This is a genomic window from Streptomyces sp. NRRL B-24085, from assembly GCF_001282115.1.
Taxonomy (GTDB): Bacteria; Actinomycetota; Actinomycetes; order Streptomycetales; family Streptomycetaceae; genus Streptomyces.
Genome location: NZ_LJBR01000161.1, coordinates 1 through 57671, shown reverse-complemented (window position 1 = coordinate 57671; position 57671 = coordinate 1). Strand labels below are relative to the sequence as shown.

The window sequence follows — 57671 nt, the reverse complement described above, 5'->3', positions numbered from 1 at the left end:
GGGTCAGAAATATCTGACCTCGACTCCTGCGCCCGGAACGGAGGGCGTGGGCAGCGTCCTTGGCGATCGTGGAACGCACTTGCCCATGGTGTGGTGAACCAGTCGCGTACCGCGGCCGCGGCCGGCCCTCGCGCTACTGCGGTCCCGTGCACCGCCGCCATCCCTGGGAACTGCGCAGTGCCCAGGACCGCGCAGAGCGTCCCGTGAGCGACGGCGGCCAGGGGCGCGAACCAGTGCGCGAGATCGTGGAACGCACCCAGACGGTGGTGCGCACCGTCGTGCTGCGGGATCAGGACAAGGTCCCGCTGGCGCGGCCGGTGCGATCGCGCAGTGCTTGGCGAGCAGGTCTTGGACGGCGAAGGCGGTCGCGTCGTCGGCGGCCACGACCTCGACGACGGCCAGCCCCGGCTGTTCGACGTGCGCGTCATAGATCGGTCTCATGCCGGGCATGACGTGCCGGAGCCCGTGAAGGTTCTGGCAAGCGGGCGGGCTTCACCCTCCGGGGGGTCAGTCCGTCTCGCCAGGCGGCGAAAACCGGTGCGATCAAGGCCCGGCGGGCGTCGGACACGTCACGGCGGTACGAACGACGAGCACTCACGCCTCATCCAACGACCGCCAACGAAGCCAGTCACAAAACCATCCCAGAACACTAACTACCTAGATCAGATGCTCTCTTAGAACCCAAGCGCCGCCCCTGGTCCACTTTTCAGCCGTCGCCGACACACGGCGGGAGCGCGGCCACGAGCTGGGCGAAGGAGGGACCATCCCCGCGGGTGCGGGGAGCACGCGGGCTCGAACACATTCCCGGCCTGGTGGGTGGGACCATCCCCGCGGGCGCGGGGAGCACTGAACGAAGTGCCCTCGACGTACCCGACGGTTGGGACCATCCCCGCGGGTGCGGGGAGAACATCCACGGGAGGTCGGCGTCCAGCGTCATCAGGGGACCATCCCCGCGGGTGCGGGGAGCACGGAGTCTTCCCGCACACGGCGTACTTCGAGTGGGGACCATCCCCGCGGGTGCGGGGAGCACTGTGTGTCAGGGGAGGCTGAGCGGTCGTGGGGGACCATCCCCGCGGGTGCGGGGAGCACTGTGTGTCAGGGGAGGCTGAGCGGTCGTGGGGGACCATCCCCGCGGGTGCGGGGAGCACTGGTCGAGCTCCGAGTTCCAGCGGGCGGTCGCGGGACCATCCCCGCGGGTGCGGGGAGCACACCGTCACCGTCACCGGTACCGCGGCGGACCCGGGACCATCCCCGCGGGTGCGGGGAGCACAACCCCGAGTACGCCTGCCAGGTCTGCGGCGAGGGACCATCTCCGCGGGTGCGGGGAGCACGTGCGCGGCGGCCGTGACGGCGTCCTCGCGCTGGGACCATCCCCGCGGGTGCAGGGAGCATACGGTGTCGCCGCTGATCGCGTCGGGGGCCGGGGGACCATCCCCGCGGGTGCGGGGAGCACACGCCCCCGGAGCTCACCGAAAGACATCAGGTGGGACCATCCCCGCGGGTGCGGGAAGCACTTGCAGGCCCTGACCCCTCTCTCTGGCCGACGGGGACCATCTCCGCGGGTGCGGGGAGCACCCGTTCACCGAAGAGGAGACGGCGCAGGCGGAGGGACCATCCCCGCAGGTGCGGGGAACACGGATGGATCATCGAGGCGGACGGCGATGCGGAGGGACCATCCCGCGGGTGCGGGGAGCACGACGTCGAGACGATCCAGCTCTCCGCGGGCGCGGGACCATCCCCGCGGGTGCGGGGAGCACCACGAGAACGCCCGCCCCGCCGGCGGCGGCCAGGGACCATCCCCGCGGGTGCGGGGAGCACGTTCACGATGCCGTGGAGGCCGCTCTCGGGGAGGGACCATCCCCGCGGGTGCGGGGAGCACCGGTGGACGTTCTCCCGGCCCTCGATCGTCGAGGGACCATTCCCGCGGGTGCGGGGAGCACTTCCTCGACACGATCAACGAGTACGGCACCCAGGGACCATCCCTGCGGGTGCGGGGAGCACGGCATCGTCAAGGGGCTCCAGTCGCAGCAGAAGGGACCATCCCCGCGGGCGCGGGGAGCACACCGCGACTAGGGTTCTCATCTCCCGCAGGGTGGGACCATCCCCGCGGGTGCGGGGAGCACAAGGCCGACCAAGAGGTCTAGTACCTGGCTCTGGGACCATCCCCGCGGGTGCGGGGAGCACTGCGGGCCCCGAAAACCCGTGTGTACCTACTCGGGACCATCCCCGCGGGTGCGGGGAGCACCTGAAGGAGGAAGCGAAGAAGCTCAAGCCCGAGGGACCATCCCCGCGGGTGCGGGGAGCATTCCCGGAGGTGAAAACCTCCGGGGCGGTCTACGGGACCATCCCCGCTGGTGCGGGGAGCACTGATGTGTCCGCCCGCGTACGTACAGCGGCCCGGGACCATCCCCGGGGATGCGGGGAGCACCCATGCTGAATCTGCCGCTCGACACCCAGCACGGGACCATCCCCGCGGGTGCGGGGAGCACGACGAGGCCGTACTGATCATCGACGGCGTGTAGGGACCTCCCCGCGGGTGCGGGGAGCACATCGGCGACAGCGTCGCCGCCGCGTGGCAGGAGGGACCATCCCCGCGGGTGCGGGGAGCACAGCGATGAGATCAGTGCCGACGGCCTCATCACGGGACCATCCCCGCGGGTGCGGGGAGCACATCCGCTCACCTTCGGTGGTGGTCTTCAGGTAGGGACCATCCCCGCGGGGTGCGGGGAGCACAAGACGCGGGACGTCGTCCAGGCCACCGGCCAGGGACCATCCCCGCGGGTGCGGGGAGCACTGCTGTGACGGTCGGGGGGCCGCTTCCTTGCTCGGACCATCCCAGCGGGTGCGGGGAGCACATATTAGGCATCGTCATCGGCGGGGGTGCCGCGGGACCATCCCCGCGGGCGCGGAGAGCACAACTCGTCAGCGGCCAGTCTGCCGCTCTTCTTGGGACCATCCGCGCGGGTGCGGGGAGCACCCGACCACCCGACCGGGCTCCGGCTCGCCCGGGGGACCATCCCCGCGGGTGCGGGACGCACCGTACGGCTACCTCCGGAACATCATCCTGGACGGGACCATCCCCGCGGGTGCGGGGAGCACGGGGCAGGCCGGCGCCCTGTCGGGCAGGGCGCGGGACCATCAGCCGCGGGTGCGGGGAGCACTAGAGGCCTTGGGTGTCGACGCGTACGGCCTGGGGACCATCCCCGCGGTGCGGGGAGCACTGCATCGGACTGCTCCGATGGGACGCCGGCGAGGGACCATCCCCGCGGGTGCGGGGAGCACGCGATCTGGCTCACCGGCACGGCCTTGCCCGCGGGACCATCCCTGCGGGTGCGGGGAGCACCGTCCGAACGGGACGCCCTCGAGAGCACGCTGGGGGCCATCCCCGCGGGTGCGGGGAGCACGACTGGTTCGTCTGGATCGGCAGCCGTGCTGCGATCCGCGGTGGTCGGCAGTAGCAGGGCCTTGATGTCGTCAACGCAGCGGTCCAGTAGGGATGTCTGGTTGATCCGATCCCGCAGGGCACGGCGGGTACGGGCGCCAACGTCCTCGTCGTCGTCGGCAGAGACGTCGAAGGCGAGGGGGATGCCAATCTCAGTTTTGTACAGATCGGCGATGTCGAGGACAAAGGACAGTGTGTGCCCGGAGTGGACGAAGCCCAGCGCCGGGGTGCAGGCGAGGGAGGCTACGACGGCGTGGGCGATGCCGTACATGCACTGTGCGGAGCAGTGATGGCCTGGTTGACGGCGTCCCCGCTGGTGAAGTCGCCCGGGGGTGTAACGGTGGCCGCGCCAGGGGACACCGGTGCGGGCGGAGTGCTCGCGGTAGCAGTCCTTCACCCGGCGGCCCTCGCGGCCGAGTAGCTCCTGCCGGGTGAGGCCGGCGGGGTCCTCGTCGGGGAAGCGCAGCGCGTACATGGCCCGTGCGACGGCAAGTCGGGTGCGGGGATTGGCCCACTTGGCGGCCTGGGCCTCGGCGAGAGCAGCGGAGCGGGTCAGGGCGCGGCCGCCGGCGTGGTAGCGCACTCCATGCTCGCCGACCCAGGCGACGGCCGCTCCTGTCTCGCCGAGGACGCTCATCGCCTGGTGGGTGATACGAGTGCCAGGACCGAGGAGGAGAGTTCCGATGGTCGCGGACGGGATATGGGTCGTGCGTCCGCGTCCTGGGCGGTGATGGCGTTGGCGTCGCGGTGGATGAGGCACCGTTCAAGGTAGATGAAGGACAGGCGCTCACCAGTGCGAGTCAGGTGCCTGGGGTAAGCGCGGGGCGTTGGCCGACGGTGGTCACGACTCACTCGGCCCTGGCGGGGAGAGGGACCAGGGTCATCAGCCCGCAACCGTACGCCTTGGCCTTGCCGATCCCTTGGGTGAGCGTGGTGCGCAGCCGGTCGGGATCGGTGACGGTGAGTCGGCCGTCGTAGGTGACGGTGACTAGGGTGACCTGATGGGACTTGGAGGCGTTGCCCGATTGCCTCTTGGGGAAGGACAGGTTGCGCTGGTCGCGGACCATCAGTTGGTACCGGTCGCCGTGGTGCGGCCGGTTGTGGTGGGTGGTACCTGCGGGCAGGAGGCGTTTGTCCGCGGGCTTCTCGCAGATGAGGAAGCCCCCGCGTTCCTGGCGTCGCTCGTCCAGCAGCCAGTCCATCTGGTGGATTGTGGTCAGGTGTGCGGTCCGCTTGGTCGGCTCACCCGGCTTCCTGCGGATCTGGTGGACGGGGTTGGCAGTGAGACGGAACGCCCACACGCTCCCCTCGGTCAGCCGGTTGAGGAACGGGGCGTAGGGGCGGCTCTGCCAGCCAGGGGCTTCCGGAGTGGCTGCTGCGGGCCAGCCAGCCTGTTCGACGAGGTGGGTCATGTCGGGCTGGTCGGGGCTGACGACGTACACCAGGACCTCGGCGGCCGCGTTGCGGTCCAGCCTCCACAGCACCCGCGGCCCGTCAGTTGTGCTGTTAGCGGAGGGCAGGAGGTGGGGAAACGACGACATCACCGCCGCGTGGAGCGACTGCGGGGAGGAAAGAAGGCGACGGGCCCCGGGGCGTGCGGTGTTGAACCGGAAGCGGGACAAGTACATCAGTTGCTCTCCTCCAGGGCGGCGAGAGGGTCGTGCTCGGGCACACGCGCCGTTGCAGCTGTGACGGCCTGGGCGTCTGGGTGGGGTACTTCTACCGTCTCAGTGGCGACGGGGCGCAGGGCGTGTCGGCGGTGGTCGGCTGCGAAGCTGAGGGGCTGGTCGCGCAGGAGATCTGCGCCGTCCTCGTCGGGGCCGGCCTCGCGCAGCACGGTCAGGTGGATGGTGGGCTGTCGGCTGTGTCCTTTGCGGTACCAGGGTGCTGCCTGCCACGGCTCGTCTCGCAACGCCTGGGCGAGGTTGGCCCCGTGGTGGACTCCGAGCCGCACCGGGCGGGCCGGTGGACAGGAGCGCCGGCCGAGGAAGGGCGGGTGGACCGGAGCCCGCAGCGCGGCGTCAAGTTCGTCGATGAATTCGTCCGCGCCCTCGACGGCCGCCACGAACACGGCGTCGGCCAGGTAGTAACGCTCGGACACGGGCATGGACGCCTTCGTGATCTGGTGCCGCGCGATCTGGTAGTCCCGTACGCGGGCGCCGGGCTGGTCGATGCGCACCCCGAAGCGGAGCGCGGCCAGGCGGGCCAGTTGGGTGTCGTCGCTGCGGTCCATGCCACGGGCGGCGGCGAGCAAGCCGATGACTCCGCTCTTGGTCGGAGCTGACTCGGTGGTACGGCGGGCGAACCGGGCTGAGGCCCCCCCACGCCTGCAGGGGGCCGTCGAGCCGCAGGGTGAGCACGCTCATGCTGGCTTCTCCATGCGCTCGGCGACGGCGCTGCCGACAGCGTCGACGAGCGCGGTCAGACTGGGCATCTCCTCGCCGGCACCGGCCAGCTTTTCGGTGGCGGAGCCGATACGCAGTACCCAGGTGCGGGTGGACTCCTCGCCGCCGTAGGCGCGTTCGATCTCGGGGATGTAGGCGGCGAGTCGGGCGGAGGCCTCACGCAGGTGCCCGCTTCCGGACTCGGCGGTTACGGGTTCCTCGAAGGCAGCCACGAAGCTGATCGGCCGGGTGGTGCGCAGCGTGATGACGATGGCGTCGGGCAGCGTGTGGTGCCCAAACGTGTTGATCTTCCCGGTCGGCAGGGAGGCGATGAAGGCGTGCACGAACGCCTCGACGGCGCGCCGCACGGGGGTGGCGGCCGACTGATCCTCGCGCAGGCCCTCGCCGAGGTTGGCGGCGAGCTGGTGGATGCTGACGGAGGCGTAGCGGTAGAGGGTGGCGGAGTTGAAGTCGACGGTGCCGATCATGCCCGCGCCGCTCTCGGCCTCGGTGTTCTCGTCGTCGACGGCGGTGAAGTAGTCGGACTCGTTCTCCACGCGGTGCATGCTGATGGCGTGAGCGACCTGGCAGGCCGCGTCGACGTTGAAGTCGGTGGAGTCGGCGACCATGCGGCCGAAGAGGGCGATGTCGACGGAGTGGCCGGTGTCGGCGATCTGCTTGGCGCGCGCCTTGTTGTCCTTGTCCTTCAGGTAGGCCGTTATGTCGGAGGCTCCGTCGATGGCGAGAGCGGCCAGGCCGTCGAGCTGCCGGGCGCTGAGGAACATCAGGTACTTCGACCTGGGTGTCTCCTCTGCCTGTTCCTCCTCTGCCGCTGCTTTCGCCTTCGCACCGCGCGTCTTGCGCTCGGGGACGGCCAGCTTCATTCCGGTGGCCGCCTCGATGACGGCGGCGGCCAGGCGCAGGGCGTCGGCCTCGGCGATCGAGGTGTCGAGGCCGGTGATGCGGGCGGCGAGGAGCTCGGCGACCTTCTTCGTCCGCACGCCCAGTCGAAAGGCATGGGCGCGTCCTGCGGGATCACCCAGGGGTCGGGATAGCGAGCGTGACAACCTGTGCAGCGCGCCACGAATGGACCGAGGTCCGGGTTCGTGAGAACGCTGTAGTGGCTGGAGGTCTGAGCCGGGAGCGAGTGCCCGTTTGCGGTGTTCTCCAAGCCGGGCCACCGCGGCGAGCACTGGCATGGGCGCTCCACCGCGAATGGGTCGCTGTCGGGCGTCCTGGTCGTGGCCTTGAAGAGCTTGGCGAAGCTCTCGCGTATCGACACGGCAGCGGCCTTCCCGTCACGGCGCCCGCCTCTCGGGCCCCCAGACAGTAGCGGAGGTCGGCGTAGCCACGGGGTGCTGAGCGCTTGCACCAGGACTTTGTAGGGTTTTGTCGCTACTTGGCCGTCGAGGGCGAGGCAGTAGCCGTCGCCGATCTGGAGGGCGCCCGGGTTCAGGCGGTCGGGGTCGATGGACTCTAGCGGCCCGAAGGCCTTGATCTCGAGCGCCTTTGCCGTGGGCAGCGGCAGGTCCCGCAGATGAGTATCCGAGAGCGGCACCAGCTGGTCCTTGGCGCACTCGTAGCCTTTGCCGATCACCGATTGGGCGACCGCGGTTTTCCGAGTCGTGTTACGAGCGCTACGAGGGTGCACGGCAGCACGAACCAGTCGCGGTTCATGCTGCCGTGGCACTTACCCGGGAGACTGGAGTCCGCGTTGGTGCCTGATGGCGACTGCCCTGGCCATGCCTTGGCCGAGTGGATGGGTAAGAGGAGAGCCTTGCCCTTTGAGTACCTTGACCTTGGCAGGCGTGGCGGTTGCCACGCCTGCCGCGAAGGGGAGGGCTAGAACTTCTGCCAGCATGGCGTTGACTCCGGCCTCCGGGAAGGGGGTGATCGCGTGGAACGCCTCGTCCCCGTAACGCTCCAGCCAGTCCTTGTCGACGACTACGGTCAGCCACTCTCTGGAGGACTGGATATGGACCTTCTGTGCGCCCAGGGTCAGAGCTTCGGTGGCGATCATGCCCGCTAGCTCGATGGCGTCGTAGTGACCTGAGCGAAAGAACTGGTTCTCGTTCCTCTGTAGATGAGCCATCGTGTCCAGAGGGGCGATGTCGTCAGGGTGATATTTCAATGCTGCCCTCCTGCCTGAGTCGGTGTAGAGGCCGAAGGCCGATGGGGGAATGATCAGGCCGCGACTGTTCGGGAACAGATAATTTGCTGCGTTGTGGGTTGGTGCTGCCAAGGTTCGGCAGCAGTGGTTCGGGGGTTACGCAAGCGTGCTGCGAAACGAGCAGCTGGGCTGGCTGCTGGAACAGTAGACGTTCGTCCGGACGACATCAGGTCAGTGTGTTGTAGAAGGCGAGTTGCTGGCCGCTCCGGCTGCATGCTCCTGCTGCCTCGGTGTCCTCGCTCCAGGCCGCGAGGGCGCGGGCAAATCCCCGCCTGGCACCTCAACTGTGCCGCCAGCACCTTCCTGCAAGCGTCAGGATCGGCAGGCGCTGATGCTTTCGACCAGGTCCGGGTTCGTAAATTCGCTGCTCCGGGCGGTCGAGAATTGAGTCGTGTCTGCGTTGGTTTGGGGTGCGGAGCAGCGTTCGCCACCTCTCCCGCCGCAGCAGCCCCAGGGCGCAGAGCGGCACCAGCGTCGCGTACCAGTTGTCGTCAAGCTGCAGACCCCTGCTGGCGCATTCGAACCTTCGTTCTGTATGGGGCTACCATGAATGATGCATGTGTGCGAATTGATGAAAGGGAGGGTCCGGTGGCCTATGAACTTGAGAAGCGCCTGGTCATAGGCATCGCCTCCAGCGCGCTGTTCGACCTGGCGGAGGCGGACGTCGTCTTCCGTGAGCAGGGGGAGGAGGCCTACCGCGCTTACCAGGAGCAGCATCTGGACGACGTGCTGGGCACAGGAGTCGCCTTCCCATTCATCCGCCGACTGCTGTCCCTGAACGATCTATCACCCGAGGACCCCCTGGTCGAGGTCATCGTCCTGTCCCGCAACGATCCCGACACCGGCCTGCGGGTCATGCGGTCCATCAAGTCTCACGGACTGCCGATCACCCGGGCCATCTTCATGCAGGGGCGCTCGCCCTACCACTTCATGCCCGCTCTGAACATGTCCCTGTTCCTGTCCGCGAACGAGATCGACGTCCGCGAGGCCGTTGCTCTCGGACTACCGGCCGGCCGCGTCCTGGGACCCGCAGCGGCTGACGAGGGCGAGGACCACGATCTGCGGGTCGCCTTCGACTTCGACGGAGTTCTCGCCGACGACGCCTCAGAGCAGGTCTACCAGGTCGACGGCATTGAGGGCTTCCGCTCCCATGAAACGATGAATGCGGCCACTCCGCACGATCCAGGGCCACTGCGGGACTTCCTGGCCAATGTCAACCGGCTCCAGCAACGCGAAGAAGAACAGCGCGCGAAAGACCCCACCTACAAGATCCGCGTCCACGTCTCTCTCGTCACCGCCCGCAACGCACCCGCCCACGAACGCGCGGTGCGCAGCCTGAAAGACTGGGGCGTGACCGTCAACGACGCTTTCTTCCTCGGCGGTATCGACAAGAGCACGATTATGCAGGTTCTCAAGCCCCACATCTTCTTCGATGACCAGGTCAGCCACCTGGCCGGCACCGCCCGCAGCACTCCCAGTGTGCACGTGCCCTTCGGCGAGATGAACCAGCGCGACAGCCCGCCTCCCGCCGACGCGCATGGGTAAGCTCTGAAGGAGGAGCCGCGGCCCACAGTCGTCAGTCGCGCCCGCACTGGGGTCTCGCACGGTGGGGCAGACAAGGGTGGAAGCACGTCTCGCCGCCATTGGTGCGGAGAGGTGCTGTTGTGGGTTATGCGAGTTCGACTGCTCGAAGACCTCGGCATCGCCCAAAGTGGCGCACGAGTGCTCCGCAACCCGCGCTTCCAGTTCGCTCTGGAGCAGCTCAGTATCGGAATTCAGGAATCTGGCGACGTCGATTCCTGAGTGGGGCTGTGCCAGTCGGCCTGGCCCTTCGCCCGGTTCGACGCGGCTACGCCGCCAGCAACGCCGGCCGTGAACGGGACGACGACCAGGCCGTGGCGCTGACCAAGCCCGTTAACAGCAACTGCCGTCATGTCAGCCCATCGGCGGTACGAGACGCACGTCACACCAGACCCGATGTCACGGTTTCCACGCCCGCCAGCACTCCCTTGATGTAACGCGCCCACCCGGGGTTGATCTCTTCGAGGGCCTCCATACGGCTCTCTGACAGCTCCCCGACGCTGGAGACACCCGTTTCCCCGTTCGCGTGGCGCACGGCGTTCTCACGGCTCCTGCGGGCTGCGGCGCGCATGTTTTTGGCTCATACGCCGATCGGGAACCGGTCTCCGCCCCACACGGCGGTCGTGGGCGGCGGGCAGTGCCCGCGCACGGCTGCGTAGTCGCTGGCCACAGCGAGGCCGGCCTCCCACGCGGACGCATGCACCGACCACACCATCCCGAGCCGTTCCAGCTCGCTCTGGCTTTCACGCTCTACAACTGCGGGAGCACCTCACCGGCGATGAGTTCCAGGTGGTCGAGGTCATTGAAGTCGATCAGCCGCAGATGGATACGGGTCGTGCCGATCGCGGCGAACTCACCAAGCCGTTCGACGAGTTGGGCCGGGGATCCGACCACCGCATCCTCCGGCGGCAACGCGCTTTTGGCGTGGAGCGGGGCGGCCCTCCGTCGCACTTCCGCGTCCGTACGACCGATGGCCGCCACGACACCGGCCGACAGCACCAGTGGTGGCCGGCCGGCGTCGGCCCGCCCGGTCCGATCGCACGCCTCGGCAACCCGTCGGTACGCGCGGGCGGTCTCGGCCACCGACTTGAAAGGCATGTTGAACTCATCGGCGTACCGGGCCGCCAACTCCGGGGTGCGCTTGGCGCCGCGGCCCCCCACGATGATGGGCGGCCCCGGCACCTGCACGGGCCTCGGGAGGGCGGGCGCGTCGACGAGCTGGTAGTGGTCGCCGCGATAGCTGAAGCTCTCGCCGACCGGTGTCCGCCACAGGCCGGTGATCACCGCCAGTTGCTCCTCCAGCCGATCGAAGCGCTCCGGCGCGGGCGGGAACGGGATGCCGTACGAGGTGTGTTCCCGTTCGTACCATCCCGCACCGAGGCCCAGTTCGACCCGCCCTGCGCTCATGCGGTCCACCTGCGCCACCATCACGGCAAGCGGCCCCGGCAGCCGGAAGGTCGCCGAGGTGACCAGGGTGCCCAGCCGGATCCTGGAGGTCTCCCGGGCGAGCGCGCCGAGCGTGAGCCAGGCGTCGGTGGGGCCGGGCAGGCCGGGATCTGCACCCATCGTCTGATAGTGATCCACCCTGAAGAAGCCTTCGAATCCGCCGGCCTCGACGAGTTGTGCGAAGCGCCGCTGATCCTCGTAGTCGGCGCCGCGGTGCGGCTCGGTGAAGACGCAGATCCGCAGGCTCATCGCTGCTCCGTTTCGTCCGTCCCGGACAGGTCCCGTTCCATCAGCAGTTCATGCAGATCGGCGCTGCACCGGGCCACTTCGCTCAGGTGCGCGGTTCGGCCCAGCGTCCTCGGCCGAGGTATGGCGATGTCGACGATCTTGCGGATCCGGCCTGGGCGCGGGGTGAGCACCACCACCCGGTCGGCGAGCAGCACGGCCTCGTCTATCGAGTGGGTGACGAAGACGACGGTGGAGGAGTTCTCGAGGTGGATGCGTTGCAGCTCCACGGCGAGGTCCGCGCGGGTCAGTGCGTCGAGTGCGGAGAACGGCTCGTCCATGAGCAGCACCCGTGGCTCGCCCATGAGCGACCGGCACAGCGCCACACGCTGCTGCATACCGCCGGACAGTTCGTGCGGCCGGTGTTTCTCAAAGCCGTTCAGTCCGGCCGTCTCCAGCAGCCGGTATGCCCGCTCGCGGTGCTTCGCCTTTTTCCAGCCGAAGATCTCCACGGGCAGCAGGACATTGTCGAGCACGGACCGCCAGGGCAGCAGGGCCGGCCGCTGGAACAGCATGGCGACATCGCGCCGGGCTCCCGTGACCCGCTCGCCGCCGATGGTGATCTCGCCCTCGGTGACCGGCAGGAGACCGGCGATCAGCCGGAGCAGCGTGGACTTGCCGCACCCGGACCGGCCCACCACCGCCACGAACTGGCTCTCGGCGATGTGAAGGCCGATGTCCTGGAGCGCTGCGGTCGAGCCGGACCGGCTGGTGAAGCTCCGGGACACACCGGTGAGTCTGATCATCCGGCGGTCTCCCCATCCACGGGCAATCGTCGTGCCGGCCGGGTCATGTCGCCCGCTCAGGCTACCCGCAGCAGGCCGATCGGCGGTACCTGTCGTCCGGTCGATGCAGGCCCCGATGACATACACCTGGCCCACAACTACCCATCCCCCGTACGCTGTTGCCTGCACCACGTGTCATGCCTTCGGCAGCTCTGTGCCGCCGTTCCGTCTCGTCCGTCTCGACGCCCCTCCGCCGGCGCGTTCGGCGGCCGGAAAGGACAACACTGTGCGCATGCTCCGGTTCGCCCGTACGGTCACCGCGGCAGCCCTGACCACCACGCTGGCGCTGATGGCGGGCTGCGGCGACTCGGATTCCGACGCGGACACCGGTGACAAGGGCAAGGCGCTGAAGAAGGTGACCTACCTGACCTCCTTCGGCAGCTTCGGCCGGGACGCATACGCCTGGGTCGCGAAGGACAAGGGGTTCTTCGAAGAGGCCGGCTTCGACGTGAGGATCAGGCCGGGGCAGGGCACCGGCGGTGTGATCCCGGCCGTCGTCAGCGGCCAGGCGCAGTTCGGCCCGATCGACCTGACGGGAGGTCTGCTGCACATGGGCAACGGCCAGTCGAAGGGCTTCGTCGCGGTGGCCGCCATCCAGCAGCACACCATGGCCGCGATCGCCACCACCGAGGACAACAGCATCGCCACACCGAAGGACCTCGAAGGCAAACGACTCGCCGACACGCCCGGCTCCGTCGTACGCAACCTCTTCCCGACGTACGCCCGGCTGGCCGGCGTGGACGCCGACAAGGTGACCTGGGTCAATGGCGAGGCGCAGACCCTGATGGGTACCCTCGCCGGCGGCTCGGTGGACGGTATCGGCCAGTTCGTGGTGGGCAAGCCGACCATCGAGGCGGTGACGAAGAAGAAGGCCGTGCTGCTGCCGTACAGCGACGTGCTTCCCGACCTGTACGGGAACGTGCTGATCACGTCCAAGAAGATCGCCGAGCAGGATCCGCAGATGGTGCGGCGGTTCACCGCCGCGCTGCTCAGGGGCCTGGAGTACAGCCTCGCCCACTCGAAGGAAGCCTCCGAGATCCTGAGGCGGAACGTGGACACCACGAAACCGGCCGCTGCGGCAGCCGAGTTGGAGTTGATGGCCGCGTACGTCACCCCGAAAGACGGTTCCGGCAGGACGATCGGAGCGCTGGACTCCGGGCGGGTGGCGAGGGGCATCAAGATCCTGGAGGACGCGGGCGCGCTGCCCAAGGGGATGACCCCTGAGCAGATCATCGACTTCGGCTTGGTGCCGAAGGCCTGAGCCCGTGCCAGGAGTCGGTCCCCGTCGCGGGACGGGCGTCGGCGTCGGGCTGCTGCCGGTGGCCGGGCTGCTGGTCGCGCTCGGCGTGTGGTGGCTTCTCACGTCGGCGCTGGAGGTGATCCACTCGGCGGTACTGCCTCCGCCGGGTGCTGTCCTCTCGGCGTTCACCGCGACCCCGGCCCGGTTCCTGGAACACACCGGCGACACCATGGTGGAGACGGTGGTCGGGTTCGTTCTGTCCGGCGCCTGCGGAGTTCTGATCGGACTGTCGCTGGCCGCCTCGCGCGTACTGGAACGCATGTTCACGCCGCTGCTGGTAGCCGTCAACGCGGTTCCGAAGATCGCGCTCGGCCCCCTGTTGGTGGGGGCGCTCGGATGGGGGCAGAAACCCGTCCTGACCATGGTCTTCCTGCTCTGCTTTTTCCCGATCGTGCTGTCCACCGCGACCGGCCTGACCTCGACCCCGGCGGACCTGGCCGAGTTGGCGCGCTCGCTGGATGCCTCTCGCTGGCAGGCATTCCGGAAGGTACGGTTTCCCGCCGCGCTGCCACAGATCTTCGTCGGGCTGAAGGTGGCCATGCCGCTCGCCGCGATCGGTGCGGTCATCGGCGAGTTCCAGGCCGGTGAGGCTGGACTGGGCTATCTGATCGTTCAAGCCGGCGGAGTGGGCGACACCGCCACCGCCTGGGCCGCGATCATCCTGATCGGGTTGATGAGCATCCTTCTCTACTTTGCCTTGGTGTTGTTGGAACGGTTCGCACTGCCCTGGGTCAGGGACACCACCTGGCACGAATGACGTACGGGACTCTGACGCGGTCCAGGGCGTGGAACTTGGCTGCTGCGGGAGAGACCAAGGACTTGGGCTGCGAAGCGGTCGAGGGTGGCGGGCGCCGCCTCAAGGAAGGGAGCCTTTGTGCCGTCCGGTCGGAGCTCTTCCGCGGAGTTCGCCAGCCCTCGGACATCGAGACCCTCGACGAGAGCTGGCTTCTGACGGACTGCGGGTACTGGCATGGCGTTCGGGACCATCCCCGCGGGTGCGGGGAGCACCCCGTGACCACCACCCCGCTCACCGAGCAGCAGGGACCATCCCCGCGGGGGTGCGGGGAGCACCCGACCGAGAACGGGGGACCGCCCCCCGAATGGGGACCATCCCCGCGGGTGCGGGGAGCACCCGATGCCGGTCACGGTCATGGACGTTGGGACGGGACCATCCCCGCGGGTGCGGGGAGCATATCCGTGCACCTGGCAGCTCGGCGGTGTGACACAGGCGGGGGAACTTGAGCTTGCCGCCGGGGCGTCCCCTCGGGGAGTGGTCTTCGAGGACCCGTCGGCCTGGACGGTGCCGCCTGACGTCGTGGACCCGCCCGTCGCCGTATTCTCGATGGGAGCACCGAGGAACATTCGGTGCTGCGTGGAACGCTGCGGACCAACCACGAGGTCGTCCTGGTGGGGGCCAGGGTCACGCACCTGCTGCCGGGGCATTCGCGTATCAGCGGACGCCTTGGTCTACACGGCCTGGAGGTGCCGGAAGGTGACCTGCCGTTCGACGCGGTGGAGTTCCAGGTCACAGGTCTGAGCAGGCTCTCCGGCGTCTCCCCCCTGACCAGAGTTCAGGTCCCGGCCGTGGGCCGCTCCAGCGAAGCCGCATATGTCCTGACGCTGAGCGGCGAGGTCGATCAGACATGGTCGATGCCCTGTGACGACACGATCACACTGGGGTACGACCAGGAGGCCGGGCCGCTCTTCGGCGGCCACCGATTCGGCGTCTCCTTTAACCCAGTCCTGCGCGTCGAAGGCGCTGCCCGGACCGCGGAGGACTGGCTGGACACCTACGTCCGGCCAGCGGCTCAACTGTCTACCTTCGCGTTGGCCGGGAAACAGTCCATCTGGGTGGAGTTGACCAACGTCGACGACCCGCACCGCACAGTCCAGGTCTTCGCATCGGACATCGCCCAGGAGCCCTACGAAGCAGACGCGCAACATGGGGGCCGCCTGGAACCCCTGCTGCGGCTGGGGCCCGGAGGGGCCTCGCTGGCGGATCTCCTGAGCGGATGGCGCCGCATGTCGGCGCAGTACGACATCTTCTTCGACTACCTCACCTCCTCACTGAGCGCGTCAATGACCGTCAGGGCACGGTTCGTCGCCCTCCTGCCGGCTCTGGAGAGCTACCACACGGTCAAGTACGGCACCTGCCCCGTGACCAGGGATGTTTTCAGGGCCGCGCGCAAGGAACTGCTGGATCGCATCAAGGCGTTGAAGGGCGTCGAACCGCAGGATCTGAAGCGATTGCGGGACGACCTCCCCATGGACAGCAGCTACGCCCTCCACGAGCGCCTACGCCAGCTGGCCGATGACTTGCCACCCGAGCTGAAGGCTCGGATCGATGCACGGGTCGACCCGATCCCGGATTCGCTGGGCGGAATTCACCCCGATCCGAAGGACGTGTGGGCGATCGAGGGGAAGGCCCACAACAACCTGGCGCACGGCAGTGCGCGGCCGACCGCCGAGCAGCTGCAGTCGCTGACATTCCTGGCCCACACCCTGGCGATTGGGCTGGCGCTGGCGGAACTCGGCGCACCGGACACCACCTTGGCCACGATGATCGACCAGGGGGAGTGGCGGATCCTGTAGCCGCCCCAACGTGGCCAGCATTTACCCGGCGCCGTTTGGCGACGGTCCTTGGTACACCGCTCGCGCTCGCGCGCATCGGATTGGTCGGGAGCACCGGGGCAAGCGTCTGGTCCCTCTAGACCTGAGGTCCCGCCGCGCTACTCGGTCAGCCAGACCCCGAGCCACGGCCGTCAGAACCTGAGTACCAGCAGCAATGTCAGACCCACCTGTCATCCTTCCCTCCAACTCTGCGTGGAGGGAGGTGAAGGAGATGTCGAAGAAGGAGAAGGCGGCCGTGGCCATGGTGGTTGCCCTGGTTGGGAGTGCGTACCTCGGCAACGTCGCCAAGCAGCAAGGCGCAGCGCTCGGGCTGTCCGCGGTGGCCGTCAGTGTGATCGGTTACGCCGTGGCCTACGCCATGGCGTAGTGCGGTACCGGGGCCCCGCCCTCCCCGATGCCGACAGGGAGGCCGGGGCCCCGTCGCGCCCGCCAGTATGGCGACACCGAACGACAATGCCCGCCTTCACCTTCGGGCGGGTACACGCCCGACCCACAGGCGCCCGTTGAGCCATCCGCACGGGCAAACACCACGATCAGGCGGAGCAGCACCGTTATCGGCCGGACAGCCATGAGGCATGAGTCATCTCGTCCGAAGCACGAAGGCTGAATGTCGCGTCCGCCTCCCGGCCGGCCTCGTCCCCCTCCTCACCGAGCGCGAGGTCGAGACGTATTACGGCGTCTCGACCTGGCAGATCGACCAATGGCGGAAGGCCGGTATGCCCGACGAGCCGTTCGCCGGCCAGGGCCGCCGCTACGACCTCGCGAAGTGCAGGCCTGGCACGAGGCGAAAGCGACGGAGGGCCGGTCGGGTTTGGTCGCCGCACGACCGACGCAGAGCGCCTCGCGATCCTCGGCTCCGAGATCGTCGCTTCCATCCGCGCCCGGGTGAAGGAAACCCCGAAGCCGAGCGACGAACTCGTCGAGCAGCTCCGCCGAATCATGACCCGGCCCAGCGGTGAGATCCCCAGGGGCGACCGATGACGGTAAGCCCCGCCGGTGAATGCTCGTGTCCTCTGCCGTTCTCCATGGCGCAAGCTGAAGCAACCCTCGGCCGAACGGGCATGGAGAAGATCAGAAAGATCGTTGACGAAGCACCCCCGCTCAGCCCAGAGCAGGCTGCGGCCCTCAGGGGCATCTTCGCCGACGGTCGTCGGGCGGCCGCCAAACGCGATCTACGTCTCGGCCCCACGTGCTCCAAGCTGAGGCCGTCCGATCAAGAGGCGGACTGACCCCACCTCCGCAGGCCCTGGTCGTGCCAAGCGCGTGCCATCCGTCGGGTAAAATAGCAGCTCACAGCCAGCACACCGCATCCCCTATGCGGTTACGGGGTAGCGAGTGACCTGTCCAAAATCGCCTGCGTTGCCCTGATCCGCAGTCGTAGCATGCCCGCCATGACCAACGAAGCTGCCCCTCGCGAGCGGGATCCCTTTCTTGAGGCCGTCGGCCGGGTGACCGTTGCCGGCGCCCACCTCGACCGTCACCTGCACAGCCTGCTCGGGAGCCTGGCCTTCGAACCGACGCTGCTCGTGCTCGCCAACGCTGAGGGCACCGCCCGACTGATCGAGCTCTGCGAGCTGGCGCTGAAGTGCTACAACCACGACGATCCCGCGGCCCTGGCCGACGTGAAGGACTGCCTGACCCGGGCGAAGGCGCTGAAGGACAAGCGCAACACGGTAGTCCACTCGCTGTTCATGCAGGCCGAGGACGGTAACGGTCTTGAAGCGATGAGGCCGGTCCGTAAGACGCTCGGCCACTCCGTTACGCCGATCACCATCGGGAAGATGGAGAGCCTGGCGAAGGAGATCGAGGAGTTGCAGAGCGACCTGTTCCGTGCGGGCTGGAACATCAGGGCCCCGCTGACCGGGATGGCGCGCATGCACCGTCCGGGAGAGCCTGCGGAGGCTGCTGCGGAGTAAGAGACGGTGCCTCGCGAACTCCCTGCCGGATCCTGGGGTCATCCTTCCGGTGTCACAAGACGGACACACCGACCCCGCCCGCACTCGGCGCCGAGCATGATGCCGCCTTCGGCTCGCACAACTCTGGGGGAACCATGCGCCGCACCACCACCCTGCTCACGGCCGCCTGCCTGCTCGCCGTGGCAGCCGCCGGATGCTCGAAGTCCGACGGTGACAAAGCCAGCGACTGCGCTGCCGCACTCACCGCGCGGACCGGAGGCGATTCCGCCGACAAGCCGACTGTCAGCGAAGCGAAGAAGCGGGTCGCCGCGCTCGACAAGACACTCGCGGACATGGTCCGTTCCGGGTACGAGAGCGTCGCCAACGATGCATTCGACGCGCTCGACAAGAAGAGCAAGGCGGGCGGGAAGGGCCGGCCTGGGGCATGCAAGCCGCTGGCGGAGGACGACTACACCGCATTGTTGGCGGCCAAGGCCATCGATGGTCTGGGGTGGACCAGCAAGGACGGCCAGTTCGACAAGCTGAAGATGGTGGAGAGTCTGGGCGGCTAGTGGTTGTTGTGTTGTCAAGGCGGTTGCCCCGCTTCCGCAGGCGGTGCCACGGCTCGCGGCTGACGCGTTGACTCAGGGGGAGAGGATTGCTGCTGTCGTCGTCCGTGTCGGGCTCATTGAGGCTCGCTCCTTTCCCAGAGGGGTCCGAGACGGAGATGGTCCGCGTCTGGCTCGACTCGCTGGACGATGAGGAGGTTGTCGGCGTACACGCATCCGCGCGGCCCGTTTCCCCTCCCGCGAGTCGCTGGAGGACTTCGACTGCGACCACCAGCGGTCCGTGAAACGCGAGGTCATCGCCCATCTGGGAACGCTGGACTTCGTCGCCGGAAAAGAGAATGTGATCTTTCTGGGGCCGCCCGGCACCGGCAAGACCCACCTCGCCACCGGGCTCGGCATCCGGGCCTGCCAGACCGGTCACCGGGTCGCCTTCGGCATCGCCGCTCAGTGGGTCACCCGCCTCGCCGAAGCCCATCAAGCAGGGCGTGTGAGCGACGAGTTGACCCGGCTGGGACGGATCCCGCTGATCGTGGTCGACAAAGTGGGTTACATCCCCTTCGAGCCCGAGGCCGCGAACCTGTTCTCGCAGTTCATCTCGGGCCGCTACGAACGCGCCTCGGTGATCGTGATCAGCAACAAGCCCTTCGGGCGCTGGGGCGAGGTCTTCGGCGACGACACCGTCGCCGCCGCGATGATCTCGCTCAAGGGCGACAGCTATCGTATGCGCGGCCGCGACCTCGGACGGGTTCCCGACGCCAACACCGGGGAATGACCAACATCAACTGACGCAGCAGGGGGTCATTTTTCACCCGCCGGAATCGGCTCACATTTCAAGCGTCGCCGACAGACCATCCCCGCGGGTGCGGGGAGCACGGGTGCGGGATGTCCGTGCGCGTCCACTCGAAGAGACCATCTCCGCGGGTGCGGGGAGCACCCACGCTCCACGTCACACGGATCGGCGACGTGGGAACCATCCCCGAGGGTGCAGGGAGCACACACACCAGCTCGGCAAGTCGAGCGGCGGCACGGGACCATCCCCGCGGGTGCGGGGAGCACAACGGCACGCTCACCTTCCGCGACGCCACACTGGGACCATCCCCGCGTGTGGGGAGCACCACCTCGACCACCTCGTCGGGGTGGACGACCCGGGACCATCCGCGCGGGTGCGGGGAGCACTCACCGGTCTCGTGCTGACTCAACGTCTGAGGGGGACCATCCCCGCGGGTGCGGGGAGCACGGCGAGCTGCTGCTGTGCGACGACAACGGCCCGGGACCATCCCCGCGGGTGCGGGGAGCACTCGACCCCACGAACGAGGAGTGGGGCGAGTTCGGGACCATCCCCGCGGGCGCGGGGAGCACCGGGAGTTCGGCGCTTCCGCCGGCGGCGGGGAGGGACCATCCCCGCGGGTGCGGGGAGCACGCACGCGAGATCGGCGCCCAACTCGACGCCGGGGGACCATCCCCGCGGGTGCGGGGGGCACCCCAGAGCCCGTTCCGCGTCCTCCACCTGTCGGGGACCATTCCCGCGGGTGCGGGGAGCACGCCGGATAAGGACCCAACATGTCCGTCGCGCTGGGACCATCCCCGCGGGTGCGGGGAGCACTTGGCGTCCACACTGCGCCGCCGGATCCTGTAGGGACCATCCCCGCGGGTGCGGGGAGCACCAAGGGATACCGGCGATCGCAACCCGCATGGGAGGACCATCCCCGCGGGTGCGGGGAGCACACCGTCCGGGCCGGGACGATCCTTCGCGAGCTGGGACCATCCCCGCGGGTGCGGGGAGCACGCGACGCCTGCTGTGCCGCCGGAGTTCGTGCTGGGACCATCCCCGCGGGTGCGGGGAGCACACCGCCCTTCTAGGGGGACCAGTGAGCATCCAGGGACCATCCCCGCGGGTGCGGGGAGCACCTGGAGGAGGAGAAGGCCGCCGCTTCCGGCACGGGACTATCCCCGCGGGTGCGGGGAGCACTGCGGATTGCCGGGATCCTTCAGCCAGGCGGTGGGACCATCCCCGCGGGTGCGGGGAGCACCTGGAGGAGGAGAAGGCCGCCGCTTCCGGCACGGGACTATCCCCGCGGGTGCGGGGAGCACTGCGGATTGCCGGGATCCTTCAGCCAGGCGGTGGAACCATCCCCGCGGGTGCGGGGAGCACGGCTTGGGCGTGATGCTCCCGATGTAGTGCGGGGGACCATCCCCGCAGGTGCGGGGAACACGGGGAATTCGCGATGTTCGTGAAGTGGGGCGGGGGACCATCCGCGCGGGTGCGGGGAGCACGTGGCCGAGGCGGCGTCGGACGGCCCGGACTTGGGACCACCCCCGCGGCCGCGGGGAGCACATGGGCACCGGCACCTCCGCCCGGGCAGGCAGGGGACCATCCCCGCGGGTGCGGGGAGCACGCCACGCCGTCACGGTCACAGCCGGGACATGCGGGAGCATCTCCGCGGGTGCGGGGAGCACACACCTGGGCATCGACCTCGGCACTCTCCAGGGGGACCATCTCCGCGGGTGCGGGGAGCACGAGACCTGCGGCGGTGATGAGGTCGCCGGCAGGGGACCATCCCCGCGGGTGCGGGGAGCCCGCGCCGAGGACGGCGGCGATGGGTGCGGTGCCGGGACCATCCCCGCAGGTGCGGGGAGCACCGCGGCCAGGTCGTCCCGCCCATGACGCCGTCGGGACCATCCCCGCGGGTGCGGGGAGCACTTGACCGAGCGGGTCACCGTGAAGGTCTGCGGGGGACCATCCCCGCGGGTGCGGGGAGCACTAGTTCAGCGTGATGTACAGCGCGGGGTTCGGGGGACCATCCCCGCGGGTGCGGGGAGCACGAGCTTGTCTGGTTCAGCCGCCAGGGCGGACGGGGACCATCCCCGCGGGTGCGGGGAGCACTTGACCGAGCGGGTCACCGTGAAGGTCTGCGGGGGACCATCCCCGCGGGTGCGGGGAGCACACGGACGCCGCGCAGCCGACCGACCTCGGCGGGGGACCATCCCCGCGGGTGCGGGGAGCACAGGCGCCTGGAGAGCTCCAGCAGGCTGCCGGTGGGACCATCCCCGCGGGTGCGGGGAGCACAAGGGCCCCGATTCCGAGTCACGGAAAGCCCAGGGACCATCCCCGCGGGTGCGGGGAGCACGAACAGACCACGGACGCCCTGAAGCAGGGCGTGGGACCATCCCCGCGGGTGCGGGGAGCACCGAGAAGCGGCACCGAAGCGCGCGCCCCAGCAGGGACCATCCCCGCGGGTGCGGGCAGCACTTCGGGGACGGTCTCCAGGCGGCAGCCCGGCAGGGACCATCCCCGCGGGTACGGGGAGCACATCAAGGACATCACGAGGGCCGGTGCCGAGCCGGGACCGTTCCCGCGGGTGCGGGGAGCACAAGATCGAGTTGTCTGACGAGGTCAGAGAGGCGGGACCATCCCCGCGGGTGCGGGGAGCACATCGGCAACGACTGGCAGACCTCGACCCGGGTGGGACCATCCCCGCGGGTGCGGGAAGCACCGTGAGTGCGCGTAGCCGGATCCGAGCCCGCGGGTGCGGGGAGCAGCTCACCGCCACCTGCAACGCGGGAACCGGGACGGGACCATCCCCGCGGGTGCGGGGAGCCGGAGCACTGTCCGACGCCGCCGCCCGCCGTCTTGAGGGCGGGACCATCCCCGCGGGTGCGGGGAGCACCGAGGGTCGTGCGCGACGAGCCCGGAGGGCCCGGGACCATCCCCGCGGGTGCGGGGAGCAGGACGGCAGTCGAACTGCGTTCCCACACGCTGGGGGACCATCCCCGCGGGTGCGGGGAGCACTTTGGGTGGTGATGACGCCGTCCTGGATCCGCGGGACCATCGCCGCGGGTGCGGGGAGCACACGGGGTGGAGGTCTCTTCCAAACACAGGTGGGTACCATCCCGCCGGCGCGGGGAGCAGGGGGCGCCCCCAACATGTACCCGAGCGCACGTCGGGGCCGTCCCCCGGGAGCGGGGAGCAGCTCACACAGCAAGGTGCAAAAGCGGTAGTCACGGGACCATCCCCGTAGGTGCGGGGAAGCACTAGACGGACGGTTCCCGTCTACGCCGCTGCTGGGGAGCGTCCCCGCGAGTGCGGGACCAGAGTTCGTTGCCCACGTTGGTCAGCTGGAACTGAGGACCATCCCCGCAGGCGCGGGGAGCACCTCGTCGCCCTGGTGGGGGGCGGGCGCCCGTGGGACGATGCCCACGGGCGTGGGGAGCACTCGAACCAGGACCGCGGGTCGTCGATGGCCGGGGGATCATCCCCGCAGGCGCGAGGAGCACGGCGCAGAGGTGTATGCGGACGCAGACGGGCAGGGACATCCCCGCGGGCGCGGGAAGCCCAGTTCCGGAATCGGGAGCCTGTCCGCCGCGAGGGGACCATCCCCGCGGGCGCGGGGAGCACGCCTTCTCGATCTGGTACGTCGGTCAGGGGACCATCCCCGCGGTCGCGGGGGAGTCGATGTCCGCTACCTTCTGCGGGCCGGCGCCGTAGGAGCCATCCCGCTGGCGCGGGGAGCAGCCCACCTGCGGTCAACCAGCGGCTTTACGCGGGACCCATCCCCTCAGATGCAGGGATCAGGCGCTGGAAGAGAAGCCCGCCGCACTGGAGGTGGGACTATCCTCGCGGGCGCGGGGAGCAGTCGGTGACGGTGTCGACTGGGGTTTCGGTGAAGGGGCCATCCCCGCGGTGCGGGGAGCAGTCCGCTCATGAAGCGGTGAAGTCGTTCTCCGCGGGGCCATCCGCGCCGACGTGGGGCGCGGGTCCAGATGTTCGCGTCCTTACAGGCAAGGACGGGATGATTCCCGCGGGTGCGGGTGCGGGTGCGGGTGCGGGTGCGGGTGCGGGTGCGGGAGCTGGTGCCTCAAGGACCACCCTCGCAGGTGCGTGGGGTGGTTCCGCTGACGGGTGTTTACCGTGTGAGGAGTAGTCCGCAGCTGTATGCCCGTGCGTGTCCGATGCCGTGGGTCATGGCGTCGACGAGGGCGACGGGGTCGGTGACGGTGAGTGTGCCCCGGATTTCCGCGCGGACTATGCGCAGGCCTTTGTGGGGGCCGGGGCTTGTGATGGTGGGGAGCATCCGGACGGCGAGGGTCTGTTCTTCGGTGGTAGCGCCGATGCGGGTGAGGCCGTCGGGTGTTTGGCGTGGTTGGCCGGGAGGTTGCAGGCGGCGTACGAACCAGTTTTTGACGTGGTCGGGGCGGGTGTGAGCGGTCCGTTTGCCGCGCGGGCGGTCTGGGGCTGGCGGTCCGGTTGGACGGTTGTGTGTGGGGTTGACGACTGTGCGGAAGGTGAGGGCGTCGCCGGCCCGCAGGGTGCGGTCGACGGTGATGACGTGTGGTTTGTCGGTGAGGACGCCGCGGGGTATGGCTGCCCAGTCTCCGGGGACTTTGGACTGCACGACCAGGACGAGGGTGCCGGCCTTCAGGTCGACGGACCAGGTGGAGAGTACCCCCATCTGGGCGCGGGCGTCGGGGGCGCCGTCTTCGACCCAGCCGCGGAAGCCGCTCATGACGGTGCGGTGCATGTCCTGGGCGTCGACGAGGGACTTGGCCGTGTACGGGTGCCGGGCATCCATGGTCAGGACGCTGTGTGTGGCAACGAAGCGGGCGGCAGCAGGGGGTTTGGTCACGGGATGACGTCCCATTCGGTGGCGTTCTCGGCGATGGTGACGCGCGTTCGGGTCTCCCACCGCGTGGTGTGTGCGCGATGGTCTGCGTCGAAGGTGACGGGCTGGTCCTGGACGGGGGTTGCGGCTGGGGCGCCCGGTGCTGCTTCAACCCATGCCCAGGGGCGGGGGGAGGGTTGTGGCCCGACGCTCTGGGAGGGCAGGAGGGCGGTGGACTGGAAGACGTCTTCGATGGTTCCGCTGCTTAGGGGGCCGGCCAGCGTTCCGGAGGGTGGGCACGATTTGCGGCCCAGCCACAGCAGGCGTTTCGGGTTTTCCAGAGCTGCGGCGATCTTTGTGAGAAAGGCCCGGTCGGGGTGTTGCAGCGCGGCCACGAACGCGGCGTCGGCGAGGTACCAGCGTTCGGTGACGAGGGCGCCTCGGGAGAGCTGCTTGGAGACCAGAGCGCCTGAATCCGGTTCGGTGATGACGTATTTCGGCGCTCCGTACCAGCCGGCGAGCTCGTGGTGGCCGAATGCCGTGCCGTCGGTGTTCGCCAGGTCGGCGGCTAGCGCGGCCGCCAGGCGGTGGTCGGTGATGATGTCACGGGGGCGGACGGGGTATCTGCCGGCTCCGACGACGTGGTAGTCGCGCACCGGGCTGCCGGGGTGGTCGGCGCGCACGCCGAAGCGGGCTGTGATGAGATCGTCGTCGAGGTCTTCCGCCCGGTCGTGCCCGAGGGCTGCGGCGCACAGGCCGATCACCCCGGATTTCGTTGGCCGGTTGTGGGTGTCGCGTCGGGAGAACCGGGAGACCGTTCCCCAGGACTGCAGCGGGGCGGCGAGCCTGATGAGCAAGACGTGCTCGCTCACGTGGTGAGCTCCTCGACGGACTCCACGTCCTTGATCCCCAGTTCCTGCAGGACGGCGTGGATGGCGGGGTCGTAGGTCAGGACGCGGCCTGCGGTGATGTCGTCGCGTCGTCGGCAGACGAAGTCGTGGTGGGCGAGGAGCCGGCGTACGGCGAGTTCTCCTGCGGGGCCTCCGTCGGAGATTTCGTCGATGGGCTTTTGGAAAGCGGCGGCGTAGTTAAAGGGGCGGCCTCCGTTGAAGGCGAGGACCAGGGCGGGCAGCACTCCCGTCGAGGCGGTCGAGTTCTTCTTGGCCTCGGGGAAGGCGTTGACGAAGGAGCTGACGAATTCGGCTTCGGCAGCGGTGGCGGCGGACTCGGCGTCCGGTTCGGACATGCCCGCTGCGCGGAGGTTGTGCCGTAGTTTGCGTCGGTCGAGGACGGCGTGGCGGTAGAAGGTGCCGGAGATGAGGGCCTGGTAGCCCGTCATGCCGGCTCCGGAGTCGTCGGCCGCGTCGAGGAAGTCGAGGGCGTTGCTCTTGCGGGCGAGTTTGGCATCGTCGGCGGCGGCATAGAAGTCGTCCGTGTGCTCGGCCTCGTGGACGGTGAAGGCGTGGCTGCTCTGGATGGCTCCATCGACGTTGGGCGAGTCCGGGATTTCGGCGAGGAAGCGGCCGTAGAGCGCGATGTCGATCGCGTCGCGGGGAGCGAGAGCCGTGAGCACTGCGTTGCGGGTCGCCTTCGGCAGCTTGGGAAGCTTGGCATCGGCGGCCTCGGAGGCACCGTCTGTTGGGTCCGTGCTCGCTTCTTCCTGTCGGGTGCTTTTGCGCCGCCCCTTCTTTGTGGCTGCCGTCGTCTCGGACTGCGCGATGTACTGCTCCGCCCAGGCGCCGATCGTCACCTGTTCGGCGTGGATGTGGTCGGCGATACGGTCGCCTGCGTCCGCGGGGGCGAAGAGCAGCACTTTGGTCAGGTTGGCGACGGTGGGCTTGGCCGGGTCGCCGAACTTGAGTCCGATGGCCTGCAGAACGGCGCGCGACGTCGGCAGCGCCTGCTCCTTGGGCCAGCCGTGCCGAGATTCCAGGGCGCGAGCGGTCATCAGCGCCCATTCACGGGTGCGGACACCCATGGTGTGGCCGGCCAGCGGCCCCTTCTGGGCGTTTGCCCGATCGCGCGAGTACACCCTTTCGGCGCGGCGGCGCGCTTGACTGGTGATCATGTGGCGCTCCACGCCCCCGTACACGATGGACTTCGGGGCGCCGTTCTCGTCCCGGACGGGGAGCACCGCGGCGAGGGTCTCCAACAGGTGGAGTGAGAGGAATTGGTGCCCGGCCGGGCCAACGTGGGTGCTCACAGTGTGTCCTTCGTGTTCGTCGTGGTGGCGGTCCTGTTGTCCCTGGCCGTGCGTCTCGGCGGTGGTGCATGGAAGTCGACGGCCCACTGGTAACGGACGCGGGCCTGACGGTCGGTCCAGCGGGCCAGGTCGTCCGCGAGCCGTGACCAGGAGGGCGGCTGCTGGTCGCACGAGCGCAGCCGGGTGATGGCGTGCTGAAGGTGTCGCAGGGGAGGCCGACGGCTGGCGACGATGCGGTCCATCAGTCGGCTGGCGCCTGCGTCGTCGGGACCACGTCCGACACTGGTGCCGATCCGGCGGGCAGCCGCCCCGAGGCTTCCGTAGCCTCTCGACGGTTCGACGGCCCCCCGGTGGTAGACGGCGAAGAGGAAGGCCACCTGCTCGAACACCTCACGACGTCGCGGGTCGAACCAGCCGGCTTCGATGTGGGCGTTCTGGCTGATGGTGGGCCGTCGCAGCTCGGCAAGCTTTCCGTAGTCGCGGCTGCTGACCAGAGCGACCAGCCACTGCGTGAGCAGTTCGCTGCGCGAGGGCTCACGCATGCCGGTTGTCTCGCCAGCGATCGTGGTGCGGTTTCCACCGCCCGGCGCGTCGGCGATCACCTGCGGTCCCCTTTCAGTTCATCAGGGGCCTTGGGCCCGGTGAGGTCGCCGGCTAGGCGGCGAACCGCTTGCGCGCGTGCCTGATAGCCGCGCGAGTTGGCGGGCAGCGAGTCGAGCCGGTTACGCAGGAAGCGCCCGGCAGCCTCGTCGAGTACGGTCGCGTACTGGACGAGTGCCGCGTCGACCTGATCCTCCGTCTCGGCTGCCGTCGTGTCGTCCAGCAGCACGTGGAAGGGCTCCGCGGCGTGGGCCCAGTGCTCCGGCCGCGCATCGAACCGGGCGATCTGGTCGTCCTTGTCGGCTGGCTTGGCGTTGGGATAGGTCACCGTCCAGGCGACATACGCCGCCCTGGAAAGGCTTGAGGCGACATACTCGGCAATCAGAGAGCCCCGCTCGGCGGCATACCGCAGGTCTCGCTCCCGGCCTGGCACGAAGGGGAATGTGTCCGAGACCCAGGTGAGGACCGTGGTCTGTTTCGCGATCAGCCCGACCGCCCAGAGGTTGAGCCGGCGGCCGCTGAACTGGGCGAGACGGTCGTAGAGGTCGGGTCCGTGGTTCCGCTCCGCTACAGCGGCGTACAGGGCATGCGCTTCACGCCACAGGGCCCGGGATGCGGAGGGCCGCAGGGGCTTCGCCGTACCGTCCGCCGCAGTCGTGTAGACCGCGTCCTGCAGGTGGTGAGCCGCCAGGGGTTCCAGGAGCTCACCGGCTGCCACCAGGACACGGTCGACGGCAGGGTGGCCGTCTTCTGTGCGGGTCGGTCGCATGAGGATCGAGCGCCCGAGAACGGTATGCAGGTCGGCTGGCCCGTCCACCCGGCGTCCCGACGGCTTGGCTTGAAAGCCCCGGCGGGGCTGGGGAGCCACTGTCCAGGTGCGGTTGAAGCGGCCGGGGGCTGTGTTGCTCGGCACAAGGTTGAGCCGCAGCGTGTCACCGAGGGTTTGCCCCAGCGCGAACACGCGAAGGCGCGTGCTGAGCCGTCCGGCGGCCAGGTTGGTGATCGTGGGGCCCAGGGTGTCCTTGCCGGAGATCCGAGCGCGGCCGCCGGGTCCGTAGACGTGCTGGGTGAGCATCGCCCGGAACGCGGCATCGGCGGGCAGAGGAGTTGGGTGTTCGAGGTGGTGGTGATCGAAGAACAGGTTGTAGTCCCCGGCGTGTTCGATCACCAGCTGTGCCGGGCCTGCTCCGTGTTCGTCGAGGTAAGGAGCTAGCAGAGCGTTCTGGCCCAGTGGTTCCGAGGGATGGAAGAGGTTCCAGTGCTCGTCTGGGCGGCTGTCCAGCCAGTCGGCGGCACCGTTCAGCGGGCTGCTGTCGTGCACCTGGTCTAGCCACTCATCGATGTTTGCGGGGCACGCCCCGGAGGCGTAGCAGACGGCGAGGAGGTACTCCAGCAGTGCGACGGTCTCCCCGGCGGTGGTTGCCGAGATGCCGAGTAACTCGTCCGCGCGCCGCAGAGCGTCGACCAGGCTGACCGAGGTACTTTGCCCGGCGGTTATCAGTGCCGGGACGCATGCTTGTCGGCGCGGGTCCCAGTGGGGACGGAGGTCCTCCGCCAAAGACGGAGGTAATCCGGACAATGGCACGTGCATCCTTTCTTCAGTCTCCACAGTTATCTGATGAGATGCGGCAGGACCGTAGCACGGGGGATGAGGGCAATATGGGCGAACCGGAAGATCTCAACAGCAGTGCGCATCAATGGTGTTGGGGAACGATCGACCTCTCCGCCCCGCTGGTATGGAATCCACTGGTCGCTGAGATGATCACCGCTGCCTCCGTCATGCTCGAACTGTGGGAGAAGGTGTTGAGCCCGCGGCAACGGGCGGATCTCGCGAGCGGTTTCGCAGCCATGGACGAGCAAAATGCCCGCCTGGCCGCCGCCTTCCTGGCCGGCGTGAGCCGCATCGGGGAGGCCAGCCCGTCGCACATGGCTTCGTTCGGCACGGGGGCACCTGGAGACGGCGAAGGGCCGTCCGACGGGCAGCAGCCCTCCCGCGCACTCGAACAGGCGCGCACGGCATGGCGGGATCAGGCAATGCGGGCAGCACTTCCGCTGCCCGCCGTGGGAGCCCGGGTCCGTCACGCGGAACCGCAGCACATCACGGCGGCGGTACTGCCGCGGCTCACCGGTTGCGACTGCGCGGGGTACGTCGACGGTGAGCGATGCCGTGACAAGAACCATCGAGGTCTCTACATGGCTGCCTACGCACTCAATCGTCACGGCACCGATGTGCTGCACGCTGACACGGTCGCCAGGGCCTATCGGGCGACCGGCGGCCCCGCCTGGGGTGCTGTCCGGACTGCGTTGGTGGACAGCGTCGCTCACCACGTGGGTATCGATGCCCGGGATCTTCTGCACCTGATTCGGCCATCGGATCCCCTGCGCCTGACAGCCTTCGGCCGCCTGGTCTCCCAGAGCAGCGACCTTGCCCGCGGGGACGCGCCTCGCGGCTTCGCCTCGCCCCACGACACCCCGGAGGCGATCTCGAACCGCGCGCGGGCGCACGCCCAAGAAGCCGTGTACCGGATACGCCTGGCCGGGTGACAGCCGCGATCCCCGCACTGCGGGGGGTGATGCCTCTTCAGTCGCCACAAGGGCCATCTCCGCGGTGCGGAGCAGGTCACTCCGTTCGTGGCGGTGTGCCGATCGTAGCGGAATGACCACCAGCGTCTGCCCTGCCTTGCGGATTACTCCTCGGACTGCGGCAGCCGCAGGGTCACGGCGGCGATTCCGGCTGGACCGCCGAAAGCGATCAAGGGGTGTTGGGCCGTCGGCCGGTCGTAAAGCGGCGGGACACAGAGGGATGTCAAAGACGTGCCGGTGACCAGTCGCAGTACCTCTTCCCCCGTGCGGGCGTGGCACAGCCGTACGGTCGTGTCCTTGCGTCCGCTGCTGACGATCAGAGGGCGGGAACCTGACGGCCGCACGATGCCGAGAGCGGATACAGGTCCGTTGTGGCGGGACAGCAGCGTGTACGGCTGCTGCTCCGGAGCAGCAGGCGCCCACAGGTGTACGCGGCCATCAACTCCTCCTGCTGCCAGGAACCACTCGCCCTCGTCATCCCCTGGACAGACGGCCAAGGACTCCACGGGGCCGACATCTCCCGGCCACTGGGCATGCGGTGGTTGAAACGGGCGAGAAAGCGAAACGCCTTGATCCGAGCCCATGGCGAGAACACCGCCTGATGGCAGAGGCAGGTACGCCAGCGCGCAGACGGGGCCGCTGTCGTGACGGTTGTGGAGCCAGCCCAGCACCTCGCCGTTCGTCGGATCGCAGTATGCGACTGATCCGCGGCTGGTTCCTACGGCCAGGACAGTTCGCGTGCCGTCGGAGAAAGCGGCGAATGCGGTCGCGTGCTCCTCATGCGACGTCCAGGCGTTCATCAGCTGCCAGCTGCCGTTCCAGCAGCCGACCGTCTTGTCGGGCAGCCCGACGAAGACCAAGGCGGAACCGTCTGCCGACGTGTGCGTGGCGAGGGCCGTCACCGGGCCGTCAACGCCTGTCTGTGGAAGGGGGATCGGTTCTGTGGCCTCGCCAGTCGTGGCCGACCTCACGACAAGGTTCCGGTCGGGGCCGACCGAGACGAGCTCAGCGGAACCGCGGCTTCCTGGAAGCACCGCAAGCAGTGTTCCATCGGCAGACTGAGCAGACGAGACCGTGCGGCCAGTTGACGCTTCGGGATTCCAGACACGGACGGTCCGATCGAGCGAAGCGGAGACCAAAACGGAGACTCCGTCAGGGGCAGACACAATGGTGAGCGCCGTTACGGCACTTGTGTGCGCGGTGGGAAACCGGCAGACCTCCTCACCGGTATCGGGATCCCACAGCTGTACGGCGCCGTCGCCGGTGCCAAGCGCGAGCAGGTCGTCCCCGCTCGGCTGGGGGTAGGGCGTCAGCACGGCCGCAGACCGCCTGATCGCGCTGTGCCGGCGTTCGGTGCCGGTCAGGGCGTCCCAGAATCTGACCGTTTTCGAGGACGCCGTTGCCGTGACCAGCAGGGGGCTTCCACCTCGCCTCTTCAGCAGGGCAAGCGCGGAGATCTGATCCTCCGGAAATGGCACTGCGCACACTGGATCGAGGGAGACACCGTCCAAAATCTCGACGATTCCCGCCCCGCCAACGGCCAGAAGGGTGCGGTCTCCAGACAGGGCCACGGCGACCAGCGCGTTCACCTGACCTGCCGGGGCGCCTGCGTCCGCATCGCTGGACACAACAGTCCCAGCACGCGGATCGCACAGGACAAGGCCGTCGGACGTGCCGATGGCCAGCCGAACCACCCCCTCCCGGTTGCGTATGGCCACCATGTCGTGAACGGAGGCGGTTATGGGGGGTGGGGTGTGCTGGCCGCTCAGTGGATCACACGTCCACACCCCGCTGTCGCAGCCGACGGCCAGGAGGGGGTCTTGGCCTGGACGGGTGATCACGCTCAATGTCCGCGCGAACGGCCCATATCCCGGGATCGGTGGACCTACCGGAGCCACAGTGGACGGATCCCACACTCGCACAGTGCCGTCCGCACCCCCCGTGGCTGTCAGCGGTGTTCCGTCCCGCAGGGTGAAGGACACGAGGGAGTGGACGTCCGTGTCCTCCCTCGCCAGGACGTTGCCAGCCACCGTGAAGTCCTTCCATCTCGGCACGAGATGTCCGCCTACTAAGCTGGGCATCCCGTCTGGGCTCGACGCAGTCTCAGCCTCCGGCCCCCACTGGGCGAAGTGCAGGCTTTCTGCACGTGCTGGGGGCGATGCGTCTGCAAGGAAGGGCTCGATCCCGGACCATGCGAATAGGCGCCGTGTGCCCTCGGCGTGTTCGGAAAGGAGTCCGAGTGTGCCCCGCACATTTCCACTCGTCTCGTAGGGCAGGAATTTCTCAGTGATGATCTGGTCGTTCAGCACACCTCCAGCTGCCGCATGCTGGACTAGGTGACGACGCAGATACGGGTGCGGCGGCACAGTCTTCATCTCCTGCAGAGCGCTGAAGGCGCCCGCCAGTTGCCGATGAGCCTCCCTGACGCGTGCAGCCGACGCCTCAGGCGCATTGGGTGGGGCTTCACCACCGAGAAGAACGCGGGGGTCCTCCCTCAGCACTTCACTGATGCGGTCGTGAATCGGCCGGTAGACGTACCGGTCGTCCTCCACTCCGGTCGTCAGGTACCCCTTGAGCCGGCTCTCCCGAACGCCTCGGATCACCGTATCGGGAGCGCTGATGGCGCCTTCTGCCAGTGCCGCCACCGCGCACGGCCACACTTCGGCCCACGGGAGGCCGGCGCCCTGGGCGAGCGCTGTGGCCCGCAAAACCTGCACGACATGCTCGGCCGGCAGACCTGTATGGCGCCCTAGCGCGGCGATGTCCTGCCGCAGAAGCTCTCGCGTCCCCTGCCGCAGGTTGCGCCGCCACTCCACATCGTTCGGATCGGGCAGTCGGCCCCGGGCGCGAATCGCCTCGACGGCGAGACGGGTATCCAGGAACGAGGGGGCCACCATCTGAGCCACTACCGCAGCAACCTCATGCAGGAGGCCGGGATCCGGGTCGGAACCGTCAAACAGGACTCTGAAAAGGGTGCCCGCGTAGGCCTCGATGTCCTCCGTGGTGCCGGTATCGGTGCGCAAGGGTTCGCTGGCGTCCGTTGAACGGATCAGCAGGTGCAGCAGATCCGACGCCTGGTCCGGTGACGGACGGAGCCGATCAAGCGTACCGACCTGCGCACTGCGGATGCCCAGAAGCATCCGGACAGCGGGCTGCCCATCGTCCGTCCACTGGTCGGCCAGCCGACGGATGAGGTTGGTGACGATCGATCGGGGATTCCTCGCCTCGTCGATGCCGTCGATGACGATCGTCAGAGGCCGGCCCTCTTCGCGAACAGTCGCCACCACGTGGTCCAGCAACTGATCGAGTGGGGTGCCTCCCCTGCCCTCGGCAGGCGGTTGGTCCGCGAGCGCTGTGTACAGTGCAGCAGCCAGATCATCGACGTCCATGTTCCGGCCGAGCACTGCAGCGTCGACGGCTCCGAGCGGCACCAGGTGATCGGGTGGCACCGCCTCGATGACAGACCGGTACTTCTCGTCAGACCGGAACGTCGGAGTGCTGAGCGTGACGACCCAGGCGAGTAATGCGGACTTGCCCGATCCTGCTTCTCCCGTGACGACGAGACTGCCGCTTCCTTCCTTGAGGAACTCGGTCAGGCGTCGTACATGGCTGGTCCGGCCTGTGAAATACCAGCCAAGATCGTCATGAGAAGGACGCCCGGAAGCTCGGGAAAGCCAGTATGAGTCGAGGTCGGGCCGGAGCTCGTAGCCCGGATTGGGAAGGCACGGACTGGGCTGGGTGTGATCCTTGCGGCCAGGCAGCGTATGTTTCGGCCAAAGGAACTGGACTTCGGGCGCGACCCCCGATTCGTACAGTGCCGTCATCGCTGTGAATAGCTCTTCAAAGCTCAGGTGAGAACGTGCAAACCCCGATTCTTGAGTTGCGAAGTGAGCGACAACCGATCCGAGGAAGCGTGTGAACTGCTCGGGATGAGGGGTCCCGGTTTCGTTGGCAGACGAGATAACAACAAGAGAGTTCAGCTGTTGTCGCGTGTCGCTGAGTGCTTGGCAGTGCCTCATGAGTTCTTCGCGGAGGACGCCGGAGTAGCAGGAATCAACCATGACCAGAATATGGTCAGCATCGGAATCAAGCACCCTGGTGATCAGGTCGGCGGTCGGAAACGCCGTTGCTGGAAGACGGTGCGTGCGGGACTTCGGCAGAAGTAGAAAATGATCACCTGACGGCCTGCTCACTCCATGGCCTGTGATGTAGATGACGAGGGCCTCGTTGTGGGCAGCGTTCTCCGGCCGCTGCTCATCCAGAAACGCACGCAGTTCGTAGACGTCCTGGAGTTGCTGGGGCGCAACAACGTTGAACCTGTGCTCTGTGCTGAGGTCTTTATGGGTCCACCAGTCCCGTACGGCGGCAACTTGGGCGTCGATAGCAGTTTTGAAGGCGGCGTCTCTGGAGGCGTCGCCTGTGTCGTAATCCGAGACGGCAATCTCGATCAATATTCGCTTTTTTGTCTCTGGAACCGTGCTGCGGCTCACCGGCAGCCGTCCGCAATTGTCCGCGCAACCGGGCTGGTCCTGAGGTAGCGCAGCGCGCTGTGCGGGTCGCCGTTGCCGTTGTTGACTTGCGCGTCGATGATTCCTGGCGAAAGAGGGCTCAGCCCCATGCCTCCGGTGATGAAGTCCCCGGGGTCGAAGACATTGACCCAGGCGATGCCGCCGGGCAGTTTCAAAGGCGCTCCGTCGGCGACGTCCATCCCCCGCCGCACTGAGGGAATGCTCAATGGGGATCCGCACGTCACGAGTGTTCGAACGGCAGCCGTTCGATCCGGTGCGATCTCGCTCCGGCGCAGCAGGTCGTAGGCGATCACGCTTCCCAGTGAATGCCCGATGACGGCGGAGGTGCGAGCATCGAAGGCCTCGGCAACGAAGGCACGGACCCGAGCTGCGAGCTCGGGCTCGTAGAGGTACAAGCGCACCTCACGCATCGCGCTCACAAGCAGCTTGCCCCCACCTCGGGGAAACCGCAGGTCGTACGCCATCACTAGGCGCGTCAGGTAAGGAGGCCAGAGCTGTGGCAGACCAAGCGTCTGCAACTCCAACTGCTGGATACGGTCCAGGTCTTCCTGGCGGACAACTTCTTCGAGCGCGCTGGCTACAAAGTCGACTTCTCCCTGGCTCAGCGGTACCGAGGCATCGAAGCGGTCCTTCTCCGGACCTAGGTCGTGCACTCCGCGCTGCAACAGCCCGGTCCAGTGCGGCAGCTCCAGCGCGTCGCTAGACAGGACCGGCATACCTAGCTCGCCAAGGCCATCATCGAGCGCAGCGGACCAGTCCTCCGTCAGTTGTCTTTTCGACGTCCCGGACTGCCGAATCCCATGCACCCCAACAATGCGCGTCATGTTCGTGTGTCCCCCGCCACCATGCCGTTCAGTACCGGCAACGAGGTTAGTGCGTCGTCGAGTTCTGCGGGCTGTATCGGTCCGGTTGGGAACCGACCGTCTCCTCCTCAGCCGTGTCCAATAGGATGGATGCCAGCGTGTACCTGCAGCACCTAAGAGATTGTCTCAACTGGCTTGATCACTAAGCTGGCGGCCGTGGTGGCGATGGTGGGACGTTTGGTGCCGGACGGGCTGTGGGAGCTGTTCCAGCGGGTGGTCCCGGTTGCGCCGGTTCGTCCGCAGGGGGCGGCCGTCGGCGTCACGGCGATCGCGAAGTGCTGGCGGCGATCCTGTTCGTGGCCACGTCCGGCTGTACCTGGCGACAGATACCGCCAGGCTTCGGCCCGTCCGGGCCGACCGCGCACCGCCGCTTCACCGAGTGGAGCCGGGCTCGGGTATGGGGCAAGCTCCACCGTTTGCTGCTGGACGAGCTTGGCGCACGCGGAGAGCTGGACTGGTCCAGGTGCGCGATCGACTCGGTGGACATGCGCGCAACGAAATGGGGGGGATCTGACGGGTCCGAATCCCGTAGATCGCGGTAAGAAGGAGTCAAAGATCCACTTGATCACCGAGCGGTCCGGTCTGCCTCTCTCGATCGGGATCTCCGCCGCGAACACCCATGACAGTCAGGGTCTCGAACCCCTCGTACGCGTTATCCCGCCCGTCCGCTCGCACGGTGGACGGCGTTGGCGACGGCCTGCCAAGCTCCACGGTGACAAGGCGTACGACTACGATCACCTGCGCCGGTGGCTGCGCTCACGGGACATCACCGCGCGCATCGCGCGCAAGGGCATCGAGTCCTCCCAGCGCCTGGGCCGTCACCGCTGGACTGTGGCACGGACGGTCGCCTGGCTTGCCGGGTGCCGCCGCCTGCACCGGCGGTGCGAACGCAAGGCAGGTCACTTCCTCGCCTTCGCCGACGTCGCGGCCGCTCTGATCTGCTACCGCAGACTTGCTAAGGTCATCACCTCGAACTGATCCGTAGAGTACGGCTCTACAGGGTGCGGCCCAACGCGGTGGACGGCGCCGCGGGCACACCGTCGAGGAACTCATGACTGACTACCTGGCTGTCGTGTTGGAGATGCTCGGCCCGGCCCAGAACCGCTACGCGGACCCAGCTGCGTGGGAGCGTCTCCACGCAGAGCTCGGCATTGAACTTCCGCCTGACTACCGGGCCCTCGTGGACGCGTTCGCCCCCATCCAGATCAACGGGCACCTGTACCTCTCCCACCCCGCGACCGAACGGTGGAACCTGGGCCAAGACATTCGCAGCACGATCAAGGCGTGGTCAGAGGTGCCGTGGGACGACCTCCATCTCGACCCGGACGAGGACCCCCGCCAGCTCTTCGGACTCGACGAGCTGAGCTTCGGCACCCGCAACGGTCTGTGGCCGATCGCGAGTACCGACCGAGGCGAGACCATCTTCCTGATCGCTGCCCCTGAGGCGAGGCTCCTGGTGAGCTATGACGAAACCTGGGCAGAGCACCGCATGAACTTCGCGGAATGGCTCTACCGCTATCTCATCGGCGAGGACATGAGCGGGCCCAACAGTGCAGCCTTTTACCCCGGCCCCGTGAAGTTGGAGCGCCTTCCGATGTCCGCAGACGAACGCACCGAACCTTGGTACGGCCCAGACCGCGGCATGTGAGAGGCCACCGCTCCAGTCACAGCAGCCACCTAATGGATCACTTCTTAACGCGGGAGGGACTCGGCGGCTTGGTGCAGGTCGACGTGGCGCTCAGCGCGAGGGCGCCGGCGGCCGAAGAGTGCTGATCTGCCGTCCCGCCCGGAAGGGGGCCGACACCTGTGATGGCCTCCCAGCCACCCGACTCCAGGAAGGTGGCGCCGTCGGCATCCACCTCGCCGCGCAGGCGCCATCCGCGCTCCTTGAGGCGGCTAACTACGCGCAGCAGGTCCTTCTCGCCGGGCTCGGTCCGGGAGAAGGCGGTGGAATGCGCGACGCAATTACGGTTCATGGGGTCTTTGACCACGGTCAACCCCAGGTCGAAGGACTTGGTGGCGTAGCGGAAATCGCTGATCACCTCGTCCCGGGTCTTTGCTGCCGGGGACGGCGAGGCCGCGAGTCCGGCGGTGGCGGAGGCCGCGGAGTGCGACTGCGGTGCGGCAGTCGGGTCCACGTTCTCCTGGCAGGCCGTGGCGAGCAGTACGGCCGCCACGGCCACCGCGGTCCGGGCATGCCGGAATGTGTTCAAAGCTTCCCCCAAGGAATGGTCCGGCGCTGGGAGCCGGGCAGCACCACATCCTGCCATGGACATGATTCTGCGTTCGAGGAGTCGGTGGCTCACACCGATGAGTTGCGCGGGGGTGAACGTCATCGCGGCCTCCTTCGGCGGTACCCCGACCTTTACCCGAGTCTCGGCATACACCGGGCAGGGCCGGTATGCATGCTCGCTGTGACGCCTCTCAGCAGGCAGCCCCGTGACCAGTCAACCATCGGGGCGGAGGCCGGACTGCGGCCGATGCCCGTGTCCGCTCTGTGCCGTGCGCCGGTCCAGGCCGCTGCGGCCATACCGCACGGCCTGGTTGGTCTGGTCGACGCCGTCATCCGCCGTTGGGAACGCGCCTGCACGGTGAACTGGCCCACGTTGATGGGTGTGTGAGTCGTGAGGTACAGAGAGTGTTGATCTCGCCGGTCGCGGTGGCTGGATTTGGCGGACCGGTTGAAGTGTGCGGCATTAGAAAGTCTTTGTCTCGCCTGTGTTGTAGGCGTGCCTGTTGTCTGGCTGCAGAGGGAGACGTTGGTGCACTGCTTGGCTGGATTCAGATGCTATGCATTGATCAACAACAACGGAGAGTAGTTGATCTCGCGAAGGGAGGGTTCGGTCTTCAGTGGATATGCAGGGATATACCTGCAGGTCATAGCCGCGGAAAGCCTGCGGCGCGTGACCTATGCCACATTGACGTGTGACGCTGAGGCATCGTTGACTCACCTCTCTGTGAATAATCTGTGACGACGGGGTGGGGTTGTGGGACTGGGGCGGGGGCACAGCCATGTTCGTGTGCGAAGAAGTGGCGTACTGGGTGCGGTCGGAGGAGTATCGGCGCTGGCGGCCGTGCTGTCGCTGCTGCCGGCCCTGACTCTCACGGTTGCCGAGGAGGCTCGGGCAGCACAGCTTCGGACCGCGGTGAATGAACAGTCCCCTTCGGAGCGCGCGGCCGCGACGGGGGAGCCGGTCGAAGTGAGCGACGCGCGGACCGAGTACAGCAGCACGGTTGCCAACCCGGACGGCACCTTCACCCTCACGCAGTCGACGCAACCGCAGCGTGCTCGGGCCGAGGACGGTACCTGGAAGCCCGTCGACGTCACGCTGGAGGAATACCCGGACGGGACCGTGGGACCCAAGTCAGCCGTGGTTGACATGGCGTTCTCCGGTGGCGGCAGCGGTTCGGGGTTGCTGAAGCTCGGGCGGGACGGGCGGGAGCTGAGGCTCGGCTGGCCAACCTCCCTGCCGCAGCCGGTTCTTGACGGTGCCACTGCCATCTATGCCGATGTGCCCGTCAGGGGCGTGGACTTGCAGATGACGGCCGAGGCTGAGGGCTACCGCGAGGTGCTGGTGGTCAAGACGGCCGAAGCGGCGGCGAGCCCCGAGCTGGAGAAGATCAAGCTGACCGCCACCGGGAACGGCCTGAGCGTGGTGCCCGGCGAGGGCGGAGGCCTGCGCGCGGTCGATGCGGATGGCAACGCTGTCTTCCGGGGGTCGGCGGGCCAGATGTGGGATTCCTCTGGGCCGGAGGCCGAGGGGCCGCAGACCCAACTCGTTGCTCGTGGCGAAGAGAAGGCTCAACTCGAGCAGGACGCGGGCAACGATCTGGCCCATCCCGATGAAGGCGATCTCGCGGCGGAACTGCCTGTCACCGTGAGCGAGGGCACGGTGTCCGTCCACCCGGACCTGGATCTGCTGCGTGGCCAGAAGACCGTCTACCCGGTCTTCATCGACCCCTCGGTGGGGCTGGGCGTCTCGGAGTGGACGAAGTTGTCGTCGGACGGCGACAAATTCTGGAAGTTCAGCGAGCCCAAGGGCGTGGGGCGCTGCGGTGTCGCGGACGGGTACGCGTGCAGTACCGGTGGCTACACCGACCGCATGTACTTCGAGTTCGGCCCGGGCCAGCTTGCCGGCAAGCATGTGCTGGATGCGGAGTTCCGCGCGAAGGAGACCTGGTCGTTCAACTGCACTCCCTACTGGGTTGACCTGGAGCGCACGGATAACATCAGCGAAGGCACCCGTTGGCCGGGCCCGAAGCAGCTCGACCAAATGGTCGACCGTTATGTGTCGGCGGGCCGCGGTGACCTGTGCAACCCCGAACAGCCGGACAAGTGGATCGACTTCGGCGACAACCCGACTGAGCCGGACGAGAACCTCACCTCCACGGTCCGGGCCTTCGCGGCGGGCAAGTTCCCCCGGCTGACGCTGATGTTGCGGGCCAAGGACGAGGGTGAACCCCGAGCGTGGAAGCGGTTCGACAACAATGCCGAGCTGAAGGTCTGGTACGCGCCCCTACCCGGCGTTCCGACCTCGGTCGGCGCGATCCCCGGCACGGGGAACACGGCCGCGTGCCGCCCCGCATCCGACCCGCTCACGGTGACCGTGGACACGCCCACCGTGCAGGCCCGTGTGCAGACCAAGGTCGAGCAGCAGAAGGGCGAGGAAAGCGGGTCTCTGCAGGCGGAGTTCGTTATGGAGCGCTCCAGCACGGACACAGTGACGGGCACGTGGTCGCAGGTGTGGAGCGGCTACAAGCCGGACTCGGGATGGCACCCGGACGACACGCTGGAGAAGATCACCACGAGCAAGCGGGCGGACGGCGGTCTGTACCGGTTCCGGGCTCGCACCCAGTCGCACTGGAGCCACGACGGCAAGTCCGGCGACCTGTTCTCCCCGTACTCCTCCTGGTGCTTTGTGAGGATCGACTCCACCGCGCCCAATCCCCCGACCATCACCTCGAACACGCCCTACACCGAATGCCTGACCGACGACTGCGTCGCGCACGGCGGCCCCGGCGTGCCCGGCTCATTCACCTTCGGTCCCAACACCGCCGACAAGGACGTGCAGGCCTACCGCTGGCGGTTCATGAGCAGCAAGGCATCCGCCACCAAGACGGTGTCCGCGGCCAGGACCAACGAGCCGGTGACCGACAAGGATGTCAAGCCTGGCCTTGGAGGAACGCAGACACTGTCGGTCGAGGCCAGCGATCTGAAACTGGACAAGGACGGACGAGTGCGCTGGGGGCCGCCAACCTACTTCACGACCAAGGTGGACCTGGCCCCAGAGGCGAGCGGCCGCTGGCACTTCGGTGAACTCAAGCCGAACACCGGCACCATGAAGGCAGCAGACACTGCCACCGTGGGCGTCCGCCACGACGCGACGCTCGTCGGCGCCGCCGGAACCGGCGGGTCGACGAGGGCCCGCCGTGGCGCGGGCGACTATTCACTGCGCCTGAACGACCTCGTCACCAATCCAGCCCAGCAGACCGGACACGCGGCCACCGCCTCGCCCGCTGTGAACACCCAGGACTCCTTCACCGTCTCTGCCTGGGCCTACCTGACCAACGCTTCCGCCAACCGGGTCGTGCTGTCCCAGGCGGGCTCCAAGACCACCGCGTTCGCGCTGTACTACTCCAGCGCATACAAGAAGTGGATCTTCAACCGTGCGGACAAGGACCAGACGGATCCGGTGTTCATCCGCTCGGTCGCCGATGCGGCCAATCCGCCGCTGAACGTGTGGACCCATCTGACCGGCGTGTTCGACACCAAGCGGGATTCGGACAAGAGCAACGACACCGTCCAGCTGTTCGTCAATGGGCAGCCCCAGGGCAGCCCGGTGGTGCTGGCCAAGACGGCCGCGACGTATGAACCCTGGGCGGCAACCGGGGGACTGCAGTTCGGTCGGGCAGTGTCAGCAGGCGCAGGAGTCGACCACTTCTTCGGACTGCTGGACGAGGCCGCCGTCTGGCAGGACGCCCAAACCCCGGATCTGGTGCAGGACGAAGACCGCCTCGAAACGGACGGGGTGCCCGCCAACGAACTGGTCGCCCACTGGGACGCCACCATCTCCGTCTCTTCCGGAAAGCAAGTGGCCGAGAGCCCGGAGGATCCCGACGACCCGGCCAGCACATCGTTCCCTTATCACCGTGGCACCCTGGCGCTCTCCACTTCAGGAGCAGCGCTGACCGGCGACGACGCCACCTTCCTGGAGCTGGACGGTACAGCGGGACACGCGAAGGCGACCGGACCAGTCATTGATGAGACGGGCTCGTTCACCGTCTCGGCCCGGGTGCGGCTGGACAAGGCCACGCTGGACAAGAAACCGGTCGGCTACCGGGGGATGGTGGCAGCTCAGGCGACCCCCACCGGCAAGGAATCATCCTGGGCGCTGTGGGTGGAGAAGATCGGAGACGGCGTCTACCAGTGGAAGTTCGGACGTACCGCCGTCGACTCCACCGGAAAGATCGTCGACACCGCTCTCGCCCCCGCCCAGGACACGATCGGCAACAAAGAGTTCAACACCTGGGTCGATGTGACCGGCGTCTTCGACGCGGGGGAGGCCTTCACCGCAGACGACGGAACCGAGCGCTTCGGGGTGGCGCAACTGTATGTCGGGCCATTCGTGCAACAGGGCGAGGAAGACCCTGGCCTGGCAGCCGCGCAGCAGGGCACGGGCGTGCTTTCCGCCGGCAGCGGCTCGGCGAACGCGACGACAGGCCACTACCTGCCCGGCGGCCTGGCCAAGCTCCGCGTGTGGGCCGGCGCGATGACAGCCGACCAGGTGAACAACCAGATCGCGGAGCCCTCGACCTGACCCGAACGGCGCGTACCGACCGCCTTTTGCGTCCCGTTGCGTTCTTCGGACCTTGACAACGTGTACCCCGGCCTGGGGCGCACGCGAGGAGACCTGTCATGAACAAGCTCACCCTTTGCCTGCCGCGCTCGGGCCGCCGTATCGCAGGCGGCGCCGCCTGGATGCGCCGGATCGCCTCGGTGACAGCACTCGCCATGGTGCCGGGCCTGCTGGCTCCGGTCGCTTTCGCTGCGGACACCGATCCACTGGGCAAGCCACGACAGGACGCTCCGCGTGCGGCCAAGGTCTCGCCCTGGACGGTGAAGACCAACAAGAAGAACGCCGCGATCGTCACCCGGGCCGCCGCCGCTGACCTGGCGGCGGCACAACAGGCCCGTGAGGCTGTGCAGCGCGACGTCAGTTGGCCGACCGGCGGGTCGGCAGCCTTGTCCCTGTCCGACGCCAAGACCACCCAAGCAAGCCCCGGCAAACTGCCCGTGAAGCTCCTCGCGCTACCGCCCGACAAGGGCAAGAGACACACGGACCCGCTGGGCCAGGCCACCGTCAAGGTCCTCGACCAGAACACCACACGCAAGCTCGGCATCAAAGGCGTAGCCCTCACCGTCACCGGCCCCAAGAACGGCGGAAAGGCCCGCCTGGGCATCGACTACTCCGCCTTCTCCTCCGCCTACGGCGCCGACTGGGCCGGACGCCTACAGCTCCTGCAATTCCCCGCATGTCTCCTCGACGACGCCGCCAAGGGGAAATGCCGCACTCCCAAGACGCTCCCCTTCACCAACGACCGCCACACCGCGACGCTCTCGTCGACGCTGTCGTTCCCTTCAAATACCGCCTCACCGCAGCCGATGGTGCTGGCCCTGGCCGCTGGCACCCAGTCCGGCGGCGGCGACTACAAGGCGACCCCCCTGTCCGCCACATCCATCTGGGAGGCGGGCGGTTCCTCGGGCAACTTCACCTGGTCGTACCCGGTGCGGGTACCGCCGGCCGCGGCCGGCCCCACGCCTGACCTGTCGATCTCGTACGACTCCGGCAGTGTCGACGGACGCACCGCCACGACGAACAACCAGGGCACCCAGATCGGTGAGGGCTTCGACCTGACCTCGTCCTACATCGAGCGCAAATACGGCTCCTGCGACGACGACGGCCAAGACGGCAAGCACGACCTGTGCTGGAAGTACGACAACGCCTCCCTGGTGCTCAACGGCAAGGCCACCGAACTGGTCAAGGACGACACCGACGGCAAGTGGCGGCTGAAGAACGACGACGCCTCCACCGTCACGCACTCCACCGGTGCGGACAACGGCGACGACGGCGACGACAACATCGACGGCAAGGGGGAGTACTGGACCGTGACCACCGGAGACGGCACGAAATACGTCTTCGGACTGAACAAGCTCGAGGGGGCGGGCGCCGACGACCGCACCAACTCGGTGTGGACGGTCCCGGTCTTCGGTGACGACTCGGGCGAGCCGGGCTTCAGCAGCGGCTCTTCTTTCTCCGGCCGTGACAAGAAGCAGGCATGGCGCTGGAACCTCGACTATGTCGAGGACACCCACGACAACGCCATGTCCAACTGGTACACGGCGGAACTCAACAACTACGACATGCTGGGGGACGACACCACCGGCACCGAGTACGTCCGCGGCGGCTACCTGAAAGAGATCCGCTACGGCCAGCGCAAGGGCGCCCTGTTCTCCGGAGCCCCGGCCGCGTCCGACAAGGTCGTCTTCGCCTATGCGGAGCGCTGCATTGCCTCCGGCACAGGCTGCGACGCACTGACCGAGGACACCCGGTACAACTGGCCCGACGTGCCGTTCGACGCGGTGTGTAAGAAGGGCGACAAGTGCACGGGCAATGTCGGCCCGTCGTTCTTCACCCGCAAGCGCCTGACCACCATCACCACTCACGCCTGGAACGCCGCAGCCGCCACTCCCGGCTTCGAGCCGGTTGACGTCTACGCGCTCAAGCAGAACTACCTCAACCCGGGCGAGACGGGTGACTCCACCCAGTTCTCGCTGTGGCTGGACGAAATCAAACACACCGGAAAACGCGGCACCGACCTGGCCCTGGACCCGGTGAAGTTCGACCACGTGTTCCTGCCCAACCGGGTCGACGGACACGCCGACGGCATCCTCTCCCTCGACCGGCCCCGACTGCGGTCCATTACTTCCGAGACCGGGGCGCCTACGATCGTCTCCTACAAGGAAGCCGACTGCGTGGCCGGGCAGACCATGCCCAAGGTTGACACGAACACGCGCCGCTGCTACCCCGTCTACTGGTCACCCAACGGTGAGAAGACACCGATCCTCGACTGGTTCCAGAAGTACCCGGTCTCCTCGGTTTCGACGACGGATGCGCGCGGCGGCTCGGAAGCGGTCCAGCACTCGTATCAGTACTCCGAGGACGGCGCCTGGCACTACAACGACGACCCGATGACCCCGGCCAAGGAACGAACCTGGTCTATCTGGAGGGGCTTCGGCAAGGTCACCCACCTCACGGGCGACAGCGACAGTAAGCAGCTCAAGACCGTGACGGTCTACCTTCGGGGCATGAACGGCGACCGTGTCCTGGGCGCGGACGGAAAGACGCCTGAGGCGAACGCCCGCAAGAGCGTCGAGGTGACCGGCATCAAGGCCAGCAAGATCACGGATTCCGAACAGTACGCAGGTTTCGTGCGGGAGTCGGTCACCTACGACGGCACTCCCGAGGTCACCGGCACGATCAACGACCCGTGGTCGAAGCGAACCGCCACGCAACACAAGTCGTACGCGGACACCGAGGCCTACTACGTCCGCACCGCCGCCACCCACACACGCACCAACATCACCAGCGGCATCGCTCCGCGCGACCGCGTGCGCACCGTCGCCACCACGTACGACGACTACGGAATGGCATCCACCGTCGAGGACCGCGGCGACGACGCCGTCGACGGCGACGAGACGTGCACCCGCAACACCTACGCCCGAAACAAAACCGTCGGCATCAACTCCCTCGTCTCCCGCGTACAAGTTGTAGCCAAACCCTGCTCCGTGACCGCCCTGGACCTGCCGGCCGACTCCAGCAGGCCCGGCCACGTCATCTCGGACACGGCAACCGCCTACGACTCCAAGACCTACACGAGCGCACAGACCCCGACCAAGGGCGAGCCTCAGTGGACGGGCCGCGCCAAGGGCTATGCCGCCGACGGCACCCCGAGCTGGCAGAAGACGTCCACGACCGACTACGACACCTTGGGCCGGCCCAAGGCGGTCCGGGACGCCAATGACCTGAAGATAGCCGCCACCATCTACGAGCCCACCGCAGCTGGTCCATTGACCTCGACAGCCGTAGAGGACGCCAAGACCTACGCGACCACGACAGAGTTCGATTTCGCCACCGGTGCCGTACTCAAGACCACCGACCCCAACAGCAAAGTCACCGCGAGTGAATACGACAGCCTCGGCCGGCTGACCAAGGTGTGGCTGCCCAACCGCTCCACCACGCTGAAGCAGACCCCCAACTACGTCTTCACCTACAACGTCACCAGCTCGGCCATGTCCTGGGTGTCCACCGGAGCTCTCAAGGGCGACGGCTCCGGCTACAACACCACCTACGAGTACTACGACTCACTGCTGCGCAGCCGCCAGGTGCAGACCCCGACCCCCCGCGGCGGACGACTGGTCTCGCTGACCAGGTATGACGATCGCGGACTGGCGGTCAGCGCCCAGGGCGACATCTGGGACGACACATCGGAACCCTCTGCCAGCCCCGTGCAGACCGAGGGCTCCCAGGCACCGACCCAGACCGACACCACCTACGACGGAGCCGGACGCGCCACCCAAGCGGTGACGAAGAACTACGGCGTCACCCGCTGGACCCTCACCACGACCTATACGGGCGACACCACGTCAACCAGCGCCCCGACGGGCGGCCAAGCCACAGCCACCGTCACCAACGCCCTGGGCCAGGTGACCGAACGCCGTGAGTACGCCGGCCCGAAACCGGCCGGCACCGACTACACCACGACCGGCTACGGCTACACCCCATCCGGAGCCCAGGAGACCATCACCGGTCCCGACAAGACTCAGTGGTCCTACACCTACGACCTGTTCGGCCGCCAGGTCACTGCCACCGACCCGGACAAGGGCACCAGCGCCACCGAATACAACAACCTCGACCAGACCGTCAGCACCACGCCCAACAAGGACGCCACCCGGAAGCTGCTGTACGAGTACGACAACCTCGGTCGCAAGACGGGCATGTGGCAGATCGACAAGACGGACGGCAACAAGCTCGCCGCCTGGACCTTCGACTCGTTGTACAAGGGGCAGCAGGACACTGCGGTCCGCTACGACGGCGGACTGGCCGGAAAGGTCTACACCCAGGAAGTCACCGCCTACGACAACCTCTATAGGGTCACAAGCAGCAAACTGACTCTGCCCGAAAGCGATCCGCTGGTCGCCGCGGGCGTTCCCAGGACGCTCACTTTCACCACCGGTTACCGGCTGGACGGCACGATCAGCCAGGCCTCCCAGCCGGCTGTCGCGGGCCTCGCCTCCGAGATGGTCAAGTACACGTACAACGCCACTGGCCAGCAACTGACGTCCTTGGGCACGACCGGTTACCTCCAGGGGGCATCGTTCTCCCCGCAGGGCGATCTCACCCAACTCGCCTTGGGCGTCCAAGGAGGAGACTCGGCCAAGAAGGCCTATCTCAACTGGCAGTACGAGCCCGGCACACGCCGCCTGACCCGAGCTTTCGTCACAGACGATGTCCACGGCTACATGCCACAGGAACTGAAGTTCACTCAGGACGACGCCGGCAACGTCACGTCGATCGTCGACGCCACCACCCAAGGCGGCACGACGAAGGCCGACTACCAGTGCTTCACCTACGACGGCTACAGCCGCCTGACGGAGTCCTGGACCCCAAAAACGACGGACTGCGCGGCATCCGGCCGGACGATGTCCAACATCGACGGCGCTGCCCCGTACTGGAACTCCTACACCTACACGGACGCAGGCCAGCGCAAGACCGAGACCAAGCACACGGCGTCTGTCGAGAGCACCACCACATACACCTACAACGCCACGACGGACACGAAGCCGCACACATTGGACGCGACGTCCGGTGCCACAGCGGCGACCTATCGTTACGACGACTCCGGCAACACCACATCCCGCCCCGGCCCGTCGGCTCAACAGACTCTGGCCTGGAACACCGAGGGCAAACTCGCCAAGACCACCGAGGGCACCAAGGAGACCGGCTACCTCTACGACGCGAGCGGCGAACTCCTTATCCGCCGCGCGACCGGCGACGGCGACACGGTCCTCTACCTGGGCGGCACTGAAGTCCGTCTGACGACCAAGGGGACCACGAAGACCCTCTCCGGCACCCGCTACTACACGGCCAACGGCCAGACGATCGCCGTGCGCACGGGGGTATCGGGCACGTCAGGCACGAAGCTGAGCTTCCTGGCAGGCGACCACCACGGCACGTCGAGTGTCGCCCTGGACTCGGGGACATACGCAGTCACCAAGCGCTACACGTCACCTTTCGGCGCCTCACGCGGAACCAAGAGCACGAACTGGCCTGACGACAAGACTTTCCTGGGAAAGTCAGCCGACGGATCCACTGGCCTCACCCATGTGGGCGCCCGCGAATACGACCCCGGTGTCGGTCAGTTCATCAGCGTCGACCCGCTCCTCGAAGTCGACAAGCCTCAAACCCTCAACGGCTACAGCTACGCGGTCCAAAACCCGCTCACCTATAGCGATCCCACAGGCATGGGACTTGCTTGTGGAGGCAACGGAGACGACACGCCTTGCCCGACCCGTCCTGACGGCACACCAGGCAACGGACGTCCCAACGAGGCGGTCGATCCGTCCAAGCCGAAACCTCCCTATGTTTGCAACAGCAGCTGTGGCACTGCTTCGACGGATTCATCTGGTCAGACCATGGTCGGCGATGACGGCCAAGTACTTGCCTGCGCATACGGACATTGCGTGGGGAACGTAGATGTAAAGATCAACCTCGGAAATACTGCCTCTAGTATCTGGGAATCGTACGAGGAAAACAGCCTTCTTGTTGCGATCCTGAAGGGTGACTGGGATCGGATTCTGCATCCAGGGCAGAAGTGTCCGCCTGGGTATATGTGCAGACTAGACCCCCCTGTAGCGTCTGGGGTGGGGCCTGGGCGCTGGGCTGTTCCATTTATGCTTGCCAGAGCATCTCAGAACTTCAAGTCGTCCCTACTTGCGGCTCAAGTGGAAGCCACATACGCGAAGGGGATTGCAGGTAAGGGACGGGCTGTCCTGGCTGGCATGGTGGAGATCGACGGTCAAAGTACTCGGGTAATGATTTCCACAAGCGGCAAGCATCAGCAGACCGGCCTCGTGCCTCAAGTCGGGACACAAGGTAATCCTGTTCGCTTCAAGGCGGCCGCGACGGGGAATAATGCGAGAATCAACGATACCGAGTATAAGATGCTTACGTATATCGCCAATCAGTTGGGTGATGCTTCTGCAGTCAAGGGTACGGTGACGCTCCACTCTTCACAGCCGGCATGCCCCTCCTGTACATCGGTTATCGGGCAATTCCATGACCAATTTCCTAATATAACAATGATTTATTCGTCAGGGAGGCAGTAAGGTGGTGGAATGGTACCGTGAGGGGCCGGCCATGGTTGCTGCCGTCGACTGAGACCGATGCGATGTACTGCCGTACGAACCCAACCGTGCGGCAGCTCAGCCCGCTGTTCGACGTCGTCCCAACGTGGTCCGCGTGGTCCGGTGTCATCCAGCGCCTGGGGCGCTGCATGTGCTCCATTTGCTGTCCGCCTGCGGATGTGGCGGACCCGGCGGTGTATGGCAGATGAACCGGGGCCGACCCGGAATAAAAGGCGGCGGCCCCGGAATCACCGGTTCTCGGTAAACGTGCAAGTCGTCGTCGGTGCGCCGCCGATTGCTAATCGTAGCCGTGCGGCTTGTGGCTGGGATTCACCATGGGCGTTCCGCCTGGGGGAGCCACCGACCTGATTGAGACTCGTGAGCGGGAGGAATGGCGGCGCCGTGCACCACGAGTTCGACCCGTATCAAATGTGGAACCATCTGACCAGATGAATGTAGATTCCAGTTACTGGCCCTCACCTTATGCCCTTGTGCACGCGCTTTGGAGGTCGCAGGAAATCAATGTGCGAATTCTGAGGCTTGACTCCCCGGGTCGGTATGGCTTCGCCCGCAAGTATTTTTTGTATGTCCGTCATGGCGTCGCGAAGCCAATTTAATGTACACTTTGGTGTGTGACTGAAATTGAGAACCTCTGGACGCCTGCCCACCAGGCAATTGAGGACGGCGACCTGGAAGCCCTAGCCCGGCATCTCGACTCTGGCGCCAATCCGAATGAAGAGTGCTGTGGTCTAACCTTGCTTGAGCATGCCGTCGATTATGAGGCAGATGTTGCTGCACAGGGTGGCGGGCGGATGGGCATCGGACTACTTGCCGTGCTGTTGGCTTATGGTGCGTCGCCGAAAATCCACGGCCGTAACGTCGGCGGTCCACTTCAAATTGCGATTGATTATCGGCACGAAATGGCTCGACGTCTTATTCAGCGTTTCATGTAGCGAGTTTGCTTGGCGTGTATCGCAGATGGTTGCGTGTTTAACCCGCCAAGCAGCGACATTCCTGTGGCTCCGGATGCACCCGGAGCCACAGGCATGTCCCGGATCAACTTCATCGACGTAGCGCTTGTTGCGGGTCTAGTTCCATCTGTCGAGCCCTCTCAATGCTGGAATGTTGAGGAAGTTGGATCAAAATCACCGGGTTGCTTGGCTATATCAGCGGCTTACGAGCTCGTGCACGATTGGCGGTGGCTCGAAGCCCAGGTAGCTCGTTGAACGGGCATGGTGGGGGCAGGGGCGCGTGAATTGATCGTGGCGGAGTACCGGGTCACTGGGTTGTCGCCGACGGTGATCGCTGAACTCGTCGCTGAGGTAGGGCCGTTGTGGCACGAGCTGCATCAGGCTCGTCTTACCGCTCGGCCACGGCAGCGGGCGGTAGGAGCCGGGGCGAAGCACAAGTTCGTCTTCATCGATCGGCTGTTGGCCACGCTGGTGAGTCTGCGCCACGGCACCACACACGACGTGCTGGCCTGCTGGTTCGGCGTGGACCGCTCCACCAGCACCCGCGCCATCGGCGAGGTACGGCCCCTGCTGGCGCAACGGGGCTGCACCGTCGCCCGGGGCATCCGGCTACGCACTCTCGCCGAGGTCATCGAGTACTTGGGCGCTGGCGGGACCGGCATCATCGACGGCACGGAGGTCCGCGTGCGACGCCCGGCCACCGGACGCAAGGACCGGGACAAATTCGTCTCCGGCAAGACCAAACAGAACGCCGTGAAGTCCATGGTCGTCACGGACGCCGAGGGGCGCGTACTGTTCTGCAGCCCGGTCCGGCCCGACAGTTGCGCCGACATCACCCAGGCCCGCCAGTTGGGACTGGCCCAGCTCCTGGCCCACGGCCCGTTCCTGGAGATCCTCGCGGACGCCGGCTATCAGGGCATGGGCGCGCAGACCGGCGGGCGCGTGCTGACGCCACCACATCGCAAGTTCAAGAAGAACGCTCCAGCCTGGTACGAGGAAAGGCACGAGCAGCAACGCAAGGCACACTCCTCACGACGCATCCGGGTCGAGCACGGCATCGCACACCTCAAGAACTGGCGGGCTCTCGCCCGGCACCTTGGCCGTCGCGAGCACATGAGTGACATCGTCCAAGCCGTCGCCGCACTGCTCTCACACCAGCAGACCGCCACCCTTGGCCATGGCTTTCGAGCGTGAACACCGACCACGCCACACACCTCGACGTGCCACCGCCAACCGTGCACGAGGTCGTTAGTCGGGTGTCGTCTCGGTGCCTGGCAGGACGGAGCGAGGGTCCCGCAGTCGGCGGCCGGTAGGCGTTGTTACGAAATGCTCTCTTGCCCTGCTGGAGATCCTTCCTGGTTATCTCGTCTCTGAGCTGCGGAAACGCGGTTTCGATGCCGGGAAACGGTCTTGCTCGGGCTGTACGTGGCTATGCTCGCCTTGGTGGTGGCACACATGTGCCTGCACCAGACGGCCCCGCCTTCTCCGGCGGGTTTTTCATGCCCCACGCCGATGGCCCCGACGCGAAGACGCGTCGGGGCCATCGGCGTTTCCAGTCTCGAAGGAGCGAAGCTGATGTCTGACGTCCCGTGGGCAGTTGTGGCGGTGGTGGGGTTGCTCGCCCTGGTCTGTCTGGCCGCGCTTGTCGCCCACGCCGTTCTGGCTGCGTTGGCTATCCGCCGTGCGCGGCTCGAAGATCTGCCGGTCATGCTGGACAGCAGCGGGCGGACGCTTCTGGGTCTCTTCAAGTCGCTGCGGGTGGGAGTTGGGCAGGCTGGCCTCAGCGCGGGACCGGGGGCAGGCCCGCAGGGGCCGGTGGCCGATCCCGCGCTCTCCAACGGTGCGACGTCGCCGGACAGTACGGCAGTTACGGAGCTGGGCGGGGGAGGAGCGCAGTGAGGCGAGAACAGTACTGGCCGGACAAGGACCCCGTCAGCCGCCGGATCGGCGATGACGTCCTCGGGCGTGCCCTGCGCAAGGTGTTGCGGGACTCCGAACGGCGGCTCCTGCTCGACTATCTGCACGGGGCGCCACTCGTTCAGATGGCCCGACAGTTCGGTTGGACGGTACAAGGCTTGCAGGAGCTCATCAGGAGCCTGCTGATCAGACTGCGGGACTCGGAGTTCGGGCCTCAACTGCGTGAGGAGCTGTTGAGCCGGACGGGACCGCAGCACTCGGCCCTGGTCTGGGAGGGTGTCAAAGAGGTACCTGTCCATCGGTGCCAGCGTGTCGGCTGTACCGCGCCGCCCTTCGTGCAGAAGGCCCGCGGGCGTACGCGCAAGTACTGCAGCGACGCGTGCAAGCAGGCTGCCTACCGCAGTGCGCGGGCTGAGCAGCCCGCCAAGCGCGCAGCGGCTCCCACCGCGCTGTCCAACCCATGGTTCAGGGTGGTGCGCCCACGGAAAGGGCGGCGGACGCCCTACCGCTTCCTCGACTACACAGAGACTGACGCGGCGTTCCCTGACATCCAGGACGTCAAGCGAGCCGTGCCGGAAAGCAGCGAGTACAGCGAGTACTTCCGATGGAAGCTGTCCGAGTGGATGCCTTCGCAGGGCCGGCCGGAGGCCCTGGGGACGCAGGGGGTCGGTGCCACGGCTGCTGAGGGCATGGGGAGGATCGGATTTTGGGTGATGGACGGCAACAGCCGGATGCGAGCGTTGCGGGATTTGCGCACTGTCATTCCAGCACGGCATCTGCGACGGACTGCGCGGCCCGACGGTTCAGAGTGGCCGGAGCTTGCTGCTCTCGATTCACTGCTCAGCAAGAGGGGCAGCCGGCGCGTGCGTGGCTCTGCTCGTGGAGCCGCCCCCTCGGAACCGCGGCGTGCGCCGACTGTGCCAAGCGGTCACAGGCGCTCTCGCGGGAGGTGGGTACCAAGCCCGTCCTACCCCTTGCCAGCCGTCTCGTCAGTGCCGAACAACCCTGGTTACTGCCCGCGCTGGAACCGGTCCCGAGAGCGCCGGCAGCAGGTCGTGGGCCGATAGCACGGATGGCCAACCTGCCTACACCTACTCGTCGTACGGGCAGACGGTGTCGGTTTAAGGTCTGGCGGGTGGCGAGGAGGTGCGTTCGGCAATCGGGGCGCCTGGCGAGCGGGCGTCCCCGTGGCGCTGGCATTGCTCGGGTGGGAGGGCGAGCGGATTGTCTGTCACGGCTTGCTGGTCCCTCTTGTCGGGAGGTGTGGGGCAGGTGATCGTCAGCCGTTGCTCGGGGTGTTGCCGCGGTGTTCGCGCAGTGCTTGGAGGATGCGCGTTGGTGTTCGTCCTGGGAGCTGTCAGGGTCTGCTGCGGGGGTACCCTCACACCGCCCCGGTGCCTCCCGAACCGGTGAACAAGCCCTGCCCTTTCTCGGATCTGGCACAGATCTTGGGGAGCGGTCGCGGAGAGTCACCGCGTTGTTCGATTATGAGGAGACGGGTTCGCGTGAGACCGCGTACGCCTTGTCGTCCGATGAGCGGAAGTGACGCTCCCTCAGATACTCGTCGACCGCTGCTGTCGTCGGTTGTCAACCGTGATGGTGCTGGTCATGCAGACCGATGCACCGTTCTTGGACTCGCTGGTGTTCGACGGGATCGACGATGTAGAAGTCGAGGCGGTTACGGCCGCGTTCGACACAGTCGAGGTGATGGTGAGAGGCCCGCGCGGTGGGGGCGGCTTGTCCGGACTGTGATCGCTTTTCGGACCGAGTCCACGACCGATACCAGCGCAGGCTGAAGGACCTTCCGCTCGCTGAACAGGGCTTCGTGATCCGGTTGACGGTCCGGCGTTTCATCTGCGGAGTGCCGGACTGTCCCCGCCGGACGTTCGCCGAGCCGTTCTCCCGACTCGCCGTCCCGTACGCACGGTTCACCGCTCGGCTCAACCATGCCCTGGAGCGAGTGGGGCTCGCGCTGGCTGGGCGGGCCGGTGCTCGGTTGGCCGCCCAGTTGGGCTTCGGGGCGGGACGGATGACCTTGTTACGCAGGGTCATGACGTTGCCCGATCCACGGTTCAGTACACCGCGGTCCTGGGCGTGGACGACTTCGCGATCCGTCGTGGCCAGACCTACTCCACCGTCTTGACCAGCGTCGAAGACCATCGCGTGGTCGATGTGCTCCCTACCCGCGAAGCCGGGCCACTGGCCGCCTGGCTGACTCGTTACCCTGGCGTGGAGATCATCTGCCGGGACCGGGCGGGCGCCTATGCCGACGGCGCCCGGCGCGGTGCCCCGGACGCTTTGCAGGTAGCCGACCGGTTCCATCTGTGGCAGGGCCTCGGCCGGGCCGTTGAGACATGCGTCGCCGCCCACCGTGAGTGCCTGCGCAACCCGTCGCCCACCGGCACGCTGCCAGTCGCGACCCGTCCCCACCACGGTCGGTCGCTGGACGATTCGGCGCCTGTCGGTCGGCGGGCCGAGCGGAAGAAGGCAGCACACGCCCTGGTCCATGAGCTCCTCGCCCAAGGTCACTCACGCCGGGCGATTGCCCGGCACCTGGGCTGGGGTCTCAACACCGTGCTCCGGTACGTGAACGCCGCACGCTGGCAGGACCATCCGCGACAGTCTGCCCAGATCCAGCAGACTGGATCCCTACAAGCCCTACCGCGAGCGGCGATTCGCCGAGGGATGCACTAGCGTCACCCGACTGCACGGCGAACTCATTGCAGCCAACGCGCCCGTCACCTACCAGATGGTCCGCGCCCACATCGCACCCCTCCGCAGGACTCCGGCCGGCGTGGCACCGCGGCCGCCGTCGGTGCGGCAAGTGACCGGCTGGCTCACCCGGCACCCCACGGCCCTGACCGAGGAAGACCGGGCCGCCCTGAAGGACGTCCTGGCCCGTTGCCCCGAACTGGGCAAGGCCGCCGAACATGTTCGCGGCTTCGGCGAGATACTCACCAACCGCCTCGGCTCAACACTCTCCACCTGGATCGACGCCGTCGACGCCAGCCAGTTACCCGGCCTCACCGGCTTCGCACTGCACCTGCACCGAGACCTCGACGCCGTGAAAGCCGGCCTCACCCTGGACTGGAACTCGGGCAGCATCGAGGGTGCCGTCAACCGCATCAAGAAGATCAAGAGGCAGCTCTACGGCCGGACTGGATTCGAGCTGCTCCGCACAATGATCTTGCTTCAGTAGCTTCCGTGACGGCGGTCTGTCGCTGGTCGGCGCGCCAGAAGTCAGAGTTCGGTAGTCCAGATCCCGACAGGGTGCTCACTCGGCGGCAGCCACAACTGAGGCTGCGACTCCCGATGCCGTTCCTCGGCCTGTTTTTCCCAGTGGAAGCGGTCATCCGCGTCGGACCACGCGACTTGCAGCACAGGGAAAGGAGGCCGCCGGTAGAACCCGATGGCCTGCCCGAAGAAGATCCTGTACCAGCGGAGGTCAACGTGTCTGAGCGCGACGTGGTGACCGTCGACAACGTCAGGGTGCCTCTGGCTGTCCGCCAGTACGGCGCCCGTGGCGCACTTCTCGCCAACTCCGTTGAGCATGCGGTGCATGGCGTGGATGTCGAGTCCGAACATGGCGAGTTCAGGGGCGCCGTGAGTGTGTGCGAGGCCGATCGTGTAGGCGAATCCAGGACCGATGTCGTCCTCGGGAACCATCACGACGTGCCATCCGTGCCGCTGCACATTCTCGATGATCGTCAGATCCATGCGGTCCGCTTCGTCCCTGTCGCCGTAGTCATGGCAGAGGACGCAGCGGCACTGGAACGGATCAGCAGTCATACGCGGAGGCTACGAGGTAAGTGCTGAGTCGGTCAGCCGGGCTCGTGACCACCCGTTCAATCGAACGACATCGTCACCCTCAGCGACCGCTCCCCAAGATCTGTGCCAGAACCGAGAACCGACAGCAAATGTTCACCAGTTTCGACAGCACGGAACGGTCCGGAATCTTCGAACGACGGTGGCCTGATGACACCTGTCAGGCCTAAGGTGTGCCGGTGATCTTCAGAAGGAAGCAGAAGGCCGCGGACCTGGCCGCCGTCATGTCAGAGCTGGAGCAGGCAGTGGCCGCTCGCGACGGTGGCCGCACTGAGCGTGCGTTCAATGCGGCGATGAGTGGCCTGCAGTCGGCAACGGGCACCGAATGCGTGCCGGTGGGACCCCGGTTGGCCGCGCTGCTTCCTGCCTTTCCGCCCACCGGTCCGCGCCCGATGCTGGCGACGATGGCCGGCTTCTGCGTGGAACGTGGTGCCGATCCGGCGGCGTGTGCGGAGCCGGTCCTCGACGGCACCCATCGGGACCTGCTGGATGCCCTGGAGTTCGCCCGCCGCTGGGCCGCGGCCGGCGATGCCGGGGAGGAGCTGCCAGGCGCCGACGAGAAGATCATCGACGACGCGCTGATGGCCCGGCTGGGTGGCGAGGCGCTCGAGGCGTTGCGGCTGGCGCTGGCCTGGTGCTCGGTCGAGCAGTGGCAGCCGCCCGCGCTGGCCGTGCTGTGCCGCAGCGCCGAGGTGCGCCGTCGGCATGCATCCGCGCTCCTCCCCGCCTGCCGCGACCTGGCGGCCCTAAAGCGGCACGACCTCAAGTGCCTGGCCTACGCTCTGGCGATCCTGGACGACGAGCCCCTGGTGGTGTTGCACCGGCCCACCGGGACCGGGTTCGAAGTGCGCATCGGCGGCATCGGGGACAACTTCCAGTTGCACACGCTGCTCGCTCACGTCCTAGTCGGTGGCGGCCACGTGCCCGGCACCGCACCGTCGGCGGAGAGCGTCCGCCTGGCCACGGACCCCGAGCCCGCCCAGGGGCGCACCGGGGCCGTCGCGACTGGGGCCTTCGAACTCCTCGCCCCGGACGGGGAGCGGATCTGGAACGAGGGGCTGCCCGACGACATCCCCGTTGTGGAGGGGCGCCGCCTACTCGTGCTGGACGAGCCGATGTACCCGCGCAGTTGGAACGCCGACCGGTTCTTCCCGATGCTCCCAGGGACGGCCGAGCTGACTCGTGTGCTGTCCGCCGACGAGGTCCAGACCTGGTTCACCTACACCTGCTGGACGTCCTGACCCCGTGGCCCGGCGCCACCGCTCGGCGTCGGCTGCTGCCGCGGCCAGAAGCCGGGGCTCGGGCCTGGCCTCTATCGAACAAGAAGCGCGCCGGGGTGCTGTCGAAATTTCTGAACATCTGCTGTCGATTTTCGTGAGCAGAACCACACGGCACATCGAATTCGCCGGTGAGCCCCGCCGCAGCACCTCCCACCTTGTCTGGGGTTACGCCTCCCTGCCCGTCTCACTCTCGGCGCGCGCGGACCACGGGTGAGCTAATCTGCGCGCATGCGCGGACAGTTCACCGGCTGGCCGGAGCAGGCCATGGACGTGTTGTGGCAGCTCCAGGGCGAACCGACCCACGCGACCCGCGAGCGCTACCGCGCGGACCGCGAACGCATGGTCCGGCAACCGATGATCGCCCTGCTCAACGAGGTCGCGGACACCGACCCTCGGTACGAGGACTTCTCCGTTTGGCACTACCGCACCGACTCCTGGTGGTGGCAGCACCAGGGCGCGGTGATCCGACTCGGCCGCAAGATCGAGATTGGTCTCCGGTTCGACCTGGACGGCCTGCGGATCCAAGGCGCCTGGTGGTACCCCGACCCCGGCCAGGTGGACATGTTCCGCGAAGCCGTCGCCTCCGAGAGGAGCGGTTGCGAACTGTCCGCCATCGTCGAGGACGTGCGGAAGAAGGGCTACGACATCTCCGGGGACGTGATGAAACGCCCCCCGCGCGGCTATCCGACGGACCACTCCCGTGCGAACCTCCTGCGCCACCGTTCACTGATCGCCGCTCGTCCCCTCGGCTGCGAGGAGTGGCTGCACACTCCCGAGGCGGTCGACCGGGTCCTCTCGGCCGCCGCCGACCTGGACGCCCTGCTGATGTGGCTGGTCCGCCACGTGAAGCGCGCCGCCTGACATCACGAGGGCGCCACTCGGCATGGGAGGAGCCAGACCCGTGCGGCCGGCCCCCGCAATCTGACGGTGATACGCACTTTCAGCGCCGACCGGTCGTCCATCGCCCGAGAACCGTCCGGCATCTCGGGCAGGGGGACGGCACCGTCGAAGACAGGCCTCGGACAACGCATCCGGCAGGAATCTGGGAATGCGGGCGCGGATCGAGGCGATGCCCCCGCGTAACGTGATGTAGCGGTCGAACATCCGGGGCAGAACAACCTCCGCGTTCCCCGCCGTACGGCACCCCCACACAGCCGTCCCGGGTGATGGCGGGCCGTGAGACACCGCCGGTCAGCGATCTGCCCGTCCGGAGCGGCCTCAGCAAACGTGGGCTGCGATCTTTCGGTTTGGGGTCGGTGGTGGTGAGAGTCGGTGGGGTGGGTCTGGTGGTTGGGTATTGGTGCTGGTCGGTGGGGTGTTGAGGGTAGGGCTGGCACTGTCATGGGG

37 protein-coding genes, 4 pseudogenes and 4 CRISPR repeat arrays are annotated in these 57671 nt (G+C 67.3%); of the genes and pseudogenes, 22 read left to right on the top strand and 19 right to left on the bottom strand.

The annotated features are described in order from the left end of the window. Positions 1-3: 3 nt before the first annotated feature. From AOJ26_RS44445 to AOJ26_RS19175, 7 genes and pseudogenes are all read right to left on the bottom strand, one after another. Entirely contained in the window at positions 4-441 is a 438-nt protein-coding gene (locus tag AOJ26_RS44445) for a DUF6207 family protein (protein WP_053849536.1), read from the bottom strand. A gap of 316 nt (positions 442-757) precedes the next feature. Then, positions 758-1636: a CRISPR direct-repeat array (repeat unit 29 nt; unit sequence GGGACCATCCCCGCGGGTGCGGGGAGCAC). A gap of 91 nt (positions 1637-1727) precedes the next feature. Further along, positions 1728-2671: a CRISPR direct-repeat array (repeat unit 29 nt; unit sequence GGGACCATCCCCGCGGGTGCGGGGAGCAC). 388 nt (positions 2672-3059) lie between these two features. Continuing rightward, positions 3060-4202, bottom strand: coding sequence for a type I-E CRISPR-associated endonuclease Cas1e (gene cas1e, locus AOJ26_RS19195; RefSeq protein ID WP_218780925.1), 1143 nt, complete (start codon positions 4200-4202; stop codon positions 3060-3062). An 88-nt stretch (positions 4203-4290) separates the two neighbouring features. Continuing rightward, the gene (gene cas6e / locus AOJ26_RS19190; protein WP_053849535.1) at positions 4291-5070 is read right to left on the bottom strand and encodes a type I-E CRISPR-associated protein Cas6/Cse3/CasE; all 780 of its coding nucleotides are present in this window, start codon (positions 5068-5070) and stop codon (positions 4291-4293) included. After that, positions 5070-5808: pseudogene (gene cas5e, locus AOJ26_RS19185) on the bottom strand (type I-E CRISPR-associated protein Cas5/CasD). Before cas5e (AOJ26_RS19185) ends, cas6e begins: the two are co-directional and overlap by 1 nt. Further along, a pseudogene (cas7e, locus tag AOJ26_RS19180) lies at positions 5805-6833 on the bottom strand (type I-E CRISPR-associated protein Cas7/Cse4/CasC); the annotation flags it as partial. The pseudogenes cas5e (AOJ26_RS19185) and cas7e, both read right to left, overlap by 4 nt. A gap of 365 nt (positions 6834-7198) precedes the next feature. Continuing rightward, a pseudogene (locus AOJ26_RS44440) lies at positions 7199-7477 on the bottom strand (Ku protein); the annotation flags it as partial. Between the two features lie 39 nt (positions 7478-7516). Further along, positions 7517-8068 carry a hypothetical protein gene (locus AOJ26_RS19175; RefSeq protein WP_143663534.1) on the bottom strand — a complete coding sequence of 184 codons (552 nt, stop codon included), beginning with the start codon at positions 8066-8068 and terminating at the stop codon, positions 7517-7519. 516 nt (positions 8069-8584) lie between these two features. Here AOJ26_RS19175 and AOJ26_RS19170 point away from each other — a divergent pair. Further along, positions 8585-9541, top strand: coding sequence for a 5'-nucleotidase (locus AOJ26_RS19170; protein ID WP_234358607.1), 957 nt, complete (start codon positions 8585-8587; stop codon positions 9539-9541). Between the two features lie 418 nt (positions 9542-9959). On the opposite strand, the gene AOJ26_RS43510 is transcribed toward AOJ26_RS19170, so the two are convergent. The 3 genes from AOJ26_RS43510 to AOJ26_RS19160 form a co-directional block, all read right to left on the bottom strand. Further along, entirely contained in the window at positions 9960-10148 is a 189-nt protein-coding gene (locus AOJ26_RS43510; protein ID WP_086724093.1) for a hypothetical protein, read from the bottom strand. A gap of 179 nt (positions 10149-10327) precedes the next feature. Next, positions 10328-11272 (bottom strand): LLM class F420-dependent oxidoreductase, encoded by a 945-nt coding sequence (locus tag AOJ26_RS19165; RefSeq protein WP_199828857.1) that lies wholly within the window; start codon positions 11270-11272, stop codon positions 10328-10330. After that, complete coding sequence (locus AOJ26_RS19160) at positions 11269-12054, bottom strand: ABC transporter ATP-binding protein (RefSeq protein WP_053849532.1); 786 nt, start codon at positions 12052-12054, stop codon at positions 11269-11271. The genes AOJ26_RS19165 and AOJ26_RS19160 overlap by 4 nt, the downstream gene beginning before the upstream one ends. A 271-nt stretch (positions 12055-12325) precedes the next feature. Between AOJ26_RS19160 and AOJ26_RS19155 the strand changes: the two genes are divergently transcribed. The 7 genes from AOJ26_RS19155 (at position 12326) to AOJ26_RS19130 (ending at position 19260) form a co-directional block, all read left to right on the top strand. Then, on the top strand, positions 12326-13354 hold the full coding sequence (locus AOJ26_RS19155) for an ABC transporter substrate-binding protein (RefSeq protein WP_053849548.1): 1029 nt from the start codon (positions 12326-12328) through the stop codon (positions 13352-13354). A gap of 58 nt (positions 13355-13412) precedes the next feature. Beyond that, positions 13413-14150 carry an ABC transporter permease gene (locus AOJ26_RS19150; protein WP_234358606.1) on the top strand — a complete coding sequence of 246 codons (738 nt, stop codon included), beginning with the start codon at positions 13413-13415 and terminating at the stop codon, positions 14148-14150. A gap of 608 nt (positions 14151-14758) precedes the next feature. Beyond that, positions 14759-15985 (top strand): hypothetical protein, encoded by a 1227-nt coding sequence (locus AOJ26_RS19145; RefSeq protein WP_053849530.1) that lies wholly within the window; start codon positions 14759-14761, stop codon positions 15983-15985. 250 nt (positions 15986-16235) lie between these two features. Continuing rightward, the gene (locus AOJ26_RS43505; protein ID WP_159044321.1) at positions 16236-16391 is read left to right on the top strand and encodes a hypothetical protein; all 156 of its coding nucleotides are present in this window, start codon (positions 16236-16238) and stop codon (positions 16389-16391) included. Between the two features lie 1024 nt (positions 16392-17415). Then, a complete protein-coding gene (locus AOJ26_RS19140) occupies positions 17416-17940 on the top strand; it encodes a hypothetical protein (protein WP_143663535.1) in 525 nt (174 codons plus the stop codon). 134 nt (positions 17941-18074) lie between these two features. Next, complete coding sequence (locus AOJ26_RS19135) at positions 18075-18491, top strand: hypothetical protein (protein ID WP_053849528.1); 417 nt, start codon at positions 18075-18077, stop codon at positions 18489-18491. Between the two features lie 211 nt (positions 18492-18702). Beyond that, the gene (locus AOJ26_RS19130; protein WP_306300069.1) at positions 18703-19260 is read left to right on the top strand and encodes an ATP-binding protein; all 558 of its coding nucleotides are present in this window, start codon (positions 18703-18705) and stop codon (positions 19258-19260) included. 374 nt (positions 19261-19634) lie between these two features. Then, positions 19635-21982: direct repeats of the CRISPR family, unit length 29 nt; unit sequence GGGACCATCCCCGCGGGTGCGGGGAGCAC. A 77-nt stretch (positions 21983-22059) separates the two neighbouring features. Then, positions 22060-22339: a CRISPR direct-repeat array (repeat unit 29 nt; unit sequence GGGACCATCCCCGCGGGTGCGGGGAGCAC). A 1053-nt stretch (positions 22340-23392) separates the two neighbouring features. On the opposite strand, the gene AOJ26_RS19125 is transcribed toward AOJ26_RS19130, so the two are convergent. From AOJ26_RS19125 to AOJ26_RS19105, 5 genes are read right to left on the bottom strand one after another with little or no spacing between them, the layout of a single operon-like run. Beyond that, positions 23393-24058, bottom strand: coding sequence for a type I-E CRISPR-associated protein Cas6/Cse3/CasE (locus tag AOJ26_RS19125; RefSeq protein ID WP_306300068.1), 666 nt, complete (start codon positions 24056-24058; stop codon positions 23393-23395). A gap of 50 nt (positions 24059-24108) precedes the next feature. Further along, positions 24109-24960: a type I-E CRISPR-associated protein Cas5/CasD gene (gene cas5e, locus AOJ26_RS19120; protein WP_053849526.1), complete on the bottom strand. Its 852-nt coding sequence runs from the start codon at positions 24958-24960 to the stop codon at positions 24109-24111. Further along, positions 24957-26291, bottom strand: a complete 1335-nt coding sequence (locus tag AOJ26_RS19115) for a type I-E CRISPR-associated protein Cas7/Cse4/CasC (protein WP_053849525.1) — start codon at positions 26289-26291, stop codon at positions 24957-24959. Before AOJ26_RS19115 ends, cas5e (AOJ26_RS19120) begins: the two co-directional genes overlap by 4 nt. After that, the gene (casB, locus tag AOJ26_RS19110) at positions 26288-26833 is read right to left on the bottom strand and encodes a type I-E CRISPR-associated protein Cse2/CasB (protein ID WP_053849547.1); all 546 of its coding nucleotides are present in this window, start codon (positions 26831-26833) and stop codon (positions 26288-26290) included. Before casB ends, AOJ26_RS19115 begins: the two co-directional genes overlap by 4 nt. 56 nt (positions 26834-26889) lie before the next feature. Then, on the bottom strand, positions 26890-28449 hold the full coding sequence (locus AOJ26_RS19105; protein ID WP_234358605.1) for a type I-E CRISPR-associated protein Cse1/CasA: 1560 nt from the start codon (positions 28447-28449) through the stop codon (positions 26890-26892). 101 nt (positions 28450-28550) lie between these two features. Here AOJ26_RS19105 and AOJ26_RS19100 point away from each other — a divergent pair, with 101 nt between their 5' ends. After that, positions 28551-29435 (top strand): HD domain-containing protein, encoded by an 885-nt coding sequence (locus AOJ26_RS19100; protein WP_053849524.1) that lies wholly within the window; start codon positions 28551-28553, stop codon positions 29433-29435. A 143-nt stretch (positions 29436-29578) separates the two neighbouring features. Here the strand turns inward: AOJ26_RS19100 and AOJ26_RS19095 are convergent, their stop codons facing one another. Together AOJ26_RS19095 and AOJ26_RS19090 are read right to left on the bottom strand one after the other, a co-directional pair. Continuing rightward, positions 29579-33964, bottom strand: coding sequence for an AAA family ATPase (locus AOJ26_RS19095; RefSeq protein ID WP_159044319.1), 4386 nt, complete (start codon positions 33962-33964; stop codon positions 29579-29581). Continuing rightward, positions 33961-34827: a hypothetical protein gene (locus tag AOJ26_RS19090; protein ID WP_234358604.1), complete on the bottom strand. Its 867-nt coding sequence runs from the start codon at positions 34825-34827 to the stop codon at positions 33961-33963. The genes AOJ26_RS19095 and AOJ26_RS19090 overlap by 4 nt, the downstream gene beginning before the upstream one ends. A 204-nt stretch (positions 34828-35031) precedes the next feature. Between AOJ26_RS19090 and AOJ26_RS41970 the strand changes: the two are divergent. Both AOJ26_RS41970 and AOJ26_RS19080 read left to right on the top strand, forming a co-directional pair. Next, positions 35032-35844: pseudogene (locus tag AOJ26_RS41970) on the top strand (IS5 family transposase). Between the two features lie 73 nt (positions 35845-35917). Then, complete coding sequence (locus AOJ26_RS19080; protein WP_053849521.1) at positions 35918-36514, top strand: hypothetical protein; 597 nt, start codon at positions 35918-35920, stop codon at positions 36512-36514. 37 nt (positions 36515-36551) lie between these two features. Here the strand turns inward: AOJ26_RS19080 and AOJ26_RS19075 are convergent, their stop codons facing one another. Next, positions 36552-37079, bottom strand: coding sequence for a hypothetical protein (locus tag AOJ26_RS19075; RefSeq protein WP_143663569.1), 528 nt, complete (start codon positions 37077-37079; stop codon positions 36552-36554). 1890 nt (positions 37080-38969) lie between these two features. Here AOJ26_RS19075 and AOJ26_RS19065 point away from each other — a divergent pair. The 9 genes from AOJ26_RS19065 (at position 38970) to AOJ26_RS44425 (ending at position 54418) form a co-directional block, all read left to right on the top strand. Then, positions 38970-41684 carry a LamG domain-containing protein gene (locus AOJ26_RS19065; protein ID WP_234358610.1) on the top strand — a complete coding sequence of 905 codons (2715 nt, stop codon included), beginning with the start codon at positions 38970-38972 and terminating at the stop codon, positions 41682-41684. A gap of 98 nt (positions 41685-41782) precedes the next feature. Next, positions 41783-48313 carry an RHS repeat-associated core domain-containing protein gene (locus tag AOJ26_RS19060; protein WP_078959957.1) on the top strand — a complete coding sequence of 2177 codons (6531 nt, stop codon included), beginning with the start codon at positions 41783-41785 and terminating at the stop codon, positions 48311-48313. A gap of 650 nt (positions 48314-48963) precedes the next feature. Further along, positions 48964-49284, top strand: coding sequence for an ankyrin repeat domain-containing protein (locus AOJ26_RS43500; RefSeq protein ID WP_143663570.1), 321 nt, complete (start codon positions 48964-48966; stop codon positions 49282-49284). A gap of 309 nt (positions 49285-49593) precedes the next feature. Continuing rightward, positions 49594-50496, top strand: coding sequence for a transposase (locus tag AOJ26_RS19055; protein ID WP_234358609.1), 903 nt, complete (start codon positions 49594-49596; stop codon positions 50494-50496). 381 nt (positions 50497-50877) lie between these two features. Beyond that, positions 50878-51201, top strand: a complete 324-nt coding sequence (locus AOJ26_RS19050; protein ID WP_053849517.1) for a hypothetical protein — start codon at positions 50878-50880, stop codon at positions 51199-51201. A 1560-nt stretch (positions 51202-52761) separates the two neighbouring features. Beyond that, the gene (locus AOJ26_RS44435; RefSeq protein WP_078959956.1) at positions 52762-52971 is read left to right on the top strand and encodes a hypothetical protein; all 210 of its coding nucleotides are present in this window, start codon (positions 52762-52764) and stop codon (positions 52969-52971) included. Next, a complete protein-coding gene (locus tag AOJ26_RS45075) occupies positions 52946-53362 on the top strand; it encodes a transposase family protein (RefSeq protein WP_256979503.1) in 417 nt (138 codons plus the stop codon). The genes AOJ26_RS44435 and AOJ26_RS45075 overlap by 26 nt, the downstream gene beginning before the upstream one ends. Then, positions 53314-53913, top strand: a complete 600-nt coding sequence (locus AOJ26_RS44430) for a transposase (protein WP_234358602.1) — start codon at positions 53314-53316, stop codon at positions 53911-53913. Before AOJ26_RS45075 ends, AOJ26_RS44430 begins: the two co-directional genes overlap by 49 nt. Positions 53914-54043: 130 nt before the next feature. Next, positions 54044-54418, top strand: a complete 375-nt coding sequence (locus AOJ26_RS44425; protein WP_234358601.1) for a transposase — start codon at positions 54044-54046, stop codon at positions 54416-54418. Positions 54419-54459: 41 nt separating this feature from the next. Here AOJ26_RS44425 and AOJ26_RS19035 read toward each other — a convergent pair whose 3' ends face one another. After that, positions 54460-55008 (bottom strand): DUF4262 domain-containing protein, encoded by a 549-nt coding sequence (locus AOJ26_RS19035; protein ID WP_053849516.1) that lies wholly within the window; start codon positions 55006-55008, stop codon positions 54460-54462. A 329-nt stretch (positions 55009-55337) separates the two neighbouring features. Here AOJ26_RS19035 and AOJ26_RS19030 point away from each other — a divergent pair, with 329 nt between their 5' ends. Further along, a complete protein-coding gene (locus AOJ26_RS19030; protein ID WP_234358600.1) occupies positions 55338-56285 on the top strand; it encodes a hypothetical protein in 948 nt (315 codons plus the stop codon). A 267-nt stretch (positions 56286-56552) separates the two neighbouring features. Further along, positions 56553-57185 carry a DUF2461 family protein gene (locus AOJ26_RS19025; protein ID WP_234358599.1) on the top strand — a complete coding sequence of 211 codons (633 nt, stop codon included), beginning with the start codon at positions 56553-56555 and terminating at the stop codon, positions 57183-57185. Positions 57186-57671: the final 486 nt, after the last annotated feature.

What these genes read in the sequence shown, in the direction of transcription:
- AOJ26_RS44445 (WP_053849536.1), bottom strand. Translation starts at nt 441, where the DNA reads ATGAGACCGATCTATGACGCGCACGTCGAACAGCCGGGGCTGGCCGTC.
- cas6e (WP_053849535.1), bottom strand. Translation starts at nt 5,070, where the DNA reads ATGTACTTGTCCCGCTTCCGGTTCAACACCGCACGCCCCGGGGCCCGT.
- AOJ26_RS43510 (WP_086724093.1), bottom strand. Translation starts at nt 10,148, where the DNA reads ATGCGCGCCGCAGCCCGCAGGAGCCGTGAGAACGCCGTGCGCCACGCG.
- AOJ26_RS19165 (WP_199828857.1), bottom strand. Translation starts at nt 11,272, where the DNA reads ATGAGCCTGCGGATCTGCGTCTTCACCGAGCCGCACCGCGGCGCCGAC.
- AOJ26_RS19160 (WP_053849532.1), bottom strand. Translation starts at nt 12,054, where the DNA reads ATGATCAGACTCACCGGTGTGTCCCGGAGCTTCACCAGCCGGTCCGGC.
- AOJ26_RS19155 (WP_053849548.1), top strand. Translation starts at nt 12,326, where the DNA reads ATGCTCCGGTTCGCCCGTACGGTCACCGCGGCAGCCCTGACCACCACG.
- AOJ26_RS43505 (WP_159044321.1), top strand. Translation starts at nt 16,236, where the DNA reads ATGTCGAAGAAGGAGAAGGCGGCCGTGGCCATGGTGGTTGCCCTGGTT.
- AOJ26_RS19140 (WP_143663535.1), top strand. Translation starts at nt 17,416, where the DNA reads ATGACCAACGAAGCTGCCCCTCGCGAGCGGGATCCCTTTCTTGAGGCC.
- AOJ26_RS19135 (WP_053849528.1), top strand. Translation starts at nt 18,075, where the DNA reads ATGCGCCGCACCACCACCCTGCTCACGGCCGCCTGCCTGCTCGCCGTG.
- AOJ26_RS19125 (WP_306300068.1), bottom strand. Translation starts at nt 24,058, where the DNA reads ATGGATGCCCGGCACCCGTACACGGCCAAGTCCCTCGTCGACGCCCAG.
- casB (WP_053849547.1), bottom strand. Translation starts at nt 26,833, where the DNA reads ATGCGTGAGCCCTCGCGCAGCGAACTGCTCACGCAGTGGCTGGTCGCT.
- AOJ26_RS19100 (WP_053849524.1), top strand. Translation starts at nt 28,551, where the DNA reads ATGGGCGAACCGGAAGATCTCAACAGCAGTGCGCATCAATGGTGTTGG.
- AOJ26_RS19090 (WP_234358604.1), bottom strand. Translation starts at nt 34,827, where the DNA reads ATGACGCGCATTGTTGGGGTGCATGGGATTCGGCAGTCCGGGACGTCG.
- AOJ26_RS19080 (WP_053849521.1), top strand. Translation starts at nt 35,918, where the DNA reads ATGACTGACTACCTGGCTGTCGTGTTGGAGATGCTCGGCCCGGCCCAG.
- AOJ26_RS19065 (WP_234358610.1), top strand. Translation starts at nt 38,970, where the DNA reads ATGTACTTCGAGTTCGGCCCGGGCCAGCTTGCCGGCAAGCATGTGCTG.
- AOJ26_RS19060 (WP_078959957.1), top strand. Translation starts at nt 41,783, where the DNA reads ATGAACAAGCTCACCCTTTGCCTGCCGCGCTCGGGCCGCCGTATCGCA.
- AOJ26_RS19050 (WP_053849517.1), top strand. Translation starts at nt 50,878, where the DNA reads ATGTCTGACGTCCCGTGGGCAGTTGTGGCGGTGGTGGGGTTGCTCGCC.
- AOJ26_RS19035 (WP_053849516.1), bottom strand. Translation starts at nt 55,008, where the DNA reads ATGACTGCTGATCCGTTCCAGTGCCGCTGCGTCCTCTGCCATGACTAC.
- AOJ26_RS19030 (WP_234358600.1), top strand. Translation starts at nt 55,338, where the DNA reads ATGAGTGGCCTGCAGTCGGCAACGGGCACCGAATGCGTGCCGGTGGGA.
- AOJ26_RS19025 (WP_234358599.1), top strand. Translation starts at nt 56,553, where the DNA reads ATGCGCGGACAGTTCACCGGCTGGCCGGAGCAGGCCATGGACGTGTTG.